The sequence below is a fragment of the Flavobacterium dankookense genome (assembly GCF_004362665.1).
In the GTDB taxonomy this organism is placed as follows: domain Bacteria; phylum Bacteroidota; class Bacteroidia; order Flavobacteriales; family Flavobacteriaceae; genus Flavobacterium; species Flavobacterium dankookense.
The window spans coordinates 576,714-626,129 of record NZ_SNXR01000011.1 but is presented as its reverse complement, the minus strand read 5'-3'; the positions used below and the strand labels follow the sequence as shown (position 1 = coordinate 626,129).

39 protein-coding genes, 1 tRNA gene and 2 pseudogenes (1 of these 42 cut by a window edge) are annotated in these 49,416 nt (G+C 32.2%); 21 read left to right on the top strand and 21 right to left on the bottom strand.

Going from position 1 to position 49,416, the window contains the following annotated elements; all coding sequences use genetic code 11:
* Positions 1-4,980: pseudogene (locus tag BC748_RS04015) on the bottom strand (hypothetical protein); the annotation flags it as partial.
* A 164-nt stretch (positions 4,981-5,144) separates the two neighbouring features.
* On the opposite strand from BC748_RS04015, the gene folE reads away from it, so the two are divergent.
* The 4 genes from folE to lgt all read left to right on the top strand — a co-directional run bounded on the left by folE (position 5,145) and on the right by lgt (position 8,578).
* Positions 5,145-5,816 carry a GTP cyclohydrolase I FolE gene (gene folE / locus BC748_RS04010; RefSeq protein ID WP_133532165.1) on the top strand — a complete coding sequence of 224 codons (672 nt, stop codon included), beginning with the start codon at positions 5,145-5,147 and terminating at the stop codon, positions 5,814-5,816.
* 24 nt (positions 5,817-5,840) lie between these two features.
* Entirely contained in the window at positions 5,841-7,325 is a 1,485-nt protein-coding gene (gene cysS / locus BC748_RS04005) for a cysteine--tRNA ligase (protein WP_133532164.1), read from the top strand.
* 24 nt (positions 7,326-7,349) lie between these two features.
* Positions 7,350-7,598 carry a membrane protein insertion efficiency factor YidD gene (gene yidD, locus BC748_RS04000; RefSeq protein WP_133532186.1) on the top strand — a complete coding sequence of 83 codons (249 nt, stop codon included), beginning with the start codon at positions 7,350-7,352 and terminating at the stop codon, positions 7,596-7,598.
* A 71-nt stretch (positions 7,599-7,669) separates the two neighbouring features.
* Positions 7,670-8,578 (top strand): prolipoprotein diacylglyceryl transferase, encoded by a 909-nt coding sequence (lgt, locus tag BC748_RS03995; RefSeq protein ID WP_133532163.1) that lies wholly within the window; start codon positions 7,670-7,672, stop codon positions 8,576-8,578.
* Here the strand turns inward: lgt and arsB are convergent.
* From arsB to BC748_RS03975, 4 genes are all read right to left on the bottom strand, one after another.
* Entirely contained in the window at positions 8,575-9,606 is a 1,032-nt protein-coding gene (gene arsB / locus BC748_RS03990) for an ACR3 family arsenite efflux transporter (RefSeq protein WP_133532162.1), read from the bottom strand. The genes lgt and arsB overlap by 4 nt on opposite strands.
* A 4-nt stretch (positions 9,607-9,610) precedes the next feature.
* Positions 9,611-10,222 (bottom strand): arsenate-mycothiol transferase ArsC, encoded by a 612-nt coding sequence (locus tag BC748_RS03985; protein WP_133532161.1) that lies wholly within the window; start codon positions 10,220-10,222, stop codon positions 9,611-9,613.
* Positions 10,223-10,424: 202 nt separating this feature from the next.
* Positions 10,425-10,898, bottom strand: a complete 474-nt coding sequence (locus BC748_RS03980; RefSeq protein ID WP_133532160.1) for a DUF6428 family protein — start codon at positions 10,896-10,898, stop codon at positions 10,425-10,427.
* Positions 10,899-10,933: 35 nt separating this feature from the next.
* On the bottom strand, positions 10,934-11,257 hold the full coding sequence (locus BC748_RS03975) for an ArsR/SmtB family transcription factor (protein WP_133532159.1): 324 nt from the start codon (positions 11,255-11,257) through the stop codon (positions 10,934-10,936).
* 137 nt (positions 11,258-11,394) lie between these two features.
* Here BC748_RS03975 and tpx point away from each other — a divergent pair, with 137 nt between their 5' ends.
* From tpx to BC748_RS03920, 11 genes and pseudogenes are all read left to right on the top strand, one after another.
* Positions 11,395-11,892 carry a thiol peroxidase gene (gene tpx / locus BC748_RS03970; protein WP_133532158.1) on the top strand — a complete coding sequence of 166 codons (498 nt, stop codon included), beginning with the start codon at positions 11,395-11,397 and terminating at the stop codon, positions 11,890-11,892.
* A 10-nt stretch (positions 11,893-11,902) separates the two neighbouring features.
* Entirely contained in the window at positions 11,903-12,277 is a 375-nt protein-coding gene (locus BC748_RS03965; RefSeq protein ID WP_133532157.1) for a diacylglycerol kinase family protein, read from the top strand.
* A gap of 43 nt (positions 12,278-12,320) precedes the next feature.
* On the top strand, positions 12,321-14,804 hold the full coding sequence (locus BC748_RS03960) for a DNA translocase FtsK (RefSeq protein WP_133532156.1): 2,484 nt from the start codon (positions 12,321-12,323) through the stop codon (positions 14,802-14,804).
* A 4-nt stretch (positions 14,805-14,808) separates the two neighbouring features.
* A complete protein-coding gene (gene lolA1 / locus BC748_RS03955) occupies positions 14,809-15,447 on the top strand; it encodes an outer membrane lipoprotein periplasmic chaperone LolA1 (protein ID WP_133532185.1) in 639 nt (212 codons plus the stop codon).
* An 11-nt stretch (positions 15,448-15,458) separates the two neighbouring features.
* Positions 15,459-16,913: pseudogene (locus tag BC748_RS03950) on the top strand (LptF/LptG family permease); the annotation flags it as partial.
* 424 nt (positions 16,914-17,337) lie between these two features.
* Complete coding sequence (ribB, locus tag BC748_RS03945) at positions 17,338-18,471, top strand: 3,4-dihydroxy-2-butanone-4-phosphate synthase (RefSeq protein ID WP_133532154.1); 1,134 nt, start codon at positions 17,338-17,340, stop codon at positions 18,469-18,471.
* A 146-nt stretch (positions 18,472-18,617) separates the two neighbouring features.
* A tRNA-Ser gene (locus BC748_RS03940) sits at positions 18,618-18,702 on the top strand.
* A gap of 232 nt (positions 18,703-18,934) precedes the next feature.
* Positions 18,935-19,795 carry a hypothetical protein gene (locus tag BC748_RS03935; RefSeq protein ID WP_133532153.1) on the top strand — a complete coding sequence of 287 codons (861 nt, stop codon included), beginning with the start codon at positions 18,935-18,937 and terminating at the stop codon, positions 19,793-19,795.
* 82 nt (positions 19,796-19,877) lie between these two features.
* Entirely contained in the window at positions 19,878-20,174 is a 297-nt protein-coding gene (locus BC748_RS03930) for a helix-turn-helix domain-containing protein (RefSeq protein ID WP_133532152.1), read from the top strand.
* Positions 20,175-20,185: 11 nt separating this feature from the next.
* On the top strand, positions 20,186-20,509 hold the full coding sequence (locus BC748_RS03925) for a hypothetical protein (protein ID WP_133532151.1): 324 nt from the start codon (positions 20,186-20,188) through the stop codon (positions 20,507-20,509).
* Positions 20,506-21,696, top strand: a complete 1,191-nt coding sequence (locus tag BC748_RS03920; RefSeq protein ID WP_133532150.1) for a primase-helicase family protein — start codon at positions 20,506-20,508, stop codon at positions 21,694-21,696. Before BC748_RS03925 ends, BC748_RS03920 begins: the two co-directional genes overlap by 4 nt.
* Before the next feature lie 412 nt (positions 21,697-22,108).
* On the opposite strand, the gene BC748_RS03915 is transcribed toward BC748_RS03920, so the two are convergent.
* The 16 genes from BC748_RS03915 to BC748_RS03840 form a co-directional block, all read right to left on the bottom strand.
* A complete protein-coding gene (locus BC748_RS03915) occupies positions 22,109-24,100 on the bottom strand; it encodes a heavy metal translocating P-type ATPase (protein WP_133532149.1) in 1,992 nt (663 codons plus the stop codon).
* Positions 24,090-24,716, bottom strand: a complete 627-nt coding sequence (locus tag BC748_RS03910; protein ID WP_133532148.1) for a class I SAM-dependent methyltransferase — start codon at positions 24,714-24,716, stop codon at positions 24,090-24,092. Before BC748_RS03910 ends, BC748_RS03915 begins: the two co-directional genes overlap by 11 nt.
* Positions 24,717-24,721: 5 nt before the next feature.
* Positions 24,722-25,078 (bottom strand): heavy-metal-associated domain-containing protein, encoded by a 357-nt coding sequence (locus BC748_RS03905; protein ID WP_133532147.1) that lies wholly within the window; start codon positions 25,076-25,078, stop codon positions 24,722-24,724.
* Between the two features lie 31 nt (positions 25,079-25,109).
* Positions 25,110-26,378 (bottom strand): efflux RND transporter periplasmic adaptor subunit, encoded by a 1,269-nt coding sequence (locus BC748_RS03900; RefSeq protein WP_133532146.1) that lies wholly within the window; start codon positions 26,376-26,378, stop codon positions 25,110-25,112.
* A gap of 11 nt (positions 26,379-26,389) precedes the next feature.
* A complete protein-coding gene (locus BC748_RS03895) occupies positions 26,390-30,706 on the bottom strand; it encodes a CusA/CzcA family heavy metal efflux RND transporter (protein ID WP_133532145.1) in 4,317 nt (1,438 codons plus the stop codon).
* A 95-nt stretch (positions 30,707-30,801) separates the two neighbouring features.
* Complete coding sequence (locus tag BC748_RS03890) at positions 30,802-31,134, bottom strand: DUF6660 family protein (RefSeq protein WP_246013996.1); 333 nt, start codon at positions 31,132-31,134, stop codon at positions 30,802-30,804.
* Positions 31,135-31,216: 82 nt separating this feature from the next.
* Complete coding sequence (locus BC748_RS03885) at positions 31,217-33,727, bottom strand: multicopper oxidase domain-containing protein (protein ID WP_246013995.1); 2,511 nt, start codon at positions 33,725-33,727, stop codon at positions 31,217-31,219.
* A 10-nt stretch (positions 33,728-33,737) separates the two neighbouring features.
* Positions 33,738-36,275: a heavy metal translocating P-type ATPase gene (locus BC748_RS03880; protein ID WP_133532144.1), complete on the bottom strand. Its 2,538-nt coding sequence runs from the start codon at positions 36,273-36,275 to the stop codon at positions 33,738-33,740.
* Positions 36,276-36,351: 76 nt separating this feature from the next.
* Complete coding sequence (locus tag BC748_RS03875; protein WP_133532143.1) at positions 36,352-36,912, bottom strand: AraC family transcriptional regulator; 561 nt, start codon at positions 36,910-36,912, stop codon at positions 36,352-36,354.
* Between the two features lie 93 nt (positions 36,913-37,005).
* Positions 37,006-37,272, bottom strand: coding sequence for a heavy metal-binding domain-containing protein (locus BC748_RS03870; RefSeq protein ID WP_133532142.1), 267 nt, complete (start codon positions 37,270-37,272; stop codon positions 37,006-37,008).
* A 109-nt stretch (positions 37,273-37,381) separates the two neighbouring features.
* Positions 37,382-38,191: a hypothetical protein gene (locus BC748_RS03865; protein ID WP_133532141.1), complete on the bottom strand. Its 810-nt coding sequence runs from the start codon at positions 38,189-38,191 to the stop codon at positions 37,382-37,384.
* Positions 38,191-38,679 carry a heavy-metal-associated domain-containing protein gene (locus BC748_RS03860; protein WP_133532140.1) on the bottom strand — a complete coding sequence of 163 codons (489 nt, stop codon included), beginning with the start codon at positions 38,677-38,679 and terminating at the stop codon, positions 38,191-38,193. The genes BC748_RS03865 and BC748_RS03860 overlap by 1 nt, the downstream gene beginning before the upstream one ends.
* 2 nt (positions 38,680-38,681) lie before the next feature.
* Positions 38,682-39,152, bottom strand: coding sequence for a TlpA family protein disulfide reductase (locus BC748_RS03855; protein WP_133532139.1), 471 nt, complete (start codon positions 39,150-39,152; stop codon positions 38,682-38,684).
* A gap of 5 nt (positions 39,153-39,157) precedes the next feature.
* Positions 39,158-40,030: a DUF3347 domain-containing protein gene (locus BC748_RS03850; protein WP_133532138.1), complete on the bottom strand. Its 873-nt coding sequence runs from the start codon at positions 40,028-40,030 to the stop codon at positions 39,158-39,160.
* A gap of 185 nt (positions 40,031-40,215) precedes the next feature.
* A complete protein-coding gene (locus BC748_RS03845) occupies positions 40,216-40,593 on the bottom strand; it encodes a hypothetical protein (RefSeq protein WP_133532137.1) in 378 nt (125 codons plus the stop codon).
* A 262-nt stretch (positions 40,594-40,855) separates the two neighbouring features.
* Positions 40,856-42,172, bottom strand: coding sequence for a phage integrase SAM-like domain-containing protein (locus BC748_RS03840; RefSeq protein WP_133532136.1), 1,317 nt, complete (start codon positions 42,170-42,172; stop codon positions 40,856-40,858).
* A 484-nt stretch (positions 42,173-42,656) separates the two neighbouring features.
* Here BC748_RS03840 and BC748_RS03835 point away from each other — a divergent pair, with 484 nt between their 5' ends.
* The 6 genes from BC748_RS03835 to BC748_RS03810 form a co-directional block, all read left to right on the top strand.
* Positions 42,657-43,877 (top strand): site-specific integrase, encoded by a 1,221-nt coding sequence (locus BC748_RS03835; protein WP_133532135.1) that lies wholly within the window; start codon positions 42,657-42,659, stop codon positions 43,875-43,877.
* 50 nt (positions 43,878-43,927) lie between these two features.
* Positions 43,928-44,902, top strand: coding sequence for a hypothetical protein (locus BC748_RS03830; protein ID WP_133532134.1), 975 nt, complete (start codon positions 43,928-43,930; stop codon positions 44,900-44,902).
* 59 nt (positions 44,903-44,961) lie between these two features.
* Positions 44,962-45,255 carry a DNA-binding protein gene (locus BC748_RS03825; protein ID WP_133532133.1) on the top strand — a complete coding sequence of 98 codons (294 nt, stop codon included), beginning with the start codon at positions 44,962-44,964 and terminating at the stop codon, positions 45,253-45,255.
* A 2-nt stretch (positions 45,256-45,257) separates the two neighbouring features.
* On the top strand, positions 45,258-45,638 hold the full coding sequence (locus tag BC748_RS03820; protein WP_133532132.1) for a hypothetical protein: 381 nt from the start codon (positions 45,258-45,260) through the stop codon (positions 45,636-45,638).
* Complete coding sequence (locus BC748_RS03815; protein ID WP_133532131.1) at positions 45,625-45,804, top strand: hypothetical protein; 180 nt, start codon at positions 45,625-45,627, stop codon at positions 45,802-45,804. The genes BC748_RS03820 and BC748_RS03815 overlap by 14 nt, the downstream gene beginning before the upstream one ends.
* 899 nt (positions 45,805-46,703) lie before the next feature.
* Positions 46,704-49,416, top strand: the 5' portion of a protein-coding gene (locus tag BC748_RS03810; protein ID WP_133532130.1) for a TM0106 family RecB-like putative nuclease. The gene runs 644 nt beyond the window's last position; only the first 2,713 of its 3,357 coding nucleotides appear in the window; it begins with the start codon at positions 46,704-46,706; the stop codon falls past the right edge of the window.

The following is a 49,416-nucleotide window of genomic DNA, read 5'->3' as shown; positions in this document are numbered from 1 at the left end:
CTCGTAACCTACTGCGCCTGTATAATCACATAGATGTAAATCCTCTGGAACCGTTGCCTCTGGCGTTGGGTTAACGATGAGTTCTAGTTCGACAAAGTTAGAACAACCTGTTGTGGTATAAAATACTCTAACATAGATGGTTTGTTGGTTAATAACAATATTGGAATATGGACTTGATTTAGCATTGGCGCCGATATTCGCATCATCTTGTGTTTCGTGGAAGGTTACTGTTACGCCTGCTTGTCCGCCTGTAATTGCTGTGATGGTTGAATCTAAATCGAACACACCAAAGCCATCGTTGTTTGGATCGCAATAGTTCAGCGGTTGCGGTACGTTGGCCGTTGGTCCTTCCGTAACGCGTAATAATTGTGTGGTTGTACTGTAACATCCTGTAGCGGTATATTCTACTCGAATGTAAATCGTTTGTCCATCATTGCCTAAAAAAGTGGTTGGTGATGGTATAGCATTTGTTGGTGTTTGAGCATCTGATAAACTTAAATAATACGTTACTGTTACGCCTGTTGCTCCTGCTGTGGTTACATTTTCATTTACCGTTAAATCAAACTCGGCTTGGGTCGTTGATGTACCAATACTACACTCAAATATCGGTAGTGGTGTTACAGCTACTGGCAACGGATTAACAACGATGTTAAATGAACTAACTGAGTTACATCCTGTAGCGACGTTTCTTATGTTAATCCAAATCGTTTGTGGTGCGCCAATAGTCGTATTGGTGTATAAATTTGGTAATGGATTAATTTGGTCTTCTGCGTCTTGTTGGGTTAGATAATAGCCTACCGTTAAACCTACTTGTCCGTTGATTATCTCTGCCGTTTTACTGTTTAAAGTAAAAACCTCTTCTCCATCGCCCGGATTGGTGTAATCACACAAGGCATAATCTGTAATAGTTGGATTAGCAAAGGGACGTGGATGCACAATTAATTGTAACGTTGTTGTTGAAAAACACGCTGGAGTTCCTGCAAAATAAGCTCGAACAAACAAAACTTGTGAATTTGAGTCAATAGTACAATAATTCGTGGGTAAAACAACACCACTTGTTGATGTTTCAAAAAACTCAACCACAACATTTGGATCGCCTCCTGTAATCTGATTTATCTTAGTCGTTAAATCAAATAAACAGGATAATCCGTCTGTGTTCTCATCACAAACTTCATAGGCAGTTGGTGTGTTGATGATTGGCGCGTCGTTGACTATGACCGTTGTGGATGCGGTTTGGGGTTGACTGCAATTAGCAAAACTACTTTCCTCAATATTAATTAATTCGTAATCAAAAGTACCTTCTGCATTTGTTGGTGCGTTAATAACTACAGTATTTCCAGAGGAAACAATAGTTGGTTGAACAACTGAATTTATTGAATAAGTTATAGTATATGGAGATGTTCCTCCTGAGCCAGTTATTATAATTTGTGGTTGTGGTGAGTTTAGACAAACAGAATCACCTCCTGTAATTGTTGCAGTTGGTAATTCATTTACAGTAACTGTAGATGTTCCTGTTTGCACTTGCGAACAAACTGGAGTTGTTGAACTTGAAACACTCGTTAAAGTATAAGTAAACACACCATCATTAGCCGCAGAAACTGGAATCGATACTGAATTCCCAATACTTGGCGCTGTTGTTTGACTTACACCATTGGTATCTAAATAAGTAAAAGTATATGGAGCAACTCCATTAGCTCCAGTAAAAGTGATTAATTGATTTGGCGAACCTTCACAAACAGTTATAGTACCTGAAATAGTTGCCGTTGGTAAATCAATTACATCAATCAAAATACTACCTGTTAAAGTTTGTCCACATGTTGTTGTTAAATTTTCAATACTAACAATTGTATATGTACTGTCAGCAGTTAATGCAGGTGTAGTTACTGTTGCAATTCCAGTTGTTCCAATATCTATAGTTTGGTTTGCCCCTGCATCAACATTATAAGTAACTCTAGTATTTGGTGTACCCGTAAAAGTAACAGTTGCTGTTTCTCCAGAACAAATTAAAATTGCTCCACTTATTGTAGCAGTTGGAATAGGATTAACTATTAAAAAGAAACTAGTTGTTCCAAAGAAAGTTGGAGTAGCATTATCTTCCATTCGAATAAAAATTTCTTGCCCATTTGTTCCTGAGAAGTTATTTATTGGAGAAATATCACCCGTTCCTGCATCAGCAGCAGTTTGAGATAAATGATAGGTTATTGTATAATTTAATGGATTATTTGCTCCATACGCTATTAATGTTTGAGGTGTAAAATCAAATGATGCTGTACCACTTCCAAAACTACTTTCACATAGTTCTAAATCAGGTACTGGATCAGGTTGGGGTGTACAATCGTCTAGAATTAATTCAAATTGTTTTACAACAATACAGCCATAAGTAGCAGAGGTAGCAGGATCAATTGGTTCGATTGCCATAAAAATAGATTGACCCGAACTAACAAATGCTGCTGGATCTGAAATAGCATTATCTAAAATTTCAGCATCTTCAAATGTTGTATGAAAAGTAATTAGATAATTATCTGGATCTAAAGTACCAAGAATGGTAGCAATATTTTCATTTAGATCAAAAATACCATCACATTCTTCTAAATCAACAGGCTCAGCAGTTAAATCAGGATTTACAGATAAGGTAACATCTGAAGTTGCTGTTTGTGGTACACCACAAATAGTATATTCTGCATTTAATGTGTAAGTTGTAGTTTCATCTGGACAAACTGTAATTGTTGGTCCTGTTCCAATTTCATCTGGTCCATCAAACCACTTAATTGTAACAGGTACATCTGGTCCTGTTGGAGTAAATCGCCATGCTTCTTCTGTTGCAGTCCAAGCTGATGAATCTCTTCCTGGCGCAGCTAGTGATGGTGGGTTTGCTCCACCACCTTTTATACCAATAGTTGCTCTTCCTTGTTCATGCGTACATGCACCAACTACTCTACTAGCAACATAAACCTCAATGATATTTGAAACTTCATATAAAACTATTTGAGATTTCTGTTCACCAGCTGAATAACCACAATTTGCTCCACCAAATAATCCAAGATTAAAATTAACAATTAGTTTTCTACAAGGTGCTTGACCAATAATATTAAAGTTCACTGTTCGCCCAAAACCGGAACCTGCTGGAGGAATTACAGCTGCATTTGTATCTTGATAAACACCTAAAATCATATTTCTAAAAGGTGCATCATCATATCCACCACCAGGAAAATTATTATTACTTAAAGGTGTTGCTGTATGCGCATATGAATTAGCATTTTGATCAGTAAATGGTGTATATATTTGGGAAGTAACAAAACTAATTACACCATTATCACCAATTTGTACTTTATTAAAATTAGTACCATAAAAACAAAAATCAAAAGGTAAGTCAAAAAGACCTGAATAAGTATCGTCTCGATCCAAAGGAAACTGAAAATAACTCGGGTCGTTAAATGGTGATTGTGGACAATAAGGAATACTCGAAACCGTATAACTAGTAGTTGACGGAATTGGTGAAATTTCAGCTTCTAATGTTCTACATTCATCTGTTGTACAAAGATAAGTATCAAGTGGCTTAGTTCCTGGAGCTGGTTGTGTTTCTACCGTGGCACAACCGTTGGGTACAACTGTTATGGTTATTATGTCACCTGTACCCAAATAATCTCTTTGACATTGAGTAAAAAAGTTCCTAACCGAAACTATAGTATAAACTCGGGTTAAATCTAAAGGTGGTGTAATAAAATTTCCAGTTCCACCTGCTCCAATATTAGCAATATAAGTGTTACCAATATCATTCGTAATAGTAACTGTTGATCCCGGAGTTCCAGTCAAAGTTATACTTGCAGTATTGTTAGGACAAATAGTAAAATCTATAGGAAAACTTGCAACTGGCAATGGATTGATTGTTACTGTAAATGATTTCGACATTGGAGCACAAGCTCCAACAGTAGATGTAACAGTATAAGTAGTTGTTACTGCAGGTGAAACTGTTGGATTATTACTATTTGGTGCAGTTAATGTTGCATCTGTTGGAGAAGCAGTCCAAGTATAACCTGTTGAACTTCCACTAACATTTAGAGTGATTGAACTTCCCAAGCATAGTGGTGAATTCGGTGTAGTCGTCAAGTTTGGACCAACAACTACATTAGCAAATGATACTGTATTTGCTGTAGGTAAAGCGCTGTCTGTAATAGAAATAGTGTAAACACCAGGAGGAATATTAGTAAAAAGACCTGTAGCATTATTTTGAGTTACAGGTCCAGAAATTGAATAATCTACATAAGGCACTGTTCCTCCAAAACCAAAGATTGCAATCTCACCATCATTAGCAGTAATACAATCTGCATTAACCACTTCATATGCTATCATTAAATCATCCGTTAGAAGAAAATCATCAACTGCAAAATCATTTCCAACTGCATTTGTATTTGAGTTTGATAATTCTATTTGTACAGTTGTGGCTGTAGCGATAAAACTGAATACAACTTGTCTCCAACCATCTGCCGGTAAAGGAGCTAAATTACTTCCTAATAATTGAGTAAAACCAGAACCACCCGAAACCAATTGTACATCAATATCTGCTTGTGTAGCCGTATCAACAACTAAATCCGATACTGATCTAATCCAATAACTAAAATAATAAGTAGTACCAATAGTCAAACCTGTTACTCCAGCTCCTGTATTTCCTGCTCTCCAAAAAGGTGGATTTCCTGCTGTGGTATTACCGTCGATAATTAGCATTCTTCCTGCACCTGTTGTATGATCTCCAACAAAATTAAAATCTGTTGTATTTAATGTTTTTGGATAATTTGTAACTGCAAAATTTCCTGGAACTGTTGTTCCAAATGAAGCTGTTGGCAATTGAGAATATCCAGCTCCGTTAGTAACAAAACCAATTCCAGAACCACCAGTTTCAAAACTGCTATTAGTTAGTAAATTTTGGGCATTTGAATAAAAGCATGAAAACAAAAGTATAAGAAGTAATAGTTTACTTTTCATATGAGCTATTTTTTTTAATTGAGGAGCGAAATTTACAAAAATTTAAGAAATATTTATCCTTAATTTTAAATATTTTCAATTATTAACACTATACGAGTTTGATATAATATAATTATTTATCTTTGCACCTTTATTAAATAATCCCAATAATATTATAGTTTTAAATGATAAATCATAACGATTCACAAGACGAAATTGGTGAAAATCACATCGCAACAAGTGCAAATAATCCTGTAAGAAAAGATGCTTTTGATATTACTGATGATAAAAAAATTGAACTAATAAAAAAAGATGTCGAAAACATACTTTTAACATTAGGTATGGATTTGTCAGATGATAGCTTAAAAGGAACTCCAAATAGAGTAGCAAAAATGTTTGTAAAAGAGATATTTGGAGGTTTAAATCCTAACAAAAAACCAAGTTCTTCTACTTTTGCAAATAATTATAAATATGGTGAAATGTTGGTCGAAAAAAACATCACTCTATATTCAACATGCGAACATCATTTACTTCCAATTGTTGGTCGTGCTCACGTGGCTTACATTTCAAATGGAACTGTAGTTGGACTTTCTAAAATGAATAGAATTGTTGACTATTTTGCCAAAAGACCTCAAGTCCAAGAACGATTAACGATGCAAATTGTCCAAGAATTACAAAAAGTATTAAATACTGAAGATGTGGCTTGTGTAATTGATGCTAAACATCTGTGTGTAAACTCGAGAGGAATTCGCGATATTGAAAGCAGTACGGTAACCTCAGAATTTGGCGGAAAATTTAAAGACGAACAAACACGTCGTGAATTTTTAGACTATATCAAATTAGACACTTCTTTTTAATCTTAAGTTTTAAATAATCTACAAATGCAAACATACGATAAACAATCTTTAGAAATTTATAATACAATTTCTGGCAAAAAAGAAACCTTTACTCCTATTCACAAAGGAAATATTGGAATGTATGTTTGTGGACCAACGGTTTATAGCAACGTTCACCTAGGAAATGTTAGAACTTTTATGTCTTTTGATATGATTTACCGCTATTTTCTTCATCTTGATTATAAAGTTCGTTATGTTAGAAATATCACAGACGCTGGACATTTAACCGATGATGGCGATGTTGAAAATGATAGATTTGTTAAACAATCGCGTCTTGAAAAATTAGAACCAATGGAAGTGGTTCAAAAATATACAGTAGATTTCCATAAAGTGCTTGACACTTTCAATTTTCTTCCACCAACTATTGAGCCAACTGCAACTGGACATATCATCGAGCAAATTGAACTTATTCAAAAATTAGTTGAGAAAGGTTTTGCTTATGTAAGTAATGGTTCTGTTTATTTTGATGTAATCGAATACAATAAACGTGGTTTGAATTATGGAGAACTAAGCAATCGAAATATCGAAGAACTTTTTGCTCAAACTCGAGATCTTGATGGACAAGACGAAAAGAAAAACCCTCAAGATTTTGCACTGTGGAAAAATGCTTCTCCAGCACACATCATGCGTTGGAACTCACCTTGGGGCGAAGGTTTTCCTGGTTGGCATTTAGAATGTACTGCAATGAGTACAAAATATCTAGGCGAAACTTTTGATATTCACGGCGGTGGAATGGATTTAAAGTTTCCTCATCACGAATGTGAAATAGCACAAGGAAAAGCTTGCAACAATCATTCACCGGTTAATTATTGGATGCATACTAACATGCTCACAATGAACGGACAACGAATGAGTAAGTCAACTGGAAATTATATTTTACCATTAGAATTAATCGAAGGAAAAAATGACTTTTTCGAAAAAGAATTTCATCCATCAATAGTTCGTTTTTGCTTTCTACAAGCACATTATCGCAGTGTTTTAGATATTTCTAATGATGCAATGGTGGCTTCAGAAAAAGGATTTAATCGATTAATGGAAGGAATAGAAGTTCTAAAATCAATCCAACCAAGTGCAAACTCAACAATTGATATTTCATCATGGAGAAAAAATTGCTATGACGCCATGAATGACGATTTCAATACACCAGTTCTTATTGCCAATTTATTTGAAGGAATTCGTTTTGTAAATATCGTAAATGACGGAAAAGAAACTTTAAACAAAGAAGATTTAGATTTACTTTCTAAGACTTTAAATGAATTTATTTTCGATGTTTTGGGAATTAAAAATGAAAAAGCAACAGCAAACAACTCAGATAAATTAGCAAGTGTAATCGAAATGTTAATTAGCATGAGAAATGAAGCTAGAGCCAATAAAAACTTTGCTTTGTCAGACCAAATTAGAGATCAACTTTTAGCTTTAGGAATTCAACTGAAAGACGGAAAAGAAGGAACAAGTTTCAGTTTTCAATAATTTCAAATTAGAAATCAGGTGAAAATTTCACTAAAAAAAATAGCTATTACTCCTTTCCTATTTCTAATTTATTTTTATAAAATAGTGCTTTCGCCTTTGCTACCAATGAAATGTAGATTTGAACCATCGTGTTCGACTTATTTTGTTCAAAGCTTACAAATTCATGGATTGTTTTATGGTTTCTATCTTGGAACAAAACGAATTTTAAGTTGCCATCCTTGGGGAAAAAGCGGCTATGATCCTGTTCCTGAGAAAAAATGTAACCATAAATAAAACTTAAACTTGTTAATAATCTGATTTATATTATTATTTTTGAAATCCCTAAAACAATAAATAATCACGACATGATTTGGAATCCATCTGAAGGAATAGATATAGGTTTTTTTACCATACGATATTATAGTTTAATGTTCGTTATTGCTTTCGGACTTGGTTGGTATATCATGAAACATATTTATCAAAGAGAAAATGAATCTCTAGATAAATTAGATACTTTATTCATTTGGACAGTAATTGCTACTTTACTTGGCGCTCGATTAGGACATGTCTTTTTCTACGATTGGGAATATTACAGAAATCATCTTTCAGAAATATTGTTGCCTTTTTCTTTTGAAAATGGGTTTGAATTTACAGGTTTTAGAGGATTAGCAAGTCATGGAGCAGCAATTGCCATCATTATAGCCGTTTATTTCTATTGCAAAAAAGTTATCAAACGACCAATACTTTGGATGTTAGATAGAGTTGTAATTCCAGTAGCATGTGGAGCAATATTTGTTAGATTAGGAAATTTTTTCAATTCAGAAATTATAGGAAAACCGACGGATTCATCTTTTGGAGTGAAATTCATTAGAGACAATTATTCCGCTGCTGAAGCTGTGACGCTAACTAAAATAAACAATGTTAACGATGCTTATTCCGCTATTGCAATTAATCCAAGTTTTTCTGCTTTGTTAGAAAATATTCCCGCAAAACATCCTGCACAACTTTATGAAGCATTTGGTTATGTAATCGTTTTTCTGATTCTTTTTCTTTTATACTGGAAAACAGATACTCGTGAAAAACACGGATTGATTTTCGGTTATTTCTTAGTTATGCTTTGGTCTGTTCGATTTTTAGTAGAATTTGTAAAAGAAAGTCAAGGAGGAATTGAGGAAACTTTCGGTCTATTATCAACAGGTCAATGGTTAAGTATTCCATTTATTTTAGTTGGAATTTATTACATTTTTGTTGCCGAAAAACCAGTTGAAGTTTAATTATAAAATTTCTTCCGCAACCAAAATGCAACATTAACTAAAATAATTAATGCTGGAACTTCTACTAAAGGTCCAATAACTCCAGCAAAAGCTTGTCCGCTATTGATTCCGAAAACACCAATGGAAACAGCAATCGCCAACTCAAAATTGTTTCCAGAAGCGGTGAACGATAACGCAACAGCATCACGATAATTAGCTCCAATTTTTTTGGCCACAAAAAACATCAGGAAGAACATAATTGCGAAGAAGATTACTAATGGAATAGCAACTCGCACCACGTCCATTGGCAAATCAACAATCATTTCGCCTTTTAAACTAAACATTATTACAATCGTAAAAAGTAAAGCAATCAAAGTTATTGGAGAAACAAAAGGAATGAATTTTTGATTGAAAAATTTATCTCCTAAATATTTTTTAATTGCAAAACGACTAATTACTGCTAACGCAAACGGAATTCCTAAATAAATTCCAACCGTTTGAGCGATTTCGGCAATTGTGATATTTAATTCTAATCCTCTAATTCCAAATAATGGCAACATAATCTCTAAATAAAAATAGGCATACAAACTAAAGAAAAAGACTTGCAACAAACTATTAATTCCGATTAATCCAGCAGTTAATTCGCGGTTTCCTTCGGCTAGTTCGTTCCAAACAATTACCATCGCAATGCAAGGTGCAATTCCGATAATGATTAAACCAGTCATGTATTCGGGATAGTCTTTCAAGAAAAAAGTAGCTAATAAAAACATCAAAAACGGACCAAAAATCCAAGTGATGAAAAACGAAGCTGATAGTAATTTTGGTTTTTCAAACATTTGAGGCACTTTAGAAAAATCGATTTTGGTTAATGGCGGATACATCATCAAAATCAACCCAATCGCCAATGGAACATTCGTAGTTCCAGAAGAAAACGAATTAATAAAATCGGCTGAATTCGGAATAAAATAACCAATTGAAACACCAATTAGCATTGCAAGAAATATCCAAAGTGTTAGAAATCGGTCTAAAAATCCTAATCGTTTTTTCATCGTATTATTTTTTTACTTGAGAAAACACAAAATACATTTCACTTGCAATTTGCAAACTGCGTTCAGCGTATTTCTCATTCATTAAATCAGTTCCATCAAAAGCTTTTGGATCATCGTATTTTATTGGAAATCTTGCTTCTGCACCAAAAACCATCGGACAACCTTCATCAGCATTATTGCAAGTCATGATGGCTCCAAAATTGCTTTTCGGATTAAAATCGTCAAAATACGTTTTGGAAAAACAAATGATAGAATGCTGATTTTTATCAAATTTCACGGCGTAAACTGGATTTTGTGCTTCGCTTAATTTCTGAATTTCAAATCCTTGATTTACTAAAGTTTCGCCCACTTTTGGAAACATTGCTGTTGCTTCTGTTCCTCCAGAATAACAAAATACTTTTTGAATTCCGAAATGAAACGCCATTGTTTGAGCCCAAATTTGAGATAAGTGACTTCTTCTAGAATTGTGTGTACAAATGAAGTTCAATCGAATTTCTTCGTTAGCATTCACTTTGTTTTGAATGTAGTCAACTAAAGGGTTTACTACTTCTTTTCGCTCGTTTGATACTGCTATTTCAGTTAAAGATTGAATAGTTTTTGATAAATTTTCTAACATGTTATTTCTTTTTTTAAGTACAAAAAATAAAATTATGAGTGATGTCTAGCCCTGATTGCAATGGAAAGCTTTTTGTAAAAGAAAACTAGTTTTTTGTTTCTAAAAAAAAAGCGACCAACGGAAGCTCTTTTTTTTGATTACAAAAACAGTTTTCTTTGCAAAAACTTGTAATGAAAAGCAGGGTTAGCTTCAAAAAATAAGCTTAACAACAACCTGAATTTGGCGCACAAGATGTTTCCTTTTGCTTCCACTCGCCTATTTTGGTTTTCAATTTTTCTGGTGGAATTCCGCAGTTATCTTTGGCTAAACAATCGGTTAATTTTGATTTTAATTGGAAATTAGTTCCATCAAAATCCAAGCTAAATTTTCCGATAGTTTCCTTCATTTGATATTCGACTTCGATTTCTAAATCTGGAATTTGAAGTTTTTCTTCCGATAATTCGATGATATGAACCAATTTTTCAGGATGCAATCTATGATCGTAATCGTTGGCTTCCCAAAGTTGAAAATTGACAACTTCTTCGTTTCTAACAACGCCACCGCAATCGATGAAATGTTTCGTTATTTTGCCCACTTCGGTAACGTGAAAATGGCTTGGAACCAATTCGCCATTAGGCAGTTGAAATGCAATTTGAGTAAGATTTTTTAACTGACTTTTTATTTCTGAAAGTTTCATTTTTTAGTGATAAGTGATTAGTAAATAGTGACTAGTTAACAACATTTATTCTTCAGTTTATGTCGAATTACACCAAAGTGATTTTCGATTTTATCAATCGTATCAGGATTAATGCAGTAACAAATGGCTGTTCCTTCGATAGTTCCTTTGATGATGTTAGCGTTTTTTAATTCTTTTAAATGTTGCGAAATTGTCGGTTGTGCTAGAGGCAATTCGTTGACAATATCACCACAAATACAAGTATCAACAGTTAATAAATAGTCTACAATTGCAATTCTCGCTGGATGCGAAAGCGCTTTAAATAAGCTTGCCATCTCGTTATGTTCTACAGAAAACGAATCTGATTTTGAAGCTCCCATTTTTATCTAAATTTATATATTGCAATATTACGATATATAAATACAACTTACCTAATTATAAATGTTAAAATTTGAAATGAATTCACAATTATAATTCGAAAAAAATTCATACTTTTGATGTCTAAAAATTTATTCTAATGGCATCAATAACTCTTGGAGGAAATCCAATAAACACAAACGGTGAATTACCAAAAGTAGGTTCAAAAGCACCAGAATTTCAATTAGTAAAAAACGATTTATCTATAACTTCGTTAGCCGATTTTGCTGGAAGCAAATTGGTTTTAAATATTTTTCCAAGTATCGATACTGGAACATGTGCTACTTCGGTTAGAACTTTTAACGCAAAAGCAAGTGCTTTGGAGAATACAAAAGTGTTATGTATTTCAAGAGATTTACCTTTTGCTCAAAAGCGTTTTTGTGGTGCAGAAGGATTAGAAAACGTTGTTAATTTGTCTGATTTCAATACTGGAAATTTCGGAAAAGACTATGGTTTAGAAATTACGGATAGTGTTTTAGCAGGTTTGCATTCAAGAGTAATTATCGTTTTAGACGAAAACGGAATTGTAAAATATACAGAACAAGTTCCAGAAATTGCTGATGAACCAAATTATGAATTAGCACTAGCTTCGTTATAATTTCATAGGAATGGAATTCGAAAAAGACAACTCGTTTTTTACCGGAAGATTAAAAAGTATTGGCTTTGCTTTTAAAGGTGCTTATAAACTAATTACGACTGAACATAGCGTAATGGTGCAATCTACCATTGCTGTATTACTCATCATTGCAGGGTTTATCTTCGAAATTTCTCGTTTAGAATGGATGATGCAACTACTTGCTTTTGGATTGGTATTAGGCATTGAAAGTCTCAATACAGCTGTAGAAAAACTGGCCGATTTCATTCATCCTGAATTTCATAATAAAATTGGTTTTATTAAAGATATTGCCGCTGGAGCTGTTTTATTTTCAGCAATGGCCGCAATCGCTATTGGACTATTGATTTATGTTCCAAAATTTATGTAACTCTCAATTAAATTTCTATTTTTATAGCAATTAAAATGTACTAATGGCAAAAACAGTAAAAAAAGAAACTACAGAAGCTAAAGATAAAAACCCAAGCAAAAACACCAACAGACTTAAACAATATAGAGTACTTTTGGGTTTTGTATTGGTGATTTCGGCAATAGCCTTGTTGCTTTCTTTCATTTCATTTTTTATCCACGGACAACACGACCAAAGTGCTGTAAATGATATAACCGATAGAAAAGAAGTTGTTGGAAATTGGTTAGGCAAATTTGGCGCTTATGTTTCCGATTTATTTATTTACAGAGGTTTTGGCGCAGCATCATTTCTTTTTGTGAAATTATTTTTTCTGAGTGGTGCTTTTTTATTATTGGATTTACCACTTAAAAAACTTAAAAACACTTGGTTTTGGGATTTATTTGCCATAATCATTTTATCCATTTGTTTTGGCTTTTTTGCTACTTCATTACCCGAACTTGGCGGAACAGTTGGTTATGAAATGAACTTGTTCTTTCAAGATTATATGGGCAAAATAGGAACGTTACTTTTAGTAGTATTTTCTATAATTGTATACATTGTTTTCAAGATAAAAGTTTCTCCTGATTCGATAAAATCGTTCTTTGAAAAGAAACGAAAAGACATAAGCGATGATATTAAAAATATGACCGAAAACAAAGGAAATATTTCACCAACAGCTTCACAGGAATACAATTTAGAAGAATTTGCTGTTGCAGAAGTTGAGGAAGAAGAAATTCCTGAACCAACATTGATTACATCTAATTTTGAAATCAATAAAGAGTCATTAAAACCAACCATTGAACATGCTTCAGAAATTAACTTAGAACCAACTATAAAACCAATAACTCCTACTCCAATACCAACTTTGGTTGTGGAAAATTCACAAGTTACAGAACCAGTTCAAACAGTAATTGAGGAAGATTTTGTCATCGAAAAAGCTGCCGATGAAGATGTTGTAGAAGAAAACCTTGCTGCCAAATTAGTTGCTGATTTTGGTGAATTTGATCCAACTTTAGAACTTTCAAATTATAAATTCCCAACAATTGACTTGCTAAAAGACTATGCATCCGTTGGAATTACAATCAATCAAGAAGAATTAGAAGAAAACAAAAATCGAATTGTAGAAACACTTCGCAACTATAAAATTGATATTGCTCAAATAAAAGCAACAGTTGGACCATCGGTTACTTTGTATGAAATCGTTCCAGAAGCTGGAATTCGAATTTCAAAAATTAAAAGCTTAGAAGATGATATTGCACTTTCGTTAGCTGCATTAGGAATTCGTATCATTGCTCCTATTCCAGGAAAAGGAACAATTGGTATTGAAGTTCCAAATAAAAATCCAACGATGGTTCCGATGAGAACTGTTATTTCTTCAGCAAAATTTCAAGAAGCGGAAATGGAACTTCCTATTGCTTTAGGAAAAACAATTTCTAACGAAACTTTTGTAGTTGATTTAGCCAAAATGCCTCACTTGTTAATGGCTGGAGCAACTGGACAAGGAAAATCAGTTGGACTGAATGCGGTATTAACTTCATTATTATACAAAAAACATCCAGCAGAAGTTAAATTTGTTTTGGTCGATCCAAAGAAAGTGGAACTTACTTTGTTTAATAAAATTGAACGTCATTATTTAGCCAAACTACCTGATGTAGAAGATGCAATAATCACAGATAACTCAAAGGTAATCAACACCTTAAATTCTCTTTGTGTTGAAATGGACAATCGCTATTCTTTATTAAAAGACGCAATGGTTCGCAACATTAAAGAGTACAATGAAAAGTTTAAATCGCGTAAATTAAATCCTGAAAACGGTCATCGTTTTTTACCTTACATAGTTTTGGTAGTTGATGAGTTTGCCGATTTGATCATGACAGCAGGTAAAGAAGTAGAAACACCAATTGCTCGTTTGGCTCAGTTGGCTCGTGCTATTGGAATACACTTAATCATCGCTACACAAAGACCTTCTGTTAACGTAATTACGGGTATGATTAAGGCAAATTTCCCAGCGAGAATTGCTTTTAGAGTAACATCAAAAATCGATTCAAGAACTATTCTTGATACTGGTGGTGCAGATCAACTTATTGGACGTGGTGATTTATTATTTTCAAATGGAAATGATTTAGTTCGTGTGCAATGTGCTTTTGTTGATACACCAGAAGTTGAAAAAATTGTAGATTATATTGGCGCACAGAAAGCGTATCCAAGTGCTTACTTATTACCCGAATATGTTGGAGAAGAAGGAAGTAGCGTTAATTTAGAATATGATATTTCAGATAGAGATAGCTTATTTAGAGAAGCTGCAGAAATAATTGTTACCGCTCAGCAAGGTTCGGCATCATTATTGCAAAGAAAATTGAAACTGGGTTACAATCGTGCAGGTAGATTGATAGATCAATTAGAAGCTGCTGGAATTGTTGGTCCTTTTGAAGGAAGTAAAGCAAGAAGTGTCAACATCACTGATTTGTCTTCTTTAGAACAATTTTTAAACAATGAACAAAACAATTAGTAACATGAAAAATGTAATATCATTAGTTTTAGTATTTCTTTTGAGCTTTTCGATGAATGCTCAAGACAAAAAAGCTAAAGATTTATTAGACCAAGTAACTGCAAAAATCAAATCCTACGATAACATAGTGATTGATTTTAAATATTCTCTGTATAACAGTAAAGAAAACATCAATAAAGAAAGTAAGGGTAATGTAATATTAGATGGAAATAAGTATTATCTAAGTTTTATGGGCATTACTAAAATCTTTGATGGTAAAAAGAATTACACCATTGTACCTGAAGATGAAGAAATTACTATATCAGGTATTGAAGAAAAAGGAGATAATTCTATTACTCCAGCCAAGATGCTAACGTTTTTCAATTCAGGATACAAATATTTTTGGGACATCACACAGGATGTTAAAGGCAGAAAAATTCAATACATTAAATTAGTTCCTACAAACGCTAAAGATTCAAGAAAAGAAATCCTTCTAGGTATTGATTCGCAAACGAAAAACATCTATAATGTTATTGAAATTGGAAAAAATGGTACAAAAACGACTTTGACTGTTAATTCTTTTAAAACAAATCAACCCTTATCAAAAAATCAGTTTACCTTTGTTGCCAGTAAATATCCTAATTACTACATCAACAAAATATAGCTTTAACACAAGTGAAAATACTTGACAAGTACTTACTAAAATTATTCATCTCAACATTTACAACTGTATTTGTCATTCTTTTTTTTATTTTCATTCTTCAAACGGTTTGGTTATTTATAGCTGAATTAGCAGGAAAGGATTTAGATTTTATATCCGTTATCAAATTTCTTTTATTTGCCATGCCACGCGTTGTTCCTCTGGTTCTGCCGCTATCGGTATTATTGGCGTCTATTATGACTTTTGGTAGCTTGGCAGAAAATTATGAGTTTGCAGCTATGAAATCTTCCGGAATATCGTTAGGAAGAGCGATGAAATACTTGACGGCTTTTATTCTTCTTTTGAGTGTTGTTGCTTTTATTTTTGCCAATAATGTTATTCCTTATGCTGAATATAAGTTCATCAACTTCAGGAGAAATATTGCTCAAGTAAAACCCGCAATGGCAATTGCCGAAGGTCAATTTAGTGAAGTTGGAACCTATACCATTAAAGTAGAAAAAAAATCAGGCGATGAAGGACGCTATTTAGATAAAGTCACCATACACAAAAAAGCTAATTTTTCAACAGGAAGTTCAACCATCATTAAAGCTAAAAAAGGTGAATTAATAAGTAGTGAAAACTCTAATGTTCTAAAATTGGTTTTAAAAGATGGTCACTATTACGAGGATATTATTCCAAAAAAGTATGAAGAACGCAATAAAGTTCCTTTTGCTAAAAGTGATTTTCAAAAATATGTCATTAACATTGATTTATCAAAGTTAAATAATGTAAAACTTGATGAAGAGCAAATAACCAACACAAACACAATGCTTACTGTTGGTGAATTAAATTATACTCTAGATTCACTATCAAAAAATTATAAAAAAGATTTAATTTCCTATGTTGACAACATCAGTGAACGAACAGGAATTATAACTAGTAAACCAGCTGTTGGTGTTCCAAATATTGCTATTGATACGATAAATGTGAGCAATAAATTCCAAAATAACACATTATTATCAAACTTTAATAAATCCGAAAAAGAGCAAATCTTAAAAGTTGCAAGTAGCAATATTGAAACTAATAAATTTTCAATAGAAAGCTCTAAATATGAATTTGAAGGCAAAGTAAAAAACATAAACCTTCATTGGATTGCCCTGTATGATAAATTTGTTATTGGTTTTTCCTGTATATTGATGTTCTTTATTGGTGCGCCACTTGGAGCAATTATTAGAAAAGGTGGATTGGGATTGCCAATTGTATTTGCAGTGATGATTTTTATCATTTTCCACTTTGTGAATACTTTTGGAAAAAAACTTGCACAAGAAAACGGAATTACACCTTTTCTTGGTTGTTGGATGTCAACTATAATTTTACTTCCGTTAGCTATATTTTTAACAAAAAGAGCAACCAATGACAAAGGAGTTTCAGTTGATTTTGATTGGTTCACAAATAGTATTGCGTTCGTTACTAAATTGTTGAAATCAAAAAATCCAAAACTACAAGCAAGTGAAAATATTTCCGAAATAAAAGGCGTTTCAGAAGATACAAAAGCCATTCAAAAAAAGGAAGAAGTTATTGATTTGATTTCTATTTCAGAAAAAACAAACCAATATAATAAACTGAGTTTAGTAGCTTTATTTGTCAATATATTTCTCCTCATTTTATTCATAATAGATATTGAAAATACAATAATGCAAATTTTAAAAGTGGTTTTAATTTTAGCTTTATTAGTACTAATCTATATCTCACAGACCAAATTTGATAGAATATTAAATTTGACAAATCAAAAAAACAACATCAACAAATACATAGTCCTTTTGGCTGGATTTCCTTTTTATATTCTTTTCTATTTTTACAATAAAGGATTTATAAAAGACAGTCAAAGAACACCACAACACAACAACTAGTTTTATGAATACCGAAAAAATTCAACTCAACACGATTGAAGAAGCAATTGAAGATATCCGTCAAGGAAAAATAATCATCGTTGTAGATGATGAAGATAGAGAAAATGAAGGTGATTTTTTGGCTGCTGCCGAAAAAGTAACTCCCGAAATGATTAACTTCATGGCTACTCACGGAAGAGGTTTGATTTGCGCTCCTTTAACAGAAAAAAGATGTGCTGAACTTGAGCTTCGCTCGATGGTTACGAATAATACCGATCATATGGAAACCGCTTTTACTGTTTCAGTAGATTTGAAAGGAAATGGCGTTACTACTGGAATATCTGCAGCAGATAGAGCAAAAACAATACTTGCTTTAGTTGACGAAAATACGAAACCCTACGATTTAGCTCGTCCAGGACACATTTTTCCGCTCACCGCAAAACAAGGTGGTGTTCTTAGACGAACTGGTCATACAGAAGCTGCTATTGATTTCGCTCGATTAGCAGGTTTTAAATCAGCTGGAGTTATCGTTGAGATTATGAATGAAGATGGCTCTATGGCTCGATTACCTCAACTGGTTGAAGTGGCAAAAAAATTTAATTTAAAGCTTGTTTCAATTGAAGACTTGGTCGCCTACAGAATGCAACACGATAGTTTAATCATCAAAAAAGAAGATTTTGAAATCCAAACCCGTTTTGGTGCTTTTCGATTGCGTGCTTATCAACAAACCACAAACAAACAAGTACATTTAGCGTTAACATTAGGAAGTTGGAATACTGGTGAAGCAATACTTACTCGAATAAACTCAACACAATCTAACAACGATATTTTAAACACACTGACCAACGATGTGGATAAAAAACTTGATGATATGTTTAAACGGATAGCTTTAGAAGGTAAAGGTGCTATCCTATTCATCAATCAAGAAGTGAATTCATCTGATTTATTAAATCGTTTAACTGAATTAAAACAATTACAATCTGAAGGAATTATAAATGCTCCAAAAATTAAAATGGATGTTAAAGACTTTGGGATTGGCGCACAAATACTTCACGACATAGATATTGCAAAAATCAGATTAATTTCGAATACAACCCAAACCAAACGTGTTGGAATGATTGGATATGGCTTAGAAATTACTGAATACGTTAAATATTAAAACAAAAACAATACAGTAACTACTAGATAGTGAAGCTACTATCTTTTTATCTAAAAATTAGTTTGTTTTTTTATTAAAAAAGGTTTTGCAAAATAAAAAAGGTTACTATATTTGCATCCGCATTACAGAAGTAGTGAAGACTTATTGGAGAAATGGCAGAGTGGTCGATTGCGGCAGTCTTGAAAACTGTTGACTGTAACAGGTCCGGGGGTTCGAATCCCTCTTTCTCCGCAACATCAAACCGTAAACAGCTTATAATAAAGTGTTTACGGTTTTTTTATTCTCTTCTTGTCCGACGGTTGTCCCAATTTCAAGAAAACTTTTATTTTTTTTGATTCACAATTACTATTTTTTTGAAATAAGTAATTTAGTCTAAAATAAACTTTAGTAAATTTATTTACATAAAAATTATAATCTAAAAGTTTATTTTTGGAATATAAATAAACAAAAAAATCTAGCGATAATGAATTTCGATTACCAAGAAATAGAAAAAAGAAAATTTGTAAAGAAATTTAAGCTCGAAGAATTAGGACTTTCAAATATAAAAAATCTTGTTTTGCACAATGTTTTTATTGAAGATGAAATTTTAATTGACAATTTGAAAACTGATTCAATAGAATTTGATACTATGATAACATCAGGAGCAAAAGAATATCATATAAATCAAGACATTTTAAAAGAAATATATACTTCCATTCGTTTTTTTGTAGAAGTTGTAGCAACAGACACGCAATTTGATTTAAACAGGATTTTAACCAATTTAGAAGGTAGAATTGAAAGTGTTGAAAAAATAAAATACTTAGAAAAAAAGCACAAGGATTTATATTCGCAAGTTAAGAATGAGCCAGAATATCTTGTTTATGCTGAAATAAAAGAGTTTAATGGATTTGAAAATTGGGAGGAATTAGTTATTGAAAGTCTCAATGGAGAAGTTGCTTTTATCCAGAAGTATTTAACATCAGATATTGAAATGTCAGATGTTCCCAAAGAGATTTTAAGTATATGGGTAAAATATTATACAATAAAGGCACAAATAGATTTTTGTAAAGAGCAAATTAATAAACTAAAAAACACTAAACAGAAATCAGGATTTGTTGATACTTCATTACAAATTTTTCTACTTGAGGAAATCATAAACATAAAAGACTGGAGCAGTATAAGTGCAACAAAAAAAGGCGAAATACTTAGTCATTTATTAGGTAAAAATAAAGACAACATTAAGAAGATTTATCTTGAGCTTGACAAAAAAATTTCTGAAAATTCAGAAAAACTTTTAAGCGACAGAAAACAAGCAGATGAATTTATAAAAAAACTATTAGGGTAACCATCAGGGTTACCCTAATAGTTTTAACCCCATTCGACTAAATTAAGTTTGTCCCATAATTAATAAAATAAATAATTAAATTATGGTTAAAGAAATCTTGCAACTCGAAAGCACAAACGCTAATGATTTTAAAAACGAAATCGTCAAAGACATCACACTCGCACTTAAAGGGTATGCTACTAATTTGCAGAATCCCGATAACGAAACATTATTAACACGAGAAGAAACTGCAAAACTCCTTTCTGTTAGTTTAGTTACTTTATGGGACTGGACAAAAAAAGATATTATTCCTGCCTATCGCATTGGAAATAAAGTTCGCTATAAAAAAAGTGAAGTTTTCAAATCATTGAATCAAAAAAACCAATTTGGTCAACTTTAAAACACTTTTTTATGCAAATTAATAATCAAGCTTTAATTTCAGATGCTTTAGGTCATTTGAATTGCTTAAAAAACGATTTTGCGAGGTTACGATTGGATTATAATAGAGATAATAATATAGTCTATTCAACTGGAAAATTCATTGAATCCTGTGAATTAATCGGTCAACTTATAAAAGGCTACGATAATCATAATTTCAAATTATTATCAAACAATATCAATAGCGTTTTATTAAAAGATTCTGAATTACATGGTGTTTTAATCACAATCAGGAAAAATAAGCACTCCCATAACTTTGACCCATCAAAAATGGCATCTATAATTTTTGAAATATGAAAGAGTATATTCGAGTGGGAACAGAATATTTTAAGGAAGTGTTATGTCCTCTTATGAGTGGCGACAATATCAAATCATTGATAAAATGGAATAAAGCCACCATTATTGATGATTTTGGGAAAGACAGTTTGAAAGTCATAAAAAAATATGAAACTTTCTGTACGTTTCCGTCACACATTAATTATCAAAGAGAGATTAATAATTTTTACAATAAGTATGAACCTCTTTCTTATTGTGTGAGTGAAAAAGGAGATTGGGAAAATATAAAACTCTTTCTGCAACATCTTTTTGGTAAGCAGTATGAACTAGGATTAGATTATTTAACAATTCTTTGGAAGCACCCCAGTCAAATCTTACCCATATTGTGCTTGGTAAGTGTGGAGAGAAACACAGGTAAAAGCACCTTTCTAAAACTCTTAAAACTGATTTTTGAAGGTAATATGACAATCAATAAGAATGAAGACTTTAGAAGTCGTTTTAATTCCGATTGGGCAGGAAAATTAATTGTGGCTGTTGACGAAGTATTACTCGACAAAAAAGAAGACAGCGAACGTATAAAGAACCTTTCAACCTCTAATCATTACAAACTAGAGGGCAAAGGAGTTGACAAAGTTGAAATCGAGTTTTTCGGGAAATTTATTCTATGTTCAAATAATGAAGAAAACTTTATTAAAATTGACGATTTAGAAATTCGATACTGGGTAATTAAAGTCAATCCTTTTGCAAAAGAAAATCCAGACTTATTAGAGCAAATGAGAAAAGAAATTGCTTCATTCGCATATCATTTAACTCATAGGAAAATTGAAACCCAAAGAACAACCCGAATGTGGTTTACTAAAGAGCAGATTTATACCAAAGCATTAGATGTTTTAGTTCGTGGAAACAGAACTTCTATTGAAAAGGAAATTGAAGAGTTTTTAATTGACCAGTTCTGCACTCTTGAATTGGATGAATTATATTATACCACTAAAGATTTGCACGAACAATTAAACTTAGCCAATATAAGAGTAGGGAAAAATTATGTATCTAAAATAATTACAGAGAATTTTAAACTTGAACCAAAAAATAGTAGCTACAATTTTTACAGTTTGGATTTATCTACAATGAATAGCGGGAAATGGAGTGTTTATACTGAAAGTCGAAAAGGGCGATTCTATACTTTCAAGAGAGACGAATTTATCAAATAATGTTGATTTGTTGACAAACAAGAAAAAAGCCAATACAAACAATACTTTGCAAGTCAACCGTGCATCAACAAACTGTCAACAAAATATATTTCGAGGTATTCAGTAATTTTTTTGTTGACAGCGTGTTGACAATTTGTTGAAGTCATAAACCTAATAAATAAAAGACTTTACGGCATAATTTCAACAAGTCAACAAAAACAATACTTTCTCACACTTAATTTTTAATGCGTGGTAACAGGGTTACAACTATAACATTGTTTTAGTATAAAAACCATTGCAATGACATTGCAATACCTCGTAATTTCTTTAAAACAGACAGTAATAGTATTAATCAATCATTGCAATGGTATTGCAATGATTGATTAATTCAGTAATTCTCAAAACTATTTTTTGTTTTTAATTATCGTTTAAGCTAAAACTTCATTCTCTGTATTCTAACCGCATTAAGTATAGCTAATAAAGCTACACCAACATCGGCAAAAACAGCTTCCCACATTGTGGCCAAACCACCTGCACCTAAAATTAGGACAATTGCTTTTACAGTAAATGCTAGAATGATATTTTGCCAAACAATTTTCTTTGTTTGTTTACCAATGTTTATCGCCATAGGGATTTTTGAAGGCATATCGTCTTGAATTACTACATCGGCAGTTTCTATGGTGGCATCGCTTCCTAAACCACCCATTGCTATTCCAACGTTACTTAAAGCAACTACAGGTGCATCGTTAACACCATCACCAACAAAAGCAACTGTTTCATTTTTTGCAATTATTTCTTTTACTTTATTTACTTTGTCTCCGGGTAATAAATCACCATAAGCATTAGTAATTCCGAGTTTTTGTGCTACAAATTGAACTACATTGTCTTTATCTCCACTTAACATTGTGGTTTTTATACCTAATGCTTTTAGTTTGTGGATTGTGATTTGTGCGTCTTCTTTTATGCTATCAGCTATTGTAAGATAACCAACGAATTTTTTATCATAAGCAACTGCAATTAACGTGTAAACAATACTTTTTGGATCAATATCATAAGCAATCGAGAATTTATCCATTAGTTTGAAATTACCAACTAACAATTCTTTTCCGTCAACTTCAGCTTTTAAACCATGTCCTGAAATTTCTTCTACATTTTTTAGTTCAATTGTACTGTCAATTTTTCCAACAAACTGATGAATAGCAGTTGCCACTGGATGTGTGCTTTGACTTTCTAAAGCATTTACCAATTGTAACAAATTCTCTTTGTTAAAATCAGTATTAAAAACAACTTCCTGCACTTTGAAGACGCCTTCGGTCATTGTACCTGTTTTGTCCATTACCACGTTTTGAATAGTGGACATTACATCAAGAAAATTACTTCCTTTGAAAAGGATTCCGTTTTTAGAAGCTGCTCCAATTCCGCCAAAATAACCTAAAGGAATACTTATAACTAATGCACAAGGACACGAAATAACCAAGAAAACTAAAGCTCGATACAACCAATCTCTAAACTGGTAATTTTCTACAAATAACATCGGTACAACACATATTGCAATGGCTAAAACAACTACAATTGGTGTATATATTTTGGCAAACTTTCTGATAAATAATTCTGTTGGTGCTTTTTTGGCTGTAGCATCTTGCACCATTTCGAGAATTTTTGACAGTTTACTATCTGTATAAGCAACCGTTACTTTTACTTGACAAACCGAATTTAAGTTTATCATTCCTGCTAAAACAGTTTCTCCTTTTGCTTTGGTGTCTGGCTTACTTTCTCCTGTTAATGCTGCTGTATTAAAAGAAGCAGTATCTGAAAGTAATTCTCCATCTAATCCTAACTTTTCTCCTGCTTTTAGTTGAATAATATCTCCAATTTTAGCAGTTGATGCTTTGATTGTTTTGGCAACATTGTTTTCGAGAATAGTTACTTCGTCTGGTCTTTGGTCGAGTAAGGATTTGATGTTAGCTTTTGCTCTTTGAACCGCCAATGTTTGGAATATTTCGCCAATGGCATAAAATAACATTACGGCAACACCTTCAGGAAATTCGCCTATAGCAAACGCTCCAATAGTTGCAATACTCATTAAAAGAAATTCTGAAAATATATCGCCTTTGCGAATACTTTCAAAAGCTTCTTTGAGTACAGGAAAACCTACTGGAATGTATCCGACAATATACCATCCTATTCTAACATAACCTGCAAACCACGATTGTTTAAAATAATTATCAAAACCAATGGCAACCAATAATAAAATAAAACTTATGATTGCTGGTAAAAACATTTGAAACGTAGATTTTTCTTCGCTGGAATGCTCGTGATCGTGTCCGTCATCATCAGAATGATTTTCGGTTTTTTTATTTATTTTTTCTTCGAGAGTGCAACAAAGCTGATTGCCTTTTGCATCATACTTGTGTTTATGTTCCATTTCTATTTTTTTTAAATCCACAAAATTGAAAGTTCTGGATGGTATCAAATGGTGTAGTATGGTTTTCTGTAAAACATTTTATTGCTTCAAAATTTTCTATAAAAGTTTGTTTCATCGAATTTTCTGAATATTGTTTTATTTCCAATCCACTACATTTTAAAGGACCGTTTTCTGAAAAAGTACCTAATAGAAAATTTCCATTTTGAGCTATAGCATTACTAACGATTGTAACATATTTCCTTATACTTTCTTCTTCTGTTAGAAAATGAAAAACAGCCCTGTCGTGCCAAAAATCAAACTTGACTTCGGGATTAAATTCTGTGATATCAGAAACAATCCAATGTATTAAATCGGCTTTATCTCCTAAACGTTTTTTGGCTCTTTCTAAAGCAAATTCAGAGATGTCCAATACCCAAATATTTTGATATCCTTTTTCTAATAAGGCATCCACAAAATTGCTATCGCCACCGCCAATATCAATGATATTGGCAGTTTTTGATAGGTTTACATTTTCTAAATACTCCATTGAAGTTTTTGGATATTTTTGTGTCCAACTTACTTCATTAGGATTTTTGGTTGCAAAAACATTTTCCCAATGTGATTTTTTGTTTTCCATTTGGATTACGCTTTACAACATCCATCTAAATTTTCATACGCTTTTGGATCGGCTTTTACTTCATCTGCATCGTATCCTAATTTAGAAATACCTTCTTTAATTGTCTGTAAGGTTGTTTTCTTTGCATTATAATACACTGTAAATGTCATTGCTTTATCGTCAAGCTCATACATTTTTAAACCTTTAATTTTGAGCATCTCAGTTTTGAATTTTAAACCACAAGTTTCACATTCTTTACAATGATCACAATGTAAAAAAGTTTTGATTATAGCTTTTTGATTGGCTTTTTGAGCAGAAGCAGTATTGCTTGTAAAAAATAATAGTGTTAAAAAAAAGATTGATTTTAAAATTGAATTTTTCATTTGAATTTATTTAATGATTAATAATTTATTTTTAATGTTCGTGTTCTCCGCCACCTTTTGAAGTTGCTAGTAAGTAAAAAGCACCTTTGATAACAATTTTCGCATCGGTAGGAATTTCTTCGACTAATTTTATTTCGGTGTAACCTAAATCAGTAGTTCCAGGAACCACTTCGATTGCTTTGAAGTGCACTTCATTGTGTCCTTCTTCTTTGCCTTCAGCGTGTTCTGAATGTTCTTCTCCTTCTTTATGTTGATGCTCTTCTTCTTTTACTTTTGGAGCTTGTTTTTGGTGTTCTTCTTGAATGTAAATGTAATATTTATCGCCATTTCTAACAATTGCATCTTTTGGAAGTGCCTGAACTGTTTGATTGGTGATATTGATATTGGCAGCTACATACATTCCGGAAATTAAATCTTTGGCATCGCTTGGATTGATTTTGGCATGAACCGCAACTGTTTTGCTTTCGTTGGAAAATGATTTATTGATGCCAAATATTTTTCCTTTAATGGATTTATTAGACTGATTGGTTAATACAAAATCGACTTCTTGACCTACGGAAATTTTTCCCAAATCTTTTTCAAACACATTTAAATCCAAGTGCATTTGGCTGTTATCAACTACTTCAAAAAGTGTTACGCCTGTTTCTGCAAATGCTCCTTTTGTTATACTAATTTTACCTACATAACCGCTTATTGGCGAAACAATTGGAATTAACGAAGTGTTTCCGCTTAAACTAACATTTAACGCTTGCAGCTTGTTTTTTGCGGCTTGTGCTTTAGCTTTTTCTACTGCTAATTTTGATTTTACTTCTTGAAATGTTTTGCGAGGATTTACATTTTCATCGCTCAATGTTTTTTGACGATTATATTCCAATTGCAAGTATTCAATGTTGGCAATAGCGGAATTGTAATCTTCCTGCATTTCGGTAACTTCGAGGTTTTGGATGGTTGCCAATGTTTTACCTTTTGCAACGTAAGTTCCTTCTAACACATAAATATCTTTAACAACTCCACCAATTAAGGTGGAAATATTAGCCATGTTTTGTGGTGGAACTGCTGTATAACCATTGGCTTTGATTACCGTATTTAGGTTTTTCATTTCGATACCGCCTGTTTCGATACCAATAGTTTTAAATTGCGCTTCTGTCAAGGCAACTTCGGTTTCTGATTTTTCTTCTTCGTGCGCTTCTTCGGTTTTCTTTTCTCCACAGGAATTTAGAGTAAAGAGAATAGAAAATAGAATAAAGAGGTTGAAGAATGAACTTCGATTACAATTTGGTTTTAAAAATATATTTTTCATATAATGGAATATTAATTGTTGTTGAAAGATGGAAATTGCAATTGAATAGCACTTTGATTGTAAGTATTAACGGCTTCGGCATTTTGCTTTTTGATGTCAATGGCTTGGTTTAAAAAACTAATGTATGACCAGTAACTCATATCACCATTGGCATAGCTTTTTTGAGCCGTTGTAATAATTTGTTCGGCATATTGCAATCCTTCGTTTTGGTAATATAAAAGTGCTTTTTTCTGTTTTTCAAACTCATTTTGTAGTTCTTCTTTCTGTAATTTCAAAGTCAATTTGCTTTTATCTAATTCTAATTGCGATTGCGAAATACTAATTTCTGATGCTTTGGCTTTTGCTGTATTTGCACCACCAAATAAAGGAATTTGCAATCCGGCAGTAAAACCCTGAAAATAGGATTTGGTATCGATGGTTTGACCAAAATAACCCAAACCTAATTTAGGAGTTCGCATTGCTTTGAACGTATTGGCTTCCTTTTGATATACTGAAATTTGCTGTGTATAATAATCGCTTACTAATCCTTGTATTTTGTCATCTTTACTCGTTGTTGGATTAGCATATTGCAATGGTGTATTGGCATCAGGAACTATGTTTTCATCTGTTTGAATGAAGTATTGCAATTGCTTTTGATAGATTACCAAATCATATTCTAACTGTGCTTTTTGGGTTTCTATTTCTTTTGATTTGGCTTTAGCACTGATTACTTCAATGTTGCCACTTTCTCCGGTTTGAAAACGAAGCTCTGCATTTTTAAGGAATTTAGCATAAATCTCGAACAATTCATTATTTAACTTTTGAATAGAGAAACCATATAAATATTGATAATAGGCTAATGACACTGCTTTTTCAATTTCATACTCCGTTAATGCTTTTCGTTTTTCAGCTAATTTTGCCAGTTCTTCTTGCAACTGACGGTTGGCTTTTGTGATTTTACCAATAGGAAAATATTGTTGAATAGAAACATTGTGGTCATAATCAACACTATTAAACTGTCCGCCTTGGTACTGCACTTGTAAAGGATCTACTTGAAACGCCGTTTTCTTGAGAACGGTTTGCTTTTCGATTTCCTTATCTGCAATTTTTAGATCGATGTTGTTTGCTTTCGCTTTTTCAATGGCTTTTTCTAAAGTAATTGTTTGGCTGTTTTGAGCAAACGAAAAGCTACTAATTAATAAAACGAGTATTGTTACAATTGGATTTGACATTTTTTTTCTTCTTTTAATTCCCTTTTCAAATAATAAATAAAGTATTGGTAAAACGATTAAGGTTAGTAAAGTTGCTGACACTAGTCCGCCAATAACTACCGTTGCTAATGGTTTTTGTACTTCTGCACCGCCACTTGTAGATAATGCCATCGGTAAAAATCCTAATGAAGCTACCGCAGCAGTCATTAATACTGGTCTAAGTCTGGTTTTTGTACCGATTAAAACCCGTTGTAATGGGTCAGTTATTCCTTCGGATTTGAGTTGGTTGAAATAGGATATTAGCACAATTCCGTTTAATACAGCTATTCCAAACAAAGCAATAAATCCAATACCTGCCGAAATGCTAAAAGGCATTCCTCGTAACCAAAGTGCAAAAACACCACCGATTGCCGATAATGGAATGGCTGTAAAAATTAATGCGGCTTGTTTGATACTATTGAAAGTAAAAAATAACAACACCATAATTAATCCTAAAGCGATTGGTAAAGCTACCGAAAGTCGTTTGTTGGCTTCCACCAAATTTTCAAATTGTCCGCCATACGTAACATAATACCCAGCAGGAAGTTTAAAACTGGTTTCTAATTTTTGTTGAATTTCTTCGACAACACTTTTTACATCACGACCACGAACATTTAAACCTATTGTAATTCTACGTTTACCATTTTCACGAGAAACTTGAACCGGACCTTGTTCGTAATTGATTGATGCTACTTGCGAAAGTGGTACTTGTTGTCCATTTGGTAATGGAATAAATAAATTACTAACATCAGTAATGTCGCTACGATTGTCTTTGTTTAAACGAACGACTACATCAAAACGTTTGCTTTCTTCATAAATTTTACCTGCACTTTCACCTGCAAAAGAAGAACGGATAATTTGATTGATGTCTGCAATATTTAAACCATACAACGCAATTTTATTGTAATCGTATTTGACTGTGATTTGTGGAAGTCCAGTTACTTTATCGGCTTTTAAATCGCCAATCCCTTCAATAGTATTTACTTTAGAAATTAATTCTTTGGCTTTTGTATCTAAAACTTCTAAATCATCGCCAAAAATTTTAATGGCAATATCGCTTCGACTTCCTGTCATTAATTCGTTGAATCGCATTTGAATGGGTTGCGAAATTTCGATGTTTGCACCAGGAATAGCTTCCATTTCTTCTTTCATTAAGTTGGCTAAATCTTCCCAATTGTCAGCAGATGTCCATTCGTCTTTATCTTTTAAAACAATAATCAAATCGCCACTTTCTATTGGCATTGGGTCGGTTGGGATTTCGCCACTTCCAATTTTTGTAACAATAGTTTTGATTTCAGGGAATTTTGCTTTTAGGATTTTTTCGTATTTGGTTGTGGTTTCTACCATTTGGGATAGCGAACTTCCAGTCATAATAGTAGCATTAATGGCTAAATCTCCTTCTTCGATAGTTGGAATGAATTCGCCACCCATATTTTGAAAAACGATAATAGCAAAGACAAACATCGCTAATGAAATGGCTAGAACTGCTTTTTTAAATCGTAACGCTCGGTCTAAAAATGGTGTGTAGATTTTTTCAAACCACGCCATCATTTTATCACTAAAATTAGTTTTGTGTTCTGTATTTTTTGATAAGAACATGGCACTCATCATTGGCACATAAGTCAACGACAAAATGAATGCCCCAATAACCGCAAAACCTACGGTCATTGCCATTGGTTTGAACATTTTGCCTTCTGTTCCTACTAATGCAAGGATTGGCAAATAAACAATCAAAATAATTATTTCTCCGAATGCTGCACTATTACGAATTTTTGAAGCCGATTTATATACTTCAGTATCCATTTCTGCTTGGGTTAAATTCTTTTGTCGTTTGAGTTTTTGTAAATGATGCATTGTTGCTTCTACAATAATTACCGCTCCATCGACTATAATTCCGAAGTCGATTGCTCCTAAACTCATTAAGTTTCCGCTTACGCCAAAATGGTTCATTAAGATTACTGCAAAAAGCATTGAAAGCGGAATTACTGATGCAACAATTAATCCGGCTCGAAGATTACCTAGAAATAGTATCAATACAAATATTACTATTAATGCACCTTCCAAAAGGTTTTTAGTAACTGTTCCTATTGCGTTATCCACTAATTTACCTCTGTCAATGAATGCTTCGGCAACCACTCCTTCGGGTAAGGTTTTATTGATTTGCGCCATTTTTTCTTTCACTCTTTCTACAACGGCACTAGAGTTTTCGCCTTTTAACATTAAAGCCAAACCGCAAACAATTTCGCCTTTACCGTCTTTGGTCGAAGCACCATATCTTAATGCAATTCCCTCACGAACAGTAGCTACATCGCGAACTAAAACTGGTGCACCATTTCTGTTTTTGACTACTACATTTTCTAAATCTTTAATGCCAGTTGCCATACCAACACCGCGAATAAAGTAAGCGTATTGGTCTTTTTCGATATAAGCTCCACCTGTATTTTGATTGTTTTTCTCTAACGCTTCAAAAATTTCTGTAATGGTTACTCCCAAACTATTTAATGTATTTGGATTAACTGCGATTTCATATTGTTTTAGTTTTCCACCCCAAGTACTGACTTCGGCAACGCCTTCAATACCTTGTAATTGTGGAATAATAATCCAATCTTGAATGGTTCGTAATTTTACAGCATCGTATTTGTCTTCATATCCTTTTTTGGCATAGACATCATACTGATAAATCTCGCCTAATCCTGTTGATATTGGTGCTAACTCTGGAGAACCCGCATAAGCAGGAATATTTTCTTTGGCTTGACTAAGGCGTTGAAATATTTGTTCTCTAGCCCAGTAAATATCTACATCGTCTTTGAAAACAACGGTGACTACTGAAAGTCCGAAACGAGAAATACTTCGTAACTCGATAACTTTTGGGATTGTTTTAAAAGATTGTTCTAAAGGATAAGTGATTAATTGCTCGACTTCTTGACTGGCTAAAGTTGGAGCAGTAGTAATTATTTGTACTTGATTGTTTGTTACATCGGGTAACGCATCGAGTGGTAACTGTTTTATAGAATAGCTACCAAACGCTATTAGAACTAAAGTAAATAATAGTATTATAAACTTGTTCTTGATACTGAACTGTATGATTTTGTCTAACATTGAAATTGTATAATGAATTAGAAATTAGCAAAACTAGTTTTGCTATTATTTGTGATAGGCTCACAAGTTTCTAACCCGAAACTACTCGGGCATCATTATGCTATTTGAGGTGGTTGCCATATACTTCCGAAGAAATTGGAAGTAACTATAGAGGTATAGGATGGTAATTGCGTTTTTATACTCTTTGTAATTGGTGTAAAACTAAAAGTAGTAATCTTAAAATAACTCACTATTTGTGAGCCGCAACAGTTGCAGTTGCAAAAAGGCGAACATAAATCATTTTCTTTATCGTGATTATGAGATTTTTCATCATGATTATCTGAAATCTCAACAGCTTTGTGTGCTGCACTACTTACTTCCATATCTGCACAAGGCAAACATGATAGTACCACTAGATAGATTGATAATATGTAGTTTAAGAGTTTCACGAGTGTAAAAATAGGAATTTTTATTTATAAATAAATTAAGAGTATTAAAAGTTTGTATTATTTTACGATTGCGATGGTTTTTTTAATAATTCAAATTTACACCGACACCAAATCCCATATCACTGTCATAATGCGTTCTGGCACTCAAATTTCTTTTAATAATGTAGCGTAATCCAGCCATGTATTCTTTATCGGTATTCCACATTAAATCCATACGAACTCTTTTGGAAACTGGGATGTCCATTCGTTCTAACTGAAACCTGAAATTACCATCCGTAAACACTTCAGCTTGTGCTTTTATTAGCATTGGTAAAGTGTATTCAAGACCTGCACTAAAAACCGAACGATTGTCTTTGGTATTGGATTGGTTGAATAGGTTTCTTTCCATTTCGCCGTCTTCCATTTTGCGGTAACGCCAATCGAAACCTATAAACGGCATCAACCATTGCATTTTTCCGATGTATCGACCAATGTGTGTTTCTGTTTCATAACCGTGATGGTCGTTGTAGCCTAATCGCCATTCTGTGCCTATGCTCCAACGTGTGTTACTGTACATTGCCATCCCATCGTTTCCGTTAGTTGCAAAATCATTTTCTGCCATGAAGTGAAATTTACGATCCTCATCAAACAATTTTCGTTGTGCTAATTTTGGATTAGGAATTAATGGATTTGGTGCTTGATTTTCATAGGTAAAAACGCGTCCCATTCCTGCCATCATGTGGTATAGGATGTGACAATGAAAAAACCAATCACCTTCAATATTCGCATTGAATTCGATTACATCTGTTTCCATTGGCATGATGTCTATTATATTTTTGAGTGGAGCATAGTCGCCTTGACCGTTTAAAATTCTAAAATCATGACCGTGCAAGTGCATTGGATGGCGCATCATAGAACCATTGTATAATGTAATTCTAACATTTTCTCCTTTCTTGATCAAAATTTTATCTGTTTCAGAAACTACTTTATTGTCTAAACTCCACACATAGCGGTTCATATTTCCTGATAATTCAAAACGTAATTCTTTTATTGGTGCATCTTTTGGCAGTGTAGTTTTTGTAGGCGACTTTAACATGGCATAATTTAAAGTGGTAATATCTGAAAGTTCGTTACTGTTATAGTCGCTTTCATTCATCTTCATGTTTCCCATTTTATCATCTTTTTTTGACGCTGCTTTTCCAGTGATTTCTGGGTACATTACTACGTTCATGTCCATTTGATTGTAAGACATCTGCATTCCCATATCATCCAAATCGCCATTCATTTTCATCATTCCGTTCATCATTTTCATTCCGTCAAAATATTTTAATTTTGGTAATGGTGATATTAATTGCTTGACTCCATCGCCAATGTAAAGTGATGCCGATTTAGTTCTGTCTTCTGGTGTTACAAGGAATTCAAACGCTGTATTATCAGCAGGAATAGTAACAATCACATCATAGGTTTCAGAAACGGCAATTAATAATCTATCTACTTCTACAGGCTCAACATCGTTACCATCATTGGCAACAACCGTGATTTTGCCACCTGCATAGGTTAACCAAAAATAGGTTGATGCACCACCATTGGAAATACGCAAACGCACTCTATCACCACCTTTGAATTGGGATAATTGACTATTACTTTTACCGTTAATTAAAAACTTATCATAGTACACATCGCTTACATCCATAGCATTCATTCGTTTCCATTCGTTTGCTATTTTTGTTTTGAAATGACCTTGCTTAATTGCTTCTGCATAACTTTGGGTAGTTCCTTTTTGTATGGCGAACCAATCGGTTGCATTGTGAAGCATTCTGTGTACGTTATTTGGATTTAAATCGGTCCATTCGCTTAAAATTACCGGAATGGTTGGCAAATCGTCAATACCTTTTCTAAAGGTTTCGTCTTCAACTCTTTTGTTTAAAATCATTGAACCGTACATTCCGATTTGTTCTTGCAAACCCGAATGACTGTGGTACCAATGGGTTCCATGTTGTATAATTGGAAAGGTATATTTATGTGTTGTACCTGGTTCAATTGGCATTTGGGTTAGGTAAGGAACGCCGTCTTCTTTATTGGGTAAAAATAAGCCGTGCCAATGCAATGAAGTACTTTCCTTTAGTTCGTTGTGCACATAAATTTCGGCTGTATCTCCTTCAGTAAACGTTAGTGTTGGCATTGGAATTTGTCCGTTTACCGCGATTGCTCTTGTGGGTTTATTACCAATTGTTACTAATGTATCACGAACGTATAAGTCATATCGAACCGTTTTAGCTATTGTCTTAACTATAGGTTTGCTTTCAGAAATAGGAATATCTTTTGGAACTTCAACAATTTTTGGAGTTTCTTCTATTGGTTTTGAAGCTTCTTTTTTTGTTTCAGAAATTACTTTTTTTGTAGCGACTGGTTTTTTTACAACTGCTTTTTTTATCGGTTTAGCTTTTTCTTTTATTAATGCCATACCACATTTTGGACATTTACCGGGTTTTGGCGAATGGATTTCAGGATGCATGACACAGGTGTAAAACGTTTGTTGTGCTTCTTTTTTTGTTTGTGCATTCGCAAAAGTGCCGATTGAGAGGAAGATTATTATAAGAACTATTTTTTTCATTATACTTTATTTAAAGTTTTAAATTTCGCAATCGAAGGGCATTTACAATTACTGATACCGAACTAAAAGACATGGCTAAAGCTGCTATCATCGGAGATAGTAAAATTCCGAAAAACGGATATAACACGCCAGCTGCGATTGGAACACCCAATACATTATAGAAAAAGGCAAAGAATAAATTTTGCTTGATGTTTCTCATAACAGCATGACTTAAATTTTTGGCTTTTACGATGCCTTGTAAATCTCCTTTTACTAAAGTGATTTTGGCACTTTCAATGGCTACGTCTGTTCCAGTTCCCATTGCAATTCCGATGTCGGCTTGTGCTAACGCCGGAGCATCATTTATACCATCGCCAGCCATGGCCACAATTTTACCTTCGGCTTGTAATTTTTTAATTTCTTTAAGTTTATCTTCGGGTAAGCATCCTGCTTTATATGACGCTAACCCTAATTCATCTGCAACTGCTATGGCGGTGTTTTCATTGTCTCCAGTGAGCATAATTACTTCGACACCTTGACGCATTAATTCTTTAATGGCTGCCGCACTTGATTCTTTAATGGCATCGAAAATGGACACAAACCCAACAGCAATGCCATCAAAAGCTATATATGATACTGTTTTTCCTAACTTTTGTTCTGCACTAATTCTGTTTTCTAAATCATCAGAAACTGTTGCTTTGACTTGTTCCATTAATTTTTTATTGCCTAATGCCACTTTTTTGTTGGTTACTGTTCCTGTAACTCCTTTTCCGGCAACAGCTTCAAAATCTTTTACTTCGATTAAAGAAATAGATTTTGTTTTCGCATAATTCACAACAGCTTGCGCCAATGGATGCTCACTGTATTGGTTTAGTGAAGCTATACTTTTTAGTAAATCAGTATCGTTGTTATTGGCAGCGTAAATTTTTTCGACAGATGGTTTTCCTTCGGTGATGGTTCCTGTTTTATCCGTAATTAAAACATTAACCTTATTCATATTTTCAAGAGCTTCAGCATTTTTTATCAAAACTCCGGATTGTGCGCCTTTTCCAACACCAACCATTACCGACATTGGCGTTGCCAAACCTAATGCACAAGGACACGCAATAATTAATACTGCGATGGCATTTATAAATCCGTACACTAATGCAGGTTCAGGACCAAACTTAGCCCAAATGAAAAAGGTAATTACCGAAATAATCACCACAATAGGCACAAAATATTTGGCAATACTATCGGCTAATTTTTGAATTGGTGCTCTAGATCGTGAAGCATCGTTGACCATTTGCACGATTTGAGAAAGTAAAGTTTCTGAACCTACTTTTTCAGCTATCATAACAAATGATTTATTACCGTTTATTGTTCCGGCAATTACATTATCGTCTTTCTTTTTATCTACCGGAATTGGTTCGCCTGTAATCATGGCTTCATCAATACTGCTTTCGCCATCGGTTATTTTACCATCAACTGGAATCTTGTCTCCAGGTTTTACCCTTAACAAATCGCCTTTCTTGATATCGTGGATTGAAATTACTTTATCGCCACCATCAATTACCAAAGTAGCTTCTGTTGGAGCCAATTTTAATAATTCTTTTATCGCTCCGCTTGTTTGACTGTGCGCTCTGGCTTCTAACAATTGCCCTAGCAAAACCAAAGTTAGAATAACAGTTGTTGCTTCGAAGTATAGTAATACTGTTCCGTGTTCTGTTTTGAATTCGCTTGGGAAAATATCAGGAAAAAACATTCCGACCAAACTGAAAAGAAAAGCTACTCCTGTACCAATTCCGATTAGGGTAAACATATTTAAGTTCCACGTAATTATGGATTTCCAAGCTCGGACAAAAAATATCCAACAGGCATAAAACACTACAGGAAGCGATAATATTAATTGTACCCAATTCCATTTTGAAGCATCCATTAGTTGTAGTAAAGGATTGTTGTGTGCCATTTCTATCATTGCAATAGCGAAAATGGGAACTGTAAATGCAACCGCAATTTTCATTTTCTTAACCAAATCCTTATAGGTCTTTTGGTCTTCGCTTTCACTTGGTTCCATTGGAACTAAATCCATTCCGCAAATAGGACATGAACCCGGACCTTCTTGAATTACTTCGGGATGCATGGGACACGTATATAACGTTTTAATCACCGTTAAATCTGGTGCTTTGACTAAATCCATTCCACACACAGGACAGTCGCCTGCTTTGTCGTATACTTTTTCGCCTTCGCAATGCATCGGGCAATAGTATTTTCCTTGTGCATTGGTTGGGACAACAGTTTCTTTATTATGATTATTGGAATGCATTGAGCAACATGATTTTCCCGAAGCTTCATTTGTTTTACTATGCTCCTTGGTTTTACCGTTGCTCATTTCTATGGTGTATTTTCCGACTGCTGTCAATACTTCCTGTAGCTTTTCTGTTGGAATGTGCTTTTCCATAGTTATTGTTGCTACTGGTGGATTTAATGAAACTTTTGCTTCAATACCCTCAATAGTATTCAATGTTTTTTCGACTTTAGCGCGACAGCCATCACAAGTCATTCCGGTAATGTTGTAAGTATGTATCATCTTTAATAATTTTAATACAAATTTCTATCATAACCGATTTTTGCATTTGCATAATTTTGGGTTTGATATGCAAAATTTATAAATCCTCTATTTGCTTTCTTTTGATGGTTTTTATATTCTTGAAGTAGGTTGGCGAAAAGCCAGTTACTTTTTTGAATTGATTGCTCAAATGTGAAACTGTACTGTAATTTAGAGAATAAGCAATTTCACTTAATGAGAGTTCATCGTAGATAATTAACTCTTTTACTTTTTCAATTTTCTGATTGATGAAATACTTCTCAATAGTAGTGTTTTCGACTTCGGAGAATAAATTACTCAAGGTATTATAGTCTTGATGCAGTTCTTGTGAAAGGTAGTTGGATAAATTAATTTTCAAATCATTGTTTTTGTTCTGAACCAAATCAATAATCACTGTTTTAATCTTATCGATGGTTTTACTTTTTCTGTCATCGATTAAATCAAAGCCAACTGCACGAAGGTTTTTTAATAACTCGCTTTTTTGATTTTCCGAAATGTCATTTTTTAATTCGACTTCTCCTAATTCAACTGAAACAGCATCAATTCCGATATTTTCAAGTACAGATTTTACCACCATTTTACAGCGGCTACAAACCATATTTTTGATGTAAAGTTTCATTTTATAACAATTTAATTAAAGATTATAAACTAACCCAGCCAATTTCATAATAAGGTCAATTTAAAGTTTCTACCCAAAACTTGACCATTTATTTTATTCCTCTTTCTCTGGCACAGGCTCAGTCAAATCCATACCACATTTGGAACATTTGTCATTTAGTTTGCCCTGTACTTCAGGATGCATGGAACAAGCATACATTTTTTCGTGATTTTCCATTTTAGAATGATCCATCGTGATGGAATCTGTATGCATTACAGTGTCAGTTTCAACTGTTGTCACCGTGTTTTCCTCTTTATTTTTTTGGTTACAAGAAACCAATACAAAAGCCATTACTACGGCTGAAAAGATTACTTTTTTCATTTTTTTATTTGATTTAAATTGCAGATTAATTTCTGCATTATAATTATACAAAATAGTGTTGTTTAGTACGTTACAATCTGTACAATTTAAGTTGCATAATTCATACTAATTATTTGAATGCATTAAAAAAGTTGTACTCCAGATTAAAATAAAAACCATTTGGAGCTGTTCTTAACATTGAACTTACCAACTCGTGACGGTATGCTAAATCTATCCTTGCTTGACTATTGATAATAAACTGAATTGCAGGAACTATATCAAGATAGGATTTTCCGTCTTCGTTTATTGTTTGTCCGACAAATTCAACCATCAAATTGATGTTGGTTTGCTTGAAACTGGTATACTTTTTAGGGTACATCAATTTACCAAAAGACAAGGTATAGTTCGTCGCATTATCTCCCAAATCATCCGGGAAGGGATAATTAGGTTGGTTGTCGAATGCTTTTTCAAAGCTAACGGATGAACTTATAGCTACTTTTTTTATCAATTTAGTTGCCACAAATCCGGTTTCAAAACCAGTATTGTGCCCCATGATTTCAATTTGTTCCTGATGGATGTCGGCATTATTGAAGCTGTATCTTCCGAATGCCGCCAAACGAAAATGACTGTTTATATCATCGGTTGAATAGAAACGGTATTTGGTGTAAAAACTTCCTCCTTCTGTTACCAATTGGTTAGTACGATTACTCACAAAAGCAGAAGCCCTAAACATCAGATTTTTATTTAATCCATACGTGACTTCGGGCATCAAATGATAATTATAACCCGATACAAACTCTTCCTTAAACAAGGATTGCGAAAGCCGAACGCTTAACGTATTTGCTGGAACATTACTTGCAGGATCGGTAACTACAAATAGCTCCTGGCTATAATTTTTTTGAAATGCAAACGCAAGAAATAAAATGAAAATTTTTCTCATTAGTTTACATATTTAACGTGAAAATCGTCTTCGTTGTTTGAACTGTAGGTTGCAAGATTCTTGAGCGATTTTGATAATTTCTTAAATTCTTTTTCTGTCACATATCCTTTGTCTAAAACTTGAATTTGGACTTCTGCATTATTAGTTGAAGCGTTATTAACTGCAATATAACCCTCTTTTTTGATGGTTTCAGTTTTGGTTGTTAGCACCAATGAACCAATAAAGAAACCTGCTTTTTCTACCTTTTCTTTAAACACTTTTGGAGTTAAACTATTACCTTCTTTTAGTGTTACTGTAAATGTATTGGTATTCAAATCGGTTTCTACATTAGCTACTTCAGGCATACTTTTGAGCTGCTTGTTAATGGCGTTGGAACACATAGAACATGTTAAACCTGTTGCTCTAATTTCGGCTTTTACGATTTGTGCATTGCTTTTTATTGAGAACATCAAGATGATTGATGCTATCATTATATATACTTTTTTCATTTTTATGATTTTATTAATTTCATTATTTCTTCCTCTGACGGATTTATTGCAATCAGAATACCTTCGGGATTAAATAGGTATTTGGAAGGTAATTCGTCTACTCCGAATAGTACTGCTGCCTTAGCATCAAATCCATTCGGATCTATTAATTGTGTAAATTTGATTTTATCTTTTTCGATTGCTTTTAACCATTTAGTTGCATCAGTATCAATTGATATTCCAATAATTTCGATTGTACTTGAACTCACTTCATTGTGAAGTTGTACTAATTTTTTATTTCCCAATCTGCAAGGTGCACACCAAGAAGCCCAAAAATCGACAAGAACATATTTACCTTTGAATGATGCGATGTTAACCTCATTATTGGAATTACTTTTTAGTATGATTAAAGGAATAGCATCTCCAATTTTAATTTGAGCTTTTGCAGTTGAGAAAATACCAATTAAAAAAAGCAGTATTACAATTTTTTTCATTTTGTTTACTTAATTGTTTCAACTGTTTTACCACAGCTCAACATCATTGAACCATAATAAGGATTTTTAACTGCATTTTCTTTACTTAACCAATTAGCACCTTTGCCGTCATTGAACATTGGACAGAATTGATAGTACACCGGATTTTCATATTTAGAAATCTTGATTACTGTATAAATTTCTTTAGATAATGATGTAAAATGATCGCGTTGGATTTTTACATCTTTTGTATTAGCGATATTTTCTGCATCTTTCTGTATCGTATTTACAACTTTCATCCAAACCATGTGAATATCCATATCAAGCTTGTCCATTTTGACATTATTGATGGCCGTTACCAATTCTTTTGAAGCTGATGCCGTGCTAATCCCATTAGAAGTGATTAATGCATCTTTTACTAAAAAATAATTATCAAAAACTGCTTTTAATTGATTTTCACTCTGAATTACTGTAGTAGTTGTTTCAGAATGATTACTATGATTGGAATGGTCTTCGTTACGAGCAATAACTGTTGCTACTTCTTTTACAGGAACTTTTGCTACACGGTCATATTGGCAACATCCGTGAAGATTATTGTATACATCATCTGGAGCAAGAAATTTGTCACTATCGTAACCAACTAATGCAATTCTTTTAAGTATTTCATCTTGATTGGTTTTGGTTGCATCATACGTTAGTATTGCCATTTGGGTTTCCTGGTTCCAATCTACATTAGCTATTTTTTTAATGTTTCCTGCTTTTTCGATTTTGGTCTCGCACATTCCGCAATTGCCATAAATTTTTACACTTTCGGTTTTGGCATTTTTTATTTGTGCATTACTTGTAGTTGATAACAATACAGAAATTGCTATCATTATTTTCATTAATGAATTTTTCATTTTTAATAAAATTGTAATCAAAGTAGCCTACCTTGATTGGTTGATAAAATAAATTTGGATAAAAAACAGTTGCGAAAGAATGTAATTACCGTACCGATAATGGTATAAAAAACAATACTAAAACTGTTGAATTGGATAGCACAACGCTATGAATTTGACACACTTATGGCTGTCAAAAAAGGAATTTAGCTTATTTTAGGAATGAGCCAAATGGAATAAAAACCATCTGAGATTGATGGTATTGTGTATGAAAATTTAACTTTCTCGATTGAAGAATAGCTAAACATATAATTTTTAAAAACGATTTCAGATAAAAAGCTTACTGATGAGGTTGGACAGGTTGACGAACATCCACATTTAGAATGACCGCAATTGCCTTTACAACCTTTGTGGTCTTTCTCTTTAGAATTATCGCTATCGCAACAACTCTTTTTTTCTGATTTAGTAGAGGAAATTTCTTTTTTGCATGAACTCTTGTCTGAACCTTTACCACAAGCCATAGCATTATTAGGCATAAGAAACATGCCTAATAAGACTAATAGTATAAAGTGGTATTTTTTCATATATCTATTAAAACAGTACAAAAATAATTAAGTTCAATTAATATTTCACTAAAAATTTGTTAAAACGTTGTTTTTTGTTAAGAATTGTTTAAAAACCATTGCAATGTTTTCTAATAATAATAACAATGGTATTGCAATGATTGTCTAATGTCAATGTACCTTATTTTAAAGTGATTAAGAGATTTTGCAATAGTATTGCAATGATTTATAACTATAATTGCAATACCATTGTAATTGTTTAATACTAAAATCAATTCTTGATTTATTCAGCAATTCTCAACACTGATTCCTTTTCTTGTTTTTGGCTTTGTATATTCCAATAAATCGCCATTTGCTGAGCGTAATCGATCGGAGTTTTTCCAATATAATTTAGAAACTCCTTTTCGGTACTATGTCCAGTTACGTTCAATAATAAACCTGTCGGAATATCTCCGTAATAATTTGTAGCAAATGAACGCCTACAAATATGCGAAGTGACCAACTCCCATTTTTTAAAATCTCCATTTTCTTTTCGAGAAGTTTCAGGGTTTATTCTTGCGCCCGAAATTGTTTCATTCAATTTGGCTTCTTGGCAAACATCCTTGATGTATAAATTAAATTTAGCTTTTGAACTTTCGATGTTTTTGCTATAAAGAGGTGGGAAGTTCCCATTTCTTTTATCTAAAATTGCTCTTACTTTATCGTGTACAAGTATGGAAACTCTCTTTTTAGTTTTTTGTTGGATAAGTTCTATAAAATCTAAATTGCCTATTTGCTTAATATCCTGCTTTGTTAATTGCAATAAATCTCCAACACGTTGACCGATATAACAACCAATCAAGAGCCAATCTCTTGCATCTTGTAAATGCGGCTGTTTCAAATCAACTTTTTCGATTTCCGTTAATTCATCCCAATTAAGATAAATTTTATCAATTTGAACACTAAACCCTTTAATTTGTTGAAGCTGTGGACTAACGGTATAGCCTGACTTTTGAGCATCTAAACAAATGGTCTTTAAAAACTTAATATAACGCCCTGCCGTATTTCTGCTTAACTTTTCTACCTCAAGTAAATATTTAAGAAAATCATTTCTATACTTCAAATCAATTTCAGACAATTTATACTTATGGCGTTTATACTCTTGAAATCCCTGTATTTTTAATTTTATTGTTTTGTATTTTGTAACTGTTGCTTTAGATGTTCCGAGTTCTCCAGTTCGGTCATTGGTTTTTAACTCCAGTTTTTCTACATAGAGGTCGCAATAATTAAGAATGAAATTGTTATCTGTTTTTTCGGCTTTATTAAAATGGGTGTTTAGACAATCGTTTAGCCAGTCTTTATTAACTATATCTGAACCTGTACCACTTTTATTATATCTGCTAATTATATAGGATTCTAAAGTGTCTAATTCATTTTGCAAATTGTCTCTTTCAGCAAACTGGGAGACTTTCCGTATTTTACCACTTGCGTTATTAAAATAAGCTGGATTGATAACTAACGGAATTGCCAATTTAATATCAGTTTCTCTATTTGCAACAAATCGGATGTATATTTTTGATGGGTTATTATTTCCTCTAATCGAATATTTTATCGTTGCCATATTTCATATTTTAGTTACGACAAATATATATAGTAGAATTATTATAAAAAAATATTTTGTCCGACATTTGTCCGACGAAAAGCGAATTTATACTAATTCAACCTAATACAAATTAATTTTATTTTTTATTAAAAACCCTTTAAATACTTAACTTAACAAGGTTTTTTATTCTAATTCAGTTATTTAGAGTTAATTAACAATTAAGTTGTTTTGTTCCCTCTTTCTCCGCTGAAAGAAGTTTCAAAAGAAACTTAAAATTTCAAAACCCTTTAAACATCAGTGTTTAAAGGGTTTTTTCTTTTTTGGCTATGTGTCAAAACACACATAAAAAGTCAAATGTTAGTACACCTATTAGTACACCTATCAAATTTTGAAAAAAAGGGTGTACTAAAAAATGTAAAGACGGAGAGAATTCGCTTCAATTTCAATGCTTTGAAGGTTTTTTAAATTCAATTTGTGAACATTAATTTAAAACCAAAAAGTTATGTTAAAAATCATTTTTTACATCAAATCTGAAAAGATCAATTTAAAGGGTGAAAGCCCAATTTTTGCAAAAGTTACTCTTGGTAAAGAAAGAGTAACTATGAGTACTGGAAAATCAATTGCTGCAGAGCGGTGGAATGCTACACAAAGGTTAAGAGCTATATTAAAACTTGAAAAAGAAAAAGTTCTCAAAAAAAGTTTGGAATTGTTTCAATTAAATATTGAAAAAAAGTATAATAACTTAATCAATTTTACAGAAGAAGTTTCTATAGCTATGCTTAAAAATGAAATTCTAGGTATTTCCGATGAAGCAAAAAAAATACAACTTCTTGATGTCTTTGAAAAGCACAATAGTGAATTTGCTAAAAAAGTAAAAAGTGGAGAACGATCATCTGCATCACTTCAAAAATACAATCGCTCAGCTGATTTAATTAGAAACTTCATTAAAAAAACTTATAACGTCAATAATATCGAAATAGAGAAAATTAATAGTGCCTTTATTTACAATTTAGAAACTTATCTAAAATTCGAAAGTGAATTTAAAGGCGTTGTAGGTATTAAAAATAATTCTGTAGTAAAGTATTTCAAAAACTTTAAAACAATCTGCAATTATGGTATAAAAATGGATTTGATTGATAAAAACCCTTTTAATGTTTATAATGGCAAACTAAAAATAAAAGATGCTACTTTTTTAACAGTCGATGAATTAAATAGTATTGAAAAGAAAGTCTTCCAAGTAGAACGTCTGGAAAAAGTAAAAAATATGTTTCTCTTTAGTTGTTACACAGGATACGCGCCAATTGATGCATGTAACCTTACAACAGCCAATCTGATACAAGATAACAATGGAGAGTTTTGGATTAAAACAGATAGAGCAAAAACAGGTATAAGAGCAAATGTTCCTGTCTTACCTCCTACTCAAAGAATTATCAATAAATACAAAGATTCAGAAGTTGGATTAATTCCTAAAATATCCAATCAAAAAATGAATGCTTACCTTAAAGAAATTGCTGACTTATGTGGTATTGAAAAAAAATTAACCTGGTACGTTGCAAGACATACTTTTGCTACAACAGTTACTCTTGGTAATGGTATTAAAATTGAAAATGTATCTTCCATGATGGGACATACTAATATTAAACAAACCCAACATTATGCCAAAGTCCTTGATTCTAGTGTAATGGATGACATGTGTAAACTGATACAAAAGTTAAATTATTGATTTTCAGATTTTATTATATTATTTTTATAAAAAATTAAAGACAATATTTTATGAAACTTTATCTAAAAGAATTTGAAGATGAATTGGATGATTTTTTAACAATTAGAATAGCATACAACTCGAAGTATAATAAATATTTATTTGATAATAAATGGACTATCGATGTTAACGAAACTTATTTTGAAAACAAAGTTGAAAAGATAAAAAAATTACTCTTTGAGCATCTCAAAAATGGACTCGAGAATAAATCATTTTTACGAGAAACAAAAGATAAAATTAGAACTAGTTACAACTTATTGTACGATTGTGACTTTACTGACATATCCTTTTTAGAACAATTAGATGTTTTAATTCGAAAAAATTCAAATTCCTTATATAATCCTACAAAGGAAATATATGATTATAATTACTTTGTAAAAAAGTTATATGAAGAGAGTTATAAAAGTGATACTTTTTTCGATCAAAATGATGAAATTATAAATTATCATAATTTTTTAAGAGATATCTTTTTTTATTCTACAAAAAAGCAACCGACCGAAAATGAATTTGAAGAACAGAAACTAATATATTCGTTACTAATTTATAAAGAGTATTTGATGGTTCTTTTATCCTATATTGAGACACTTTATTTTAATTGTGACAGAATAGATTTTTCTCAAAAGAATGCTGAAAGTTCTATAATTATACCTTCAAAAAAATGTCAAGTTAATCTAAGTAAAGTTGATACCGCACAACTTTTTAGGTTCTTATTTAAAGAGGGGTTCATTACAATTAATGATGAAGATACTAATGATGAATCGCAAATTAAAAAATTCATTGAGGAAAATTTCACCTATCAAAACCAAAGAACAAAAAAGCATGAACCCATAAAAAATATTAACAAGGAATTTTCAGAATTAAATTGGGAACACAAAGAATTACAGATTAAATTTATAGATAATCTAATTTCCAAGCTTGCGGCTCAAAAAGAATACATATTCCACCATTATAGTGATTTGACCTCCAAAGGGAATTCCCTTAAATAATTTGATACCTAATAGGCTTGTATATAATTTTGAATAACAAATTTTAAAATTAAAGCTCTATGAATTCAAATGAAGAAATCGTAATCCCTACTGTAGGAAGTATAAAAAAGCTTTTAGAACCAATATATGCTAGACTTGAGAATATTGATTCATCAATTAAAAATCAAGTTTCTGGCAAAACGGAACGCAAACAATACTACAGAAACCAAGATTTAAAAACAATCTTTGGACTTTCTAATAATACCATAATAAAATATCGTGAAACAGGAATATTGCCTTACACTAAATTAGGCGATATTTTTTTGTATGATATTAAAGTTATAGACAAAATATTAAACTCAAATCAGGTGTAGCTATGGAAACTGAAAAAAGAAAAGATCCATTAACAGGTGAAGAGTTTATTCCAAAGAAAAAAACGCAACGTTTTGCCACTCCACAAAACCGGATTAAATACAATAATAAATTAGCTGGCGCTTTAAGACAAGAAAAAGCTTATGTAGATAAACCTATGAACTCAACTCATAGAATTCTCCGAGATCTAATGAAAAACAAAAAAAAGGAAACGTTTTACAAACAGTTCTTAATTGGAAAAGGAGTCGATTTTAGAGTATCAAATAATACTGTAAAAGTAGATGGTTATATAAAATATGCCTTATACGAATTCATATACATTTTTGATGACAACGATACAAACGGAAAAGTAACCATTATAAACAATTCTGATGGAAGATATTAGTATTTCTAGCATTATACCAATAAATCAAAATTTTGAAGCCCTACAGGCTGAAAATCTAAATTTAAAAAAGAGTAATCAGTTATTAATATACGGACTTATTGGTTTGGTAATGATCGCTGGAGTAGTATATTATTCAAAGAAGATGTCGGAAGAAGAACAAAAGTAAGTTCTATTTCATTTATTTAAAAACACAAATTTATTATTGATATTTGAGTTATGATTATTTTATAAAATAATCATAACTATTCTTATTTTTAAAAATAACCATAATTTTCATTTCACGAAAAGTACCGCCACCATTGAAACCATTACCTGATTTAAAAACTTGCTTAAAATTGTGTTTTTTTTCATTAAATATTCTAAAAATCATTCATAGAAATACTTTAAAATCACTATATTTTTTTTTTAATTTAACACATCAAATAAATTACTTCAATTATATGATTTTTAGTTATTTGATAGTGAAAATATATTTAAATTTAACAGCATGTTCTTGAAATAATTAAATAAAAAGAAACCAATAATAAATTCGAAAAAAATAGAAAAATAAAAATTTCAAAGTTTAAAATTAACTATTAACACCAAATTCATACCAATATATCCATATTAATGTCTGTCAATGCATATTGAATACGGATAAATGCAGCTACTATTTATACAAAATTCGGTGCATTTTTACAGTTTTTTCTATTGATTTGTATTGTTTTACTAACAAACTACTATTGATTATCTGTTGATTTATGTTGAATATTAGTTTTTAACTAAGTAATTTAAAAATACTTTTTTTTATCAAAATGCGGAAAACCGTAAAATACTATAAAACTTGTTTTCTATTTTTGGAAAATCATGTAAAACTACTTGTCCAATAATTTTATTTTTAAATTAGTATCTTTTGTAATTATCCCTATCGTATTTTTAACATAAAAATTAAAACTAATATTAAAAAAGTTTATTTTGGATTTATCAATAATTAAGAGTTTTAATGATTTATTAAGAGAAAATTTTTAATTAAAATAATTGAATTTTAAAAATGGCTTACTATGAAAACTCTTTAACAATTAAAAAATGAGAAAATCAAATAATCAAATCGTTTTTTCTGCCTCAGACTTATCTAATCACATTCATTGTAAACACTTAACTAATCTTAATTATGATGTTGTTAAAGGTTTAAAAGAGAAGCCAATTAGTAATAATAAAGTTTTGGATGTTTTAAGAGAAAGAGGTATTGATTTTGAAAATTCTTTTTTAGTTGAATTAGAAACTAAAGGTCTTTCAATTGTTAAAATAGATCCTGAAGAACAAAATGCTAGACAAAAGACTATTGAAGCTATGCAACAAGGTGCTGACTATATCTATCAAGCAAGATTAAGCAATGAAAAGTGGCAAGGTTGGGCTGATTTTTTAATAAAAGTAGCCACACCAAGTAAACTTGGTAATTGGTCTTATGAAGTTATAGACACAAAATTATCTACTCAAACAAGAGCTGGTACAATTTTACAAATATCATTATATTCTGAAATAATTGAAGAAATACAAGGTTTATTGCCTGAATACATGCATGTTAAAACACCTGAAAGCGAGTTGTCTTATCGTGTGAATGACTATATTTCTTATTTAAGATTAATAAAAAAAAGACTTGATAATGCTATAAAAACTCCAATTGAAACCTATCCAGAACCTTGTTCTCATTGTGATATTTGTAATTGGTGGGAACATTGTAATAGTATTAGAAGAAAAGATGACCATTTGAGTTTTATTGCTGGAATGGGTACTTCTCAGATTAAAGAAGTAAAACTTCATGGAGTAACCACATTACAAGCAATGTCAGAAATACCTTTACCAATTCCATTTAAACCTAACAAAGGTTCAAAAGAAACTTTTACTAAATTAAGAGAACAAGCAATGGTTCAAAATGAGACTAGAACCTTACAAAAGCCTGTTTATGAACTTTTAGAACTCAAGGACAATACTGGTTTTTACAATTTACCTGAACCATGTGAAGGAGATATATATTTAGATTTTGAAGGTGATCCGTTGGTAGAACCATCTGGATTAGAATATCTATTTGGTTGGGTTTTTCAAAACGAATATCATTGTATATGGGTTAACGATATGGAGGAAGAAAAAGCTGCATTAGAACAGTTCATCAATTTTGTTTTTGATAAAAGAACTGAGTTTCCTACCTTACATATATATCATTTCGCACCTTATGAAACTATAGCTTTAAAGCGAATGATGGGTAAATATGCCACAAAGGAAAATGAAATCGATATTTTATTGCGAACTAATTGTTTTGTTGATTTACATAGAGTTTTAAAACAATCCATAAGAGCAGGTGTTGAAAGATACTCCTTAAAAGATTTAGAAAAGTATCATGGTTTTGTTAGAGAAATGGATTTACGAACTTTATCAAAATTCAAAGCTGAGTTTGAATTTTTATTGGAAAGTAAAAAATTTGAATTGATAACAGATGAAATGAAAAAAGCAATTCAGCTTTATAATCAAGATGATTGTTATTCTACTTTACATTTACATCAATGGTTAGAAAAAGAAAGAGAAAATTTAGTATCAAATGGAAATACGATAGCTCGACCTATCTCTAATGACGTAGAAATACCTGAATTTGTTACCGCACATTTGGAACGTATACTACCCATTTATAAAGCTTTAATGAATGAAATTCCTCTTGATGTAACTGAACGTACAAGAGAACAACAAGCAAGATTTATATTGGCTAATATGCTTGATTGGTATAGACGAGAACAGAAATCATTTTGGTGGGAATATTATAGAATTTTGGATTTGGAGCCTGATGAATTATTAGATGAAAAAACAGCTTTAACTTATTTACAATTTACAGGTGAAAGTGTTCCTGATAAGAGGAGTTTTATTGATACTTATACATTTCCGATTCAAGAGTGTGAGCTTCGACCAGGAAATCAAATAAAAAATGAGAATGGTGGTAGCGCTGGTGATATTATTGAAATTGATGAATTACAAGGTATAATAAAACTAAAGAAAGGTCCAAGTATTAAAGATACTCATCCATTTACTATAATTAAGTTTGAGCAATTTAGCACCAAAGATAAAGAGGAAAATTTAATTCGTTTTGCCGAATGGATTGTTGCCAATGGTTTTGAAAATGAATTATCTAACTACAAAGTTACACGTGATTTATTGTTAAATAAGTTGCCTCAACTCACACAATCACTTATTGATACAGGCATTTTATTGGAAAAAAGTATTGATTGGGCTACTAAATTAGATTCTAGCTATTTGCCTATTCAAGGACCTCCTGGAGCAGGGAAAAGTTTTACTGGAAGTCATATGATTTTTGATTTGATTAAAAAAGGAAAACGTATTGGAATCACTGCTCTTAGTCATAAAGTAATTATCAATTTACTCGAAAAAGTAAAACAATTAGCAGATGATGAATCCTTTGATTTGCGAATAATCTACAAAGGTTCTTCAACTGAGAATGAAGATTACCCTTGGACTATGGCTAAAAAAGTCGATGACATTTCTGATTCAATTCACAAATATCATCTCATAGCTGGAACAAGTTTTATGTGGTGTAGTGAAAAACTCAAAGATTCTTTGGATTATTTATTTATTGATGAAGCTGGACAATTTGCATTAATTGACACTTTAGTAGTATCTCATGCTAGCAAGAGTATAATTTTATTAGGTGATCATCAACAATTGAAACAACCCATAAAAGGAGTTCATCCAGAAGGAACTGAAGTTTCTGCATTGGAACATTTGTTAGAAGGAAAGA

What these genes read in the sequence shown, in the direction of transcription:
- folE (WP_133532165.1), top strand. Translation starts at nt 5,145, where the DNA reads ATGATAAATCATAACGATTCACAAGACGAAATTGGTGAAAATCACATC.
- cysS (WP_133532164.1), top strand. Translation starts at nt 5,841, where the DNA reads ATGCAAACATACGATAAACAATCTTTAGAAATTTATAATACAATTTCT.
- lgt (WP_133532163.1), top strand. Translation starts at nt 7,670, where the DNA reads ATGATTTGGAATCCATCTGAAGGAATAGATATAGGTTTTTTTACCATA.
- arsB (WP_133532162.1), bottom strand. Translation starts at nt 9,606, where the DNA reads ATGAAAAAACGATTAGGATTTTTAGACCGATTTCTAACACTTTGGATA.
- BC748_RS03985 (WP_133532161.1), bottom strand. Translation starts at nt 10,222, where the DNA reads ATGTTAGAAAATTTATCAAAAACTATTCAATCTTTAACTGAAATAGCA.
- BC748_RS03980 (WP_133532160.1), bottom strand. Translation starts at nt 10,898, where the DNA reads ATGAAACTTTCAGAAATAAAAAGTCAGTTAAAAAATCTTACTCAAATT.
- BC748_RS03975 (WP_133532159.1), bottom strand. Translation starts at nt 11,257, where the DNA reads ATGGGAGCTTCAAAATCAGATTCGTTTTCTGTAGAACATAACGAGATG.
- tpx (WP_133532158.1), top strand. Translation starts at nt 11,395, where the DNA reads ATGGCATCAATAACTCTTGGAGGAAATCCAATAAACACAAACGGTGAA.
- BC748_RS03965 (WP_133532157.1), top strand. Translation starts at nt 11,903, where the DNA reads ATGGAATTCGAAAAAGACAACTCGTTTTTTACCGGAAGATTAAAAAGT.
- BC748_RS03960 (WP_133532156.1), top strand. Translation starts at nt 12,321, where the DNA reads ATGGCAAAAACAGTAAAAAAAGAAACTACAGAAGCTAAAGATAAAAAC.
- lolA1 (WP_133532185.1), top strand. Translation starts at nt 14,809, where the DNA reads ATGAAAAATGTAATATCATTAGTTTTAGTATTTCTTTTGAGCTTTTCG.
- ribB (WP_133532154.1), top strand. Translation starts at nt 17,338, where the DNA reads ATGAATACCGAAAAAATTCAACTCAACACGATTGAAGAAGCAATTGAA.
- BC748_RS03935 (WP_133532153.1), top strand. Translation starts at nt 18,935, where the DNA reads ATGAATTTCGATTACCAAGAAATAGAAAAAAGAAAATTTGTAAAGAAA.
- BC748_RS03930 (WP_133532152.1), top strand. Translation starts at nt 19,878, where the DNA reads ATGGTTAAAGAAATCTTGCAACTCGAAAGCACAAACGCTAATGATTTT.
- BC748_RS03925 (WP_133532151.1), top strand. Translation starts at nt 20,186, where the DNA reads ATGCAAATTAATAATCAAGCTTTAATTTCAGATGCTTTAGGTCATTTG.
- BC748_RS03920 (WP_133532150.1), top strand. Translation starts at nt 20,506, where the DNA reads ATGAAAGAGTATATTCGAGTGGGAACAGAATATTTTAAGGAAGTGTTA.
- BC748_RS03915 (WP_133532149.1), bottom strand. Translation starts at nt 24,100, where the DNA reads ATGGAACATAAACACAAGTATGATGCAAAAGGCAATCAGCTTTGTTGC.
- BC748_RS03910 (WP_133532148.1), bottom strand. Translation starts at nt 24,716, where the DNA reads ATGGAAAACAAAAAATCACATTGGGAAAATGTTTTTGCAACCAAAAAT.
- BC748_RS03905 (WP_133532147.1), bottom strand. Translation starts at nt 25,078, where the DNA reads ATGAAAAATTCAATTTTAAAATCAATCTTTTTTTTAACACTATTATTT.
- BC748_RS03900 (WP_133532146.1), bottom strand. Translation starts at nt 26,378, where the DNA reads ATGAAAAATATATTTTTAAAACCAAATTGTAATCGAAGTTCATTCTTC.
- BC748_RS03895 (WP_133532145.1), bottom strand. Translation starts at nt 30,706, where the DNA reads ATGTTAGACAAAATCATACAGTTCAGTATCAAGAACAAGTTTATAATA.
- BC748_RS03885 (WP_246013995.1), bottom strand. Translation starts at nt 33,727, where the DNA reads ATGAAAAAAATAGTTCTTATAATAATCTTCCTCTCAATCGGCACTTTT.
- BC748_RS03880 (WP_133532144.1), bottom strand. Translation starts at nt 36,275, where the DNA reads ATGATACATACTTACAACATTACCGGAATGACTTGTGATGGCTGTCGC.
- BC748_RS03875 (WP_133532143.1), bottom strand. Translation starts at nt 36,912, where the DNA reads ATGAAACTTTACATCAAAAATATGGTTTGTAGCCGCTGTAAAATGGTG.
- BC748_RS03870 (WP_133532142.1), bottom strand. Translation starts at nt 37,272, where the DNA reads ATGAAAAAAGTAATCTTTTCAGCCGTAGTAATGGCTTTTGTATTGGTT.
- BC748_RS03865 (WP_133532141.1), bottom strand. Translation starts at nt 38,191, where the DNA reads ATGAGAAAAATTTTCATTTTATTTCTTGCGTTTGCATTTCAAAAAAAT.
- BC748_RS03860 (WP_133532140.1), bottom strand. Translation starts at nt 38,679, where the DNA reads ATGAAAAAAGTATATATAATGATAGCATCAATCATCTTGATGTTCTCA.
- BC748_RS03855 (WP_133532139.1), bottom strand. Translation starts at nt 39,152, where the DNA reads ATGAAAAAAATTGTAATACTGCTTTTTTTAATTGGTATTTTCTCAACT.
- BC748_RS03850 (WP_133532138.1), bottom strand. Translation starts at nt 40,030, where the DNA reads ATGAAAAATTCATTAATGAAAATAATGATAGCAATTTCTGTATTGTTA.
- BC748_RS03845 (WP_133532137.1), bottom strand. Translation starts at nt 40,593, where the DNA reads ATGAAAAAATACCACTTTATACTATTAGTCTTATTAGGCATGTTTCTT.
- BC748_RS03840 (WP_133532136.1), bottom strand. Translation starts at nt 42,172, where the DNA reads ATGGCAACGATAAAATATTCGATTAGAGGAAATAATAACCCATCAAAA.
- BC748_RS03835 (WP_133532135.1), top strand. Translation starts at nt 42,657, where the DNA reads ATGTTAAAAATCATTTTTTACATCAAATCTGAAAAGATCAATTTAAAG.
- BC748_RS03830 (WP_133532134.1), top strand. Translation starts at nt 43,928, where the DNA reads ATGAAACTTTATCTAAAAGAATTTGAAGATGAATTGGATGATTTTTTA.
- BC748_RS03825 (WP_133532133.1), top strand. Translation starts at nt 44,962, where the DNA reads ATGAATTCAAATGAAGAAATCGTAATCCCTACTGTAGGAAGTATAAAA.
- BC748_RS03820 (WP_133532132.1), top strand. Translation starts at nt 45,258, where the DNA reads ATGGAAACTGAAAAAAGAAAAGATCCATTAACAGGTGAAGAGTTTATT.
- BC748_RS03815 (WP_133532131.1), top strand. Translation starts at nt 45,625, where the DNA reads ATGGAAGATATTAGTATTTCTAGCATTATACCAATAAATCAAAATTTT.